Here is a 57,211-nt window from a genome sequence, read left to right as displayed (position 1 = left end):
GCGCTTGTTCATCCCGGCCAGCCGCTCGGCGAATTCCAGCGTCGGGCGCAGCGGCACCCCGGTCAGGTGGCGATAGGTCTTCTCGGAAAAGGCCTTGATGTCGAGAAGGACGAGATCGACGTCCTCCAGCAGATGATCGTCGGCATGGTTGCCGAGGAAGCCGGAGGTGTCGAGTGCGGTGTGCATGCCCAGCGCCTTCGCCCCGCGCAGGATGGCGGCGGCGAATTCCGGCTGCACCAGCGGTTCGCCGCCGCTCAGCGTCAGCCCGCCATGGGCGCGCTTCAGGAATTCGGCATAGAGCGCGATGTCTTCGAGGACTTCGGTCGAGGTCGTCCGCGTCCCGTCATGCATGTGCTGGGTGTCGGGATTGTGGCAGTACAGGCAGCGCAGCGGACAGCCGGACATGAACAGCACATAGCGGATCCCCGGCCCATCCACCGTGCCGCCGGTCTCGACCGAATGAACCCAGCCGGAAACGGAGCCGGGGCGGGCCTGGGGGAGGGAGGGTGTCATCACTTCAGGGATCCAATTTTAAAACTCTGCGGCTTGTGGACCGCCCTCTCCCGCCCCGGGAGAGGGAGGGGACCCACGAAGTGGGGAGGGTGAGGGATAAAGCAAGGCTCCCGAACCGCATGGTTCCTTGGATTACCCCTCACCCTTCCCACCGCTCCGCGGCGGGCCCCTTCCCTCTCCCGGGGCGGGAGAGGGAGTTGCGCCGTCTTCACACCCCTCAATGCTTGTCGTGGAACGTCCGGCTGATGACATCCAGCTGCTGTTCGCGCGTCAGCTTGATGAAGTTCACCGCGTAGCCGGACACCCGGATGGTCAGCTGCGGATACAGCTCCGGATGGTCCATGGCGTGCAGCAGCGTTTCACGGTCGAAGACGTTGACGTTGATGTGGTGGCCACCCTGGTGGGCATAGCCGTCCAGCATGCCGACCAGATTGCTCACCCGCTCGTCTTCCGTGCGGCCGAGAGCGCCCGGGACGATGGTGAAGGTGTAGCTGATGCCGTCCTGCGCGTGCGAATAGGGCAGCTTCGCCACGCTGGCCATCGACGCGATGGCGCCCTTCTTGTCCCGCCCGTGCATCGGGTTGGCACCCGGCGCGAAGGGCTGGCCGGCCTTGCGGCCGTCCGGCGTGTTGCCGGTTTTCTTGCCGTAGACCACGTTGGAGGTGATCGTCAGCACCGACTGCGTCGGCATCGCGTTCCGGTAGGCCTTCTGCTTGCGCAGCGCCGTCATGAACCGCTCGACCGCCCACACCGCGATGTCGTCGACCCGGGCGTCGTTGTTGCCGAAGGCCGGATAGTCGCCCTCGATCTCGAAGTCGGTGGCGAGGCCGTTGGCGTCGCGGATGACCTTCACCTTGGCAAACTTGATCGCCGACAGGCTGTCCGCCACCACGCTCAGGCCGGCGATGCCGCAGGCCATGGTGCGCAGGATGTCGCGGTCATGCAGGGCCATCTCCATCCGCTCGTACATGTACTTGTCGTGCATGTAGTGGATGGCGTTCAGCGCGTTCATGTAGACCTTGGCCAGCCACTCCATCATCGGTTCGAAGCGGGCCATGACCTCGTCATAGTCCAGCACGTCGCCGGTGATCGGCGCGAAGGCCGGGCCGATCTGCTCGCCCGAAACCTCGTCCTTGCCGCCGTTGATTGCGTACAGCAGCGTCTTGGCCAGGTTGGCGCGGGCGCCGAAGAACTGCATCTGCTTGCCGATGCGCATCGCCGACACGCAGCAGGCGATGCCGTAATCGTCGCCCCAATAGCCGCGCATCAGGTCGTCGTTCTCGTACTGGACCGAGCAGGTCCTGATCGAGGTGTCGGCGCAGAAGCGCTTGAAGCCTTCCGGCAGCTGTTCCGACCACAGGACCGTCAGGTTCGGTTCCGGCGCCGGACCCAGGTTGTGCAGGGTCTGCAGCATGCGGAAGTTGGTCTTGGTGACCAGCGTCCGGCCGTCCAGCCCCATGCCGCCCAGGCATTCCGTGACCCAGGTCGGGTCGCCCGAGAACAGCTGGTCGTATTCCGGCGTGCGCAGGAAACGGACCATGCGCAGCTTCATCACGAAATGGTCGATCATCTCCTGGGCTTCCGCCTCGGTGATGACGCCGTCGCGCAGGTCGCGGTCGATGTAGATGTCGAGGAAGCTGGACACGCGGCCCAGCGACATTGCCGCGCCGTTGGCTTCCTTCACCGCGGCCAGATAGGCCAGATAGGTCCACTGCACCGCTTCGCGCGCGCCGGCGGCCGGACGCTTGACGTCGAAGCCGTAGGAGGCGGCCATCTCGACCAGCTCCTTCAGCGCGCGGATCTGCTCGGAAATCTCCTCGCGCAGACGCAGCACGTCCTCGTCGATGCGGCTGACCTCCAGCGAGGCGAGCTGGGCCTTCTTGTCCTTGATGAGGAAATCGGCGCCGTAGAGAGCCAGCCGGCGATAGTCGCCGATGATGCGGCCACGGCCATAGGCGTCGGGCAGGCCGGTGATGACGCCGGACTTGCGGCAGCGCAGCATCTCGGGCGTGTACACGTCGAACACGCCGTCATTGTGCGTCTTGCGCAGGGCCGGGAAGATCTCTTCCAGCTTCGGCGACGGGGTGAAGCCATAGGCTTCCAGCCCGGTCTTGACCATGCGCCAGCCGCCGAACGGCATGATCGCGCGCTTCAGCGGCTTTTCGGTCTGCAGGCCGACGATGACCTCCAGTTCCGGGTCGATGTAGCCGGGGGCGTGCGAGGTGATCGAGGCGAAGACTTCGGTGTCGGCGTCCAGTACGCCGCCCTTGGCGGCGCGTTCCTGCTTCAGCAGGTCGGTGACCTTGGCGAACAGCGCGGTGGTGCGGGTGGTGGGACCGGCGACGAAGCCTGCGTCGCCTTCATAAGGGCACAGGTTGCGCTGGATGAAATCGCGGACGTCGACCGAGCGGCGCCAGACGCCCGGGGCGAAACCGCGCCAGGGGTCGGCGGCGGACTGCTGCTCCGTTGTCTGGGCAAGTCCGTCCATCAGCAGGGTGTCCATGATGACTCCTCAGAGATTCAGACGTCGGCGCGGATCATAGGCCGTGTCGGCAGTCTCGTGGTGCCCGCGAACCGCGCGGGGCGATTGGAAGCATAGGCGCGATGGGCGCCGAATTCGTTGATACACGTCATATTTTCGGAGCGGGCGGTGGACGGCAGATGCCATGGATGGATGCCGTGATTTGCGCCCGCTCTGTAGTTTTACTACATACTCCCGGACGGGCTTCCGGACAAGGCGAACCGGCTCGACATTTTGTCGCAGGGCAAGGTTTGGCAGCTTGAAAACGCTTGGAAAGGACGCCTAGGCCCGGCGATGGAATCGGTCGTTCGCAGCGCTGTATATGTAGCTTTGCTACATGTGCTAGGCTGACCCACAATCAGAAGGGAGAGCCCCCAGAATGCTGGCGAGAATCGCCGCCGTCCGCGACCAGATCCGACCATCGGAACGCAAGCTGGCCGACTATGCGATGGCCCATCCGGGCGACGTCATCAACCTGTCGATGGCCGAACTGGCCGACCGGGTCGGGGTGAGCGAGCCGACGGTGGCGCGTTTCTGCGCGGCTCTCGGCTGCCGCGGCTTTCGCGAATTCAAGATCAAGCTGGCGCAGGACATCGCCGGCGGCATGCCCTTCCTGCACCAGGACCTGTCGGCGGGCGGGGAGTTGAATGCCGAGGGCGGGGTGCCGGGAGCGGTGCTGGCCGGCAAGCTGTTCGACCGCACCATCGCCACGCTGATGCAGGTGCGCAACAATCTGCCGGCCGACGCGGTGGACCGTGCCGCCGACATTCTGGCCGCGGCGCGGCGGATCGAGTTCTACGGCTCCGGCAATTCCGGCACGGTGGCGGAGGATATCCAGCGCAAGTTCTTCCGGCTGGGCATGCCGACCGTCGCCTACACCGACTCCCACGTCTATTTCGCCTCCGCATTGACGCTGGCGAAGGGCGACGCGGTGGTCGCGGTGTCCAGCACCGGCCGCACCCGCGACATCCTCGATGCCGTGCGGAACGCCCGCAAGGCCGGCGCGGACGTGGTGGCGCTGACCCGCTCCGGCTCGCCGCTGGCGGAGATGGCGACGGTCAGCCTCGTCGCCGACATCGCCGACGATTTCGACATCCATTCGCCGATGACCGTCCGCATCGCCCATCTGGTGCTGGGCGACATCCTGTCGATCGCCGTGGCGTTGCGCATGGGCGACACGTTGCAGGAACGGCTGAAGCGCCACGACCGCGCCGTGGACGCCCATCTGTCTGAGGCCGTGTCGGCTCGGGCCGGCGATAGTTAAGACAGGTTAGAGGTTCGCCTGGAGGGGCCGCAGGGCGCGTCCCTTTCAACAAATGCGCCAAAAAGGAACGGAGTCCTATAAAATCCGGCCCTCTCCACCCGCTTGCGAAGGCCGGTCAGATGGAACAGCAGCAGTCATCATGTTCCACGATGTTCCATCCGCGCGGCCAAGTTCGGTTGCGGGCGGCGGGTTCACCGGCTGCCCGGCAGCGTCGCCCCGCCGCGGGCATAGACCTGGATCGGCCGGCAATCCTCGTCCAGCGTGACCACCAGGGAGCCGGGCTGGTCCTTCAGATAGACCCAGGCGTCCCAGCGAACGATCGCGTCGCGGAACTCGTCGCGGTAGAGGCCGTAGCTCAGGCCGCGAATATCGCCCGCCGGAATATGCATTCCCGTCAGCACCGCCGCGGTCTGCGGGTTGCATTCGCCCGCGGAGTAGCGTTCCAGCGCGCTCAGCACCGCCGGGTCGGGCTGCGCCACCGGCGGGGGCGAGATGACGGAGGCGCAGGCCGAGACCAGAAGGGTCAGCGCACCGGCCGCGCCGGCGGCGGCAATCTTCGGCATGGTCATGGAGGACACCCCGGGTTCTTTTCGTCTTTCCGGAAATATGGGCGCGGGTCGCTGCGGCGTCGACTGCACGTTCGGCAAGCCTCCTGCGTCACGTTCGCCGACCTGCCGTCGTCGCGTCGCGCCGCCCTTGCCTCCCGCCCGCCTTTGGCGCAAGAGGTGACGGGAGAAAGTCCCTGCACCGTTCACGCTGCGGAGCCCCGATCGCCATGAGCACAGATCAGACCACCACCGCCTTCACCGCGACCTGCGACCTGTTCGACCGGTTCAAGGACGATGCCCGCTACGTCCTGCCGGGCTTCCGCGACTTCGGCGCCGTCACCCGCTTCACCGGCGAGGTCGTCACCGTGAAGTGCCTGGAGGACAATTCCCGCGTCAAGGAACTGCTGGCCACCCCCGGCGCCGGCCGCGTCCTGGTGGTCGACGGCGCCGGCAGTCTGCGCTGCGCCCTGATGGGCGACATGATCGCTGCGTCCGCCGTCAAGAACGGCTGGGCCGGCGTGGTGATCTGGGGCTGCGTCCGCGATGTGGCGGAACTGGCGACCCTGCCGCTCGGCATCAAGGCGCTGGCGTCGATCCCGCGCGCCTCCACCCGCCGCGACCAGGGGCTGGTCGACGTGGCCGTGGAACTGCCCGGTGCGGCGGTCCGTCCCGGCGACATCCTGTTCGCCGACGAGGACGGCATCGTCCTGCTGACGCCGCAGCAGGCCGCCGCGCTGAAGTAAAGCGGGGCTGGAAAAGTGGTCATACCAAGCGCCGGTAATACCAGTCCAAAAAGAATGGCTGCTTCATCCTGCCCGCTTCACGTAAGCGGGGCGCCCCCTTGCACTTTCATTTAAGCGGGCATATAAACCCGACCTGAGTTCAAGCGGGCCGTCTCACGGTTCCCATCCAAGGGCCGGCCTTTCATTTATGAGGAACCCTGCCGTGCTCGAAGCCTATCGCCAGCACGCGGCCGAACGCGCCGCCCTCGGAATCCCGGCTCTGCCCCTGACCGCGAAGCAGACGTCGGAGCTGATCGACCTGCTGAAGGCCCCGCCGGCGGGCGAGGAGGCTTTCCTCCTCGACCTCATCACCCACCGCGTTCCGGCCGGCGTCGATGACGCCGCCCGCGTCAAGGCCGGCTTCCTGGCCGCCGTCGCCAAGGGCAACGACAGCTCGCCGCTGATCTCCAAGGTCAAGGCCACCGAACTGCTGGGCACCATGCTTGGCGGCTTCAACGTCCAGCCGCTGATCGACCTGCTGTCGGACGCCGAATGCGGCGCCGCCGCCGCGGAAGGCCTGAAGAAGACCCTGCTGGTCTTCGACTTCTTCCATGACGTCAAGGAACTGGCCGACAAGGGCAACGCCAACGCCAAGGCGGTGCTGCAGTCCTGGGCCGATGCCGAGTGGTTCACCTCGCGTCCGGAAGTCCCGGCGTCGATGACCCTGACCGTCTTCAAGGTGTCGGGCGAGACCAACACCGACGACCTGTCGCCGGCCCCGGATGCCTGGAGCCGCCCGGACATCCCGCTGCACGCGCTTGCCATGCTGAAGAACCCGCGTCCGGGCATCGAGGCCGACGAGCCGGGCCAGCGCGGCCCGACCAAGCAGCTGGAAGCGCTGAAGCAGAAGGGCAACCTGATCGCCTATGTCGGCGACGTGGTCGGCACCGGCTCCTCGCGCAAGTCCGCCACCAACTCGGTGCTGTGGTTCACCGGCGAGGACATCCCGTTCGTCCCGAACAAGCGCTTCGGCGGCGTCTGCCTCGGCACCAAGATCGCCCCGATCTTCTACAACACGATGGAAGACGCCGGCGCGCTGCCCATCGAGTTGGACGTCAACAAGATGGAGATGGGCGACGTCATCGAGCTGCGCCCCTATGAAGGCAAGGCCCTGAAGAACGGCGAGGTCATCGCCGAGTTCACCGTGAAGTCCGAGGTGATCTTCGACGAGGTGCGTGCCGGCGGCCGCATTCCGCTGATCATCGGCCGTGGCCTGACCACCCGTGCCCGCGAGGCGCTGGGTCTGGCTCCGTCGACCCTGTTCCGCCAGTCCGCCGCCCCGGCCGACACCGGCAAGGGCTTCACGCTGGCCCAGAAGATGGTCGGCCGCGCCTGTGGTCTGCCGGAAGGCAAGGGTGTCCGTCCGGGCACCTATTGCGAGCCGAAGATGACCACGGTGGGTTCGCAGGACACCACCGGCCCGATGACCCGCGACGAGCTGAAGGACCTGGCCTGCCTGGGCTTCTCGGCCGATCTCGTGATGCAGTCCTTCTGCCACACCGCCGCTTATCCGAAGCTGGTGGACGTGAAGATGCACCATGAGCTGCCGGACTTCATCTCCACCCGTGGCGGCGTCGCGCTGCGTCCGGGCGACGGCGTCATCCACTCCTGGCTGAACCGCCTGCTGCTGCCGGACACCGTCGGCACCGGCGGCGACAGCCACACCCGCTTCCCGATCGGCATCAGCTTCCCGGCCGGCTCCGGTCTGGTCGCCTTCGCCGCCGCCACCGGCGTCATGCCGTTGGACATGCCGGAATCGGTCCTGGTCCGCTTCAAGGGCACGATGCAGCCGGGCGTCACCCTGCGTGACCTCGTCAACGCCATCCCGCTCTACGCGATCAAGGCCGGCCTGCTGACGGTCGAGAAGAAGGGCAAGAAGAACATCTTCTCCGGCCGTATCCTGGAGATCGAAGGTCTGCCGGAGCTGAAGGTCGAGCAGGCGTTCGAGCTGTCCGACGCCTCCGCCGAGCGCTCGGCGGCGGGCTGCACCGTGCAGCTCAGCAAAGAGCCGATCATCGAGTACATGACCTCCAACATCACGCTGATGAAGTGGATGATCGCCAACGGGTACGCCGACGCGCGCACCCTGGAGCGCCGCATCAAGGCGATGGAGGCGTGGATCGCCGATCCGCAGTTGCTGAAGCCCGATGCCGACGCCGAGTATGCCGCGGTGATCGAGATCGACCTGGCCGACATCAAGGAGCCGATCCTGGCCTGCCCGAACGATCCGGACGACGTGAAGACGCTGTCCGAGGTCGCCGGCGACAAGATCGACGAGGTGTTCATCGGCTCCTGCATGACCAACATCGGCCACTTCCGCGCCGCCGGTAAGATCCTGAACGGCAAGTCGGACATTCCGACCCGCCTGTGGATCGCCCCGCCGACGAAGATGGACGCGATGATGCTGACCGAGGAAGGCTATTACGCCACCCTCGGCAAGGCCGGCGCCCGCATGGAGATGCCGGGCTGCTCACTGTGCATGGGCAACCAGGCGCAGGTCCGCAAGGGTTCGACCGCCATCTCGACCTCGACCCGCAACTTCCCGAACCGTCTGGGCATCGACACCCGCGTCTACCTGTCGTCGGCCGAACTGGCCGCCGTCGCGGCGCTGCTGGGCAAGATCCCGACCACCGAGGAGTATCTGGCCCAGGTCGGCGTGGTGAATCAGGCCGCCGCCGACATCTACCGCTACATGAACTTCGACCAGATCCCGGCCTTCCAGGAAGTCGCGGACAAGGTCGCCGTCCCGGCCTGATAGCCGGAAACAGCGGTCGCTAATGAAAACCCCCGCCGGAGCGATCCGGCGGGGGTTTTCGTATCCGAGCATCAGCCGCGGACCGCACTCCTGAAGGCGGCCGCCAGTCCAGCGAGTGCTTCGCGCGGTCTTCCATCCTTCACTCTGGTATGCAAAACCACGGGCAAGCGCGGCAAGGCTGGAAGCCCGAGCCTGGGGCCAACATCGACGGCGCCAAAGGGCACCATGCGCGGAGACAATGCCGCGATACCCAGCCCGGCCATGACGGCCGCCGCCACCGCGGTCACACCGCCGCCAACGAAGATCTCCGTCCAAGGCACGCCGGCCGCGTCAAGCAGTTGCCCGGCCAATGCCCGTACCCCACAGGGCTCCGCCATGGTGGCAATTGGCAGAGGTTCGTCCGCACGATGCTGCCAGTTTGGCGCCGCGAACCAGCCGAACTGTTCCTCGGCAAGGAGTTGGCCGTCGTTGCGCCCCGCATGCAGACGGACGATTACGGTGTCGAGTTCCCGTCGGTCGAAGCTCTGAAGCAGGTCTCCCGACGATCCAATCCGGATTTCGATCACCAACTGCGGGTCCTGCGCGTTCATCCGGGCAATCAGTGCGGGAAGCTCCGGTCCCGCCACATGGTCGCTGATGCCGATGCCGATTCGTTGGCGCCCCTGGCTCAGGGAGGCGAGTGCGCGATCATGCGCCTCAAGCAGGTCGCGGGCGTGATCGAGAAAGGTGGCGCCGCGTGGCGACAATTGCACATACCGCGGGGTCCGTTCGAACAGGCGGCACCCCAATCTTTCTTCGAGACGTTTCAGCTTCAGGCTGACTGCGGCTTGCGTGGTGCGCATGGCTTCGGCCGCGCGCGTAAAGCTCTCCAGTTCGGCGATTCGCACGAAGGCCCGAACCGCATCGAGGTCGAGAGGTTGGTCCATCATTTCTAACCGTTATCTTAGATATAAGACATCATAGCATATGGAAATGACTGCTCCGCGGCTATTCTGAATGAGGACGTCATGAAAAGGATCTGCGATGCCGCTCGTTCATATCTCCCTACGCACTGGAAAGCCTGAATCCTACCGACAGGCAATCTTCGACGGCCTCTACCGTGCGATGCATGAAACCTTCAATGTGCCGGAAGACGATCAATTCATGACCATCACCGAACATGACGCGGTGAACTTCCGCTACAGCTCGGCTTATCTTGGCGTGTCGCGAGGGGAAGACCTCGTCTACATCCAGATCACGGCGAACAATACCCGCACTGTAGAACAGAAAAAGGCATTGTTCGCGCGGATCGTGGAAATACTCGGCGAGAATCCGGGCATCCGGCCGCAGGACGTGTTCGTGAACATCGTCGAAGTGGCGAAAGAGAACTGGTCGCTCGGCAATGGCGTTGCGCATTACGCCTGAGGCAAAGACCGACACCCCGGATCAGGCAATCGTGGCCCCCTGGCCACCTGCCGCGGCTCACTATGCGAAAGCCGGGGCGGTGTGGCCCGGGGTCTTGATGCCGGACACAGAACTTACGCCTGCGGCCCGCAATAGGCGGTCCCATCCTCCGCCCGTGCCGGCTTGTCCAAATATATGCCTTGCCGCGGGATGGCGATGCTGTCGAACTCGTCGGCCAGCCGGTGCAGGGCGGTTCGCATCTCGGCTCCGTGCATCGGCTCGCCATGGCCGGTGATGACCAGTTCCGGTTCCAGGGCCGCCAGCCGGGCGACCGACTCCCGCGCCTTGTCCCATTCCACGGTGAAGTACATGGGCGGTCCGTGCATTTCCGCCCGCTGAACCGCCACCGCATAGGCCGACTCCTGCCCCGTGGTGACGAAAGCATCGCCGACGATCATCGAGCGGTCCCGTTCCCGCCAGAGGGAGACATGGCCGACGCTGTGCCCCGGCGTGTGAACCCAGCGCCAGCCCGGCATCATCGGCACCGATCCATCCTCCGGCAAGGCCCGCAGGCGGGAGCCGACGTCCACCGGCTTGCGCGGATAGAAGCGCGCCAATGCCGCCATGGCGCCGCCGCCGACCGACGGATCTCCCGGCGGATAGGCGGCTTGGCCGTTCAGATAGGGGTGCTCCAGCGGGTGGGCGTAGACCGGGGCATCCCACTCCTCCGCCAGATCCTCCAGCGCCCCGACATGGTCGAAATGGCCGTGGGTCATGACGATGGCGGCGGGGCGGGAGTCGCGGCCGAACCGCTCCGCCGCCGCGCTGCGGATTAAGCCCTTGGTGCCGATCAGTCCGGTGTCGATCAGCACCCATTCGCGGTCGCCGGCTCGCGGCGGACCCCAGAACACCACATTGACGATGCCGAGCCGCCGATAGGCGAGGTCGGGCGCGATCTCGTGCGTATGGTCGTTGCGCAGCGCGTCGAGTGCCGGATCGATCGCGCTGCTGTCCTCCGACAAGGGTATTTGCGTGGCCATGGTCGTTCCTCTCCTGCCCGTGTCTTACGACAACAGCATGGAGCGGCGCTTGTCCTGCGATCCCCTGCCGGTCCAGCTCTTTACGGCATGAACTGGCCGCCATTCACGTCCAGCACCTGCCCGGTGATGTAGCCGGAGCAGGCCTGGGAGGCGAAGAACAGGAAGGTCGGTGCGCATTCCTCCGGCTTGCCGAAGCGGCCCATCGGTATGCCGGTCGACACGCGGGCCTTGGCCGCCTCGTCCTTGTCGGCATGGAAGGCGGTGTCGAAGGTGCCCGGCGACACGGTGTTGAAGCGGATGCCCTCCTTGGTGTGGAAGGCGACCCAATTCTTCTGGATGTTGTGCAGCCACGCCTTGGCCGCCCCATACAGCCCGGCTCCCGGTCCGCCGCCGGTGTATCCGGCGACTGACCCGACCAGGATCACCGACGCCGTCTGACCGCTGTCCTTGGCCGACTGCCGCAGATGGGGCAGGGCATGCTTGGTGGTCATCAAGGCGGAGCGGGCGTTCAGGTCGGTCACCGCGTCGAAGAACTCGTCGTCGATCTCCTCCAGCGGCTTGCGGGCGACCAGCCCGCCGGCATTGTTGATCAGAACGTCGATGCCGCCGAACCGTTCGGCGAAGGCGTCCACCACCGCTTTGCAGGCGGTGCTGTCGCTCAGATCGCCGGCGAAGAAGGCGGCTTCGCCGCCTGCCTGCTCCATCGCGGCCAGGGTGGAGTCGAGATCGGCCGGCGCCTTGCGGCCGTTGATGCCGACCTTGGCGCCGCAGCGGGCGAAAGCCTGAGCCGCGGCCAGCCCGATCCCCTGGGTCGAGCCGGTGATGAGGACGCGGCGGCCCTTCAGATCGTCGAACATGGACAGGTTCCTTGTTGTCAGGCTTGGTTCATCTGGTTTGGTTCAGGGGACCAGCGGTGCCGGCCCGCCGGCTCTCCGTCCGGTGGGCGCGCCAGCGCTTCACCAGCGGCAGCAGCAGGGTCAGGATGGCAACGGTCAGCAGGACCACAGTGATCGGCCGGGTGTAGAGGAAGTCGTAGCTTCCGCCCGACAGCGACAGCGCCCGGCGGAAATTGGCTTCCGCCATCGGTCCCATGATCAGGGCCAGCACCACCGGAGAGGCCGGGAAGTCCCATTTCTGCATGAAGTATCCGGCGACACCTGCCGCCAGCATGATCCAGATGTCGAACAGGCTGTTGTTGATGGCATAGGTGCCGACGATGCACAGAACGAGGATCACCGGCGTCAGCACCGACTTCGGCATCTGCAGGACGCGGCCCATGAAGCGCAGCGATCCCAGCCCGATCACCAGCATGGCGACGTAACAGAACAGCATGCCGGCGAACAGGGTGAAGACCAGATCCGCATGCTCCTTCAGCAGCAGCGGTCCCGGCTGCAGCCCCTGCAGCGTCAGCGCGCCCAGCATCACCGCCGTCACCGCGTCACCCGGAATGCCCAGCGTCAGCATGGTCAGCAGCGCGCCGCCGGTGCAGCCGTTGGCTCCGGCTTCGCACGCGGCGACACCGGCCAATTCGCCCTTGCCGTAATTCTCCGGAGTCCGGCTGAACCGCTTGGCCTCGTTGTAGGCCACATAGGCGGCAATGTCGGCGCCGGCACCCGGAATGATGCCGATCACAATGCCGAGGCCGGAGGAGCGCGCCACCGTGCCCAGCATGCGGCGGTAGGTCGGCCAATCCGGCAGGATGCGGCCCAGCGCCGCCGCCATGCCCAGGCGGACCTTCGGGTCCTCCAGCGTCTTGAAGGCTTCGGCCGCGGCGAACAGGCCGATCATCACCGGGATGAACGGGACGTTGAACAGCTCTGTATAGCCGCCGGTGTAGCGGGGAAAGCCGTCCATCGGGTCCATGCCGACGGTGGCGATCAGCAGCCCGAGGAAGCCGGCGATCAGCCCCTTGATGACCGAGCGGCCGGAGATGCTGGCGATGATGCTCAACCCGAAGACGGCCAGCGCGAAGCTCTCCGGCGCGCTGAATTCCAGGGCGAAGCCGGCCAGGATCGGGGCCATGAAGATCAGCACGATGATGCTGGCGGTTCCACCCAGGAAGGACGATAGCGTCGCCGTGCCGAGCGCCACGCCGGCCATGCCCTTTCTTGTCAGCTCGAAGCCATCCATCGCCGTGGCGGCCGCGGCCGGGGTGCCGGGAATGCGCAGCAGGATCGCCGTCACCGACCCGCCATAGACGCCGCCGAAGAAGACGCCGGAAATCATCAGCAGGCCGGACACCGGGTCCATGCCGAAGGTGAAGGGCAGCAGGATGGCGACGCCCATGGTCGCGGTCAGGCCGGGCAGGGCGCCGATGACGATGCCCAGCGTCACGCCGACCAGTGCCAGAAGCAGGGCCAGCGGGTTCGACGCCAGCGTGGCGAAGCCGCCCATCAGAAGATTGAGTTCATGCATGGCGGCTGTCTCCCACCGGGCAAGGGGTGGTAACGGGAAGGGGGCGGCTGGTCATTCGAACAGGCTCCCCACCGGCAGCGGCACCTGCAGCAGGTAATGGAAAACGCCATAGACCAGCGCGGTCACACCGACCGCCAGCACCGGATTCCACACCGGGCTGCGCTGTCCCATCAGCGCCATGATGACCGCCATGTAGACGGCGGTGGCCGGGCCATAGCCGACTTGCTCCATGGCGGCGATGCAGGCGCCGGTCGCCAGCATGCCCAGCGCGACACCGGCATAACCGGCAATGCCGACCGGCGCCTGCCCATCGGCGGCGGGGGCGGTGGGCGCGCGCAGCGTGTTGGCAATCAGGATCAGGCACAGCAGGATCAGCGCGCCGGCGTGGATGATGGGGAAGCGCGCGGCGCCGACATCGGCGGCGAGCATGCTTTTCGGGAAATCGGATGTCGCGGCGATGGCCGATGCGGCGACCGCGATCAGAACGACGGAGATCACCAGGTTGGCGATCTTGGTCGTCAGCGGCATGGCGATGCCGGAATCGTCGCTGGAGCCGGGGCGGTCGCTCCCGGCGGGCGGGTTGCTCATGGTCCGGTCTCCTCAACCGATGAAGAAACCCCGGCGGCGAACCGCCGGGGGCTGCGTCGGTCAGGCGTTACTTCGCCATGCCCAGCTTGGTCATCAGGCCCTTGAAGAAGGCGTTGTCCTTCTGCATGACCTGACCGAACTCCGGACCGTCGGCATAGGCCCAGGTCAGGTTCATCTTGGCCAACTGGTCACGGAAGCCCTGGTCCTCCGCCGCGGCCTTGCTGGCGGTGCGCAGGGTTTCGACCACCGCGGCCGGGGTCTTCTTCGGCACGACGATGCCGCGCCAGGTGGCGACGGACAGGTCGATGCCCTTCTCCTTCAGCGTGGGCACATCGGGGAAGGCCTTCTGGCGCTGGTCGGCCATGACGGCCAGCATGCGCAGCTGGCCGGCGGCGAGCTGGCTCGACACCTCGGCCGGGCTGACCGAAACCGCCTCGATATGGCCGCCCAGCAGCGAGGTCACCGCCGGGTTCGCGCCGTCGAAGGGGACATGGTTGAAGGTCGTGCCGGTCTTTTCCTGCATCGCTTCGGCAGCAAGGTGCCAGATGGCGCCGGTGCCGGAGTTGCCGATGCGCACCTTGCCGGGATTGGCCTTGGCGTAGTCCAGGAATTCCTCGATCGTCTTCCAGGGCGCGTCGGCCTTGACCGTGATGGCGCTCGGCTCCGCATTCAGGCGGGCGATGGGCGTGAAGTCGTCCACGGTGAAGCGGGCAACACCCATATGCGGCAGCAGGGTGATCTCCACCGTGCCCATGCCGATCTTGTAGCCGTCGGGACGGGCGGCCATGATCTCGGTCAGGCCGACGGCGCCGCCGCCGCCGGTCTTGTTGACCACGCCCATCGACTGCGGCAGGTGCTTCTTCGCCGCGTCGGCGAAGGCACGGGCGACGAGGTCGGTGCCGCCGCCGGCGGCGTAGGGGACGATCAACTCGATCGGCTTGGTCGGATAGTCGGCGGCAAAGGCCGCACCGGGCAGGGTCGCGGCTCCGGCGATCAGCACGCCCGCGGACAGGCCGACCGTCAGTGCACGGCGGGAAAGGCGATTGGTAACCTTCATGGGATTCCCTCTAAGGTGCGCCGGCGTGTGCGCCGGTCGTTGGGTGGTGAAAATGGAAGGTGAATTCAGCGGGCGACAGTCCCTTCCGCCCAAGCCTGGGCGAAGCGGGCCGCACGGGCGGCCAAGTCGGCAACCGGCAAGCCCGGGCTGTAGAGGGCGGAGCCAAGACCGAAGCCGGCGGCACCCGCAACCCGGTAAGGCTGCATGGTATCGGGCGTGATTCCGCCGACGGGGAGCAGCCGCACGCTGTGCGGAACCACCGCGCGCAGAGCCTTCACCACCGGCGGGGTGATCTGCTCCGCCGGGAACAGCTTCAGCGCATCGGCGCCGGCGGCGAGCGCCGCGAAGGCCTCCGTCGCGGTGGCGACGCCGGGAACACAGATCATCGACCGCGACTTGGCGGCGCGGATGATCGCGGTGTCCGCGTGCGGCATCACCACCAGATCGGCGCCAATGGCGGCCAGCCTGTCGACCTGATCCAGCGCCAGCACCGTCCCGGCCCCGACCAGCGCGTCCCGCGGCAGGGCGCGGCGGATGGATTCGATGCTATCGAACGGATCGGGCGAGTTCAGCGGCACCTCGATCAGCCGGAAGCCGGCGTCATAGAGCGCATTGGCCGCAGGCACGGCCTCCGCCGGAGTGAGGCCGCGCAGGATCGCGACCAGCGGCAGGGCGGCGAAGGCGGCGTCGGCGCGGGCGGAAAGCGAAAGCTCTGTCATGGTGCGCTCTTGAAGCTGGAGGGCGTGGCCGAAGCGGAGTGCAGCAGTCCGGCCGCCGCGGCGAACTGGAACAGGCCGCGGGGTGCGGTATTGCCAAGCTGCGCGGCAGGCGTGGTGCCGAAGGCGGCAAAGCCGCGGCTGTAGCGGCGGCAAAGCGCCGGATCACCGATCAGCAGCAGCGGGGTGTTGGCCGGCATCTCCGCCAGAAGTGCCAGCCCGGACCGCAGCTCGTGCCCGATCAGCAGGCCCGACAGGTAATGCGCCAGCGCTTCCGGCGAAAGGCGCTTGGTCAGCCCCAGCGTGCGGGTGGCGAACAACTGGTGCGGCAGATCGCCCGGACCGGCCGATTGCGCGGCCCGGATGCCGATGGCGAAGGCCTCCTCCTCATCCTCCGGCGTCGCGTCGACCCCGGCCGGCATCAGGCGGCCGAGAAGGGAGTGCGTCTTCAGGACCGCGAACAGTTCACCCGTCATGTAGGTGGAGAAGCCGGCGATGCGGCCGTCGGCGACCTGGACCCACTTGGAATGGGTGCCGGGCATGGCGACGCAGGCGTTGCGCGCCCAACCGGCATTCTCGGCCAGTGCACCGGCGATCTGGATTTCTTCGCCCCGCATCACATCGGGAATTGCGGTGGCGGGATCATGCAGGACGCCCGGCGCAATCAGGATCTGGCGGCCGGCCGCCGTCTCGACCCGTGCCGCCTGGTCCGCCAGCGTCGTTGCGTCGGCCGGCGTGGTGACATAGGGCGCCTCGACCCAGCCCTGCGCGCTGCCGACCATGCCCCCAGCCACCACCGGCAGGGTGGGGTGGGCGTCCAGCCAATCGCCGCACAGAAGGGTCAATGCCGCATCGAAACCCGCGGCGCCGGGCTGCGGCAGGTTCTGAATGCCGTGCCCGTTCGACCGCTCGGCCAGAATGCGGGCGGAGCCGTCCAGCAGGAAGCCGCGCAGGCTCGACGTGCCCCAATCCAGCGCGATCAGCGCAGGGCGGTCGGAGGTGGTTCCGGCAGAGGAGGTTACGGTGCGGTCCATCCCAGATCCTTGGAAATTGCCTCCGCCGTCGCGCGGACCAGCGGTCCCAGCGTCGCCATGCGGTCGTCAGGCATGTAGGGGACGGCGCTGGCGACGCTGACCGCCGCCACCACCAGATTCCGGCCGTCGCGCACCGGTGCGGCGACGCAGCGGATGCCGAGTTCGTTCTCTTCCAAATCCATCGCCCATCCCTGGGCGACGTAGCGGGTCAGCTGTTCCTCGAACACCGGCAGGTCCGCCGGACGCGGGCGGCCGGCGGGCAACTCTGCCGGGCAGGTCATCGCATGGAGCACCCGCCAGCGCGCCGGCGGCATCCCAAGCATCAGCGCCTTGCCCAGTCCGGTGGAGGCGAGCGGCATACGCTGTCCGGTGCGCGACCGCATTTCCAGCCCGCGGGTGCCGGGAATCTTGTCGAGGTAGAACACCTCGCCATTCTCCTCGACGCCGAGGTGGACGGTGTCGCCGGTGGCCTGGGCCAGGGCCTCGATATGCGGGCGGGCGATGGCGACCAGCGGGCGCTGTTCCAGCGCCTTCATGCCGAGTTGGATGAGCTTGGGTCCCAGCAGGTAGCCCTTGTAGGGGATGTGGTGGAGATAGCCCTCCGCCACCAGACTGGTGAGCATGCGGTTGGTGGTGCTGCGCGGAGTGCCGAGCCGTGCTGCGATACCCTTCACGTCGCCGATGCCGTCCGCCACGCATTCCAGCAGCGCAAGTCCGCGCAGCAGGGTCTGTGTTCCGGTGCCCTGGGTCCTTCCGGCATCAGCCTCCTGCTCCGTCGCTCCCATCGCCGCGCTCATGGTTTGTTTGACCACCATTGATCTCCCCGATGCTGGCGCATGCGCCAAAGTGTGTCAAATAATTTTCCATCATACCAAATAGTGGGACATCTATAGCGGCGACGAACGGTCGCGGCTCCCTTCGGAGCGCTGCGAAACCCATGATCGCGCTTTCAAATTCCTGTCGTATCGGTCAGAAAAGGAAACATGCCGGGACCGGCGGATATGGTCCTGTACAAAACAGCAATTCTGGGAGAACCAACCATGCGTCTCACCGTCCTTTCCTTCGTCAGCGCGACGGCGCTGCTGGCCGGCTTCGGCACGGCGCAGGCCGACATCGTGATTGGACTCGGCACGGCGACCACGGGGCCGGTGGCGGCACTGGGTGAGCAGTCGGTGTATGGCGCCAAGCAGGCGGTCGCGGACATCAACGCCAAGGGCGGCGTGCTGGGCCAGAAGCTGGTGCTGAAGGTGGGCGACGACGCCTGCGACCCGCGGCAGGCGGTGGCCGTCGCCAACCAGTTCGTGCGCGATCAGGTTACCGCCGTGGTCGGCCATCTCTGCTCCGGCGCCAGCATCCCGGCGGCCGACGTCTACCAGGAGGAAGGCGTGGTGATGGTCACCCCGACCGCCACCAACCCGCTGCTGACCGCGAAGGGCCATCAGAACATCTTCCGCGTCTGCGGCCGTGACGACCAGCAGGGCGTGGTTGCCGGCAATTATCTGGCCGAGCACTTCAAGGGCAAGAACATCGCCGTGCTGGACGACAAGCAGGCCTATGGCAAGGGGCTGGCCGACGTCGTGGTGCAGACGCTGGAGAAGGCGGGTGGCAAGGTCGCCTATCGCGGGTCGGTGACGGCCGGCGAGAAGGACTTCTCGGCGCTGATCACCAGCCTGAAGGACAAGAACATCGATGCCGTCTATTACGGCGGCTACCATCCGGAACTTGGTCTGATCGTCCGTCAGGCGCAGGAGCAGGGGCTGAAGCCGCAGTTCATCGCCGGCGACGGCCTGAACAACCAGGAATACTGGTCGATCACCGGTCCGGCCGGCGAGGGCACGCTCTACACCGACAGCGCGTCGGCGGCCAGCGATCCCAAGGCGCAGGAACTGATCGCCTCCTTCAAGAAGGCCGGCCTGCCGGAACCGGGCAACTTCGCCTTCTACAGCTATGCCGCGGTCCAGGTCATCGCCGAGGGTCTGCAGAAGTCCGGCGGCACCGACAGCGGGAAGCTGGCGAAGGCCCTGCACGCCAACAGCTTCGACACTGTTGTCGGCCCGGTGGAGTTCGACAAGAAGGGTGACATCACCAAGCCGAACTACGTCATGTATGTCTGGAGCAACGGCCAGCCCAAGATGATTGCCCAGAAGTAACAGGGTTCCAGAGCCGGCCCGGCCTTAGGCATGGGCCGGCTCTTCCATGGCTGTGAGTTCCGACTTCGTCACGTATTTGCGGATGAAGTCTTCGACAGGCATCGGCCGGTCGAAATAATAGCCCTGGAAGATCGTGCAACCGCGGTCTTCCAGGAAGTCCCGTTCGGCTGCCGTCTCCACCCCCTCCGCCACCGCCTTCAGGCCGAGCCGGCTGGCAATCGACAGCATCGTCTCCACCAGCACGGCATTGTGGCTGTTGCGGTCGACATCCTGAACGAAGGAGCGGTCGATCTTGATTTCCCCCACCGGCAACTGTTTCAGGTAGGACAGCGACGAGAAGCCGGTGCCGAAATCGTCCAGTGAGAAGGCAATCCCGAAGGCCGCCAGTTCCGACATCTTGGCAACGGTGTCGGCGCAGTCGCTGACGGCGATGCCCTCGGTGATCTCCAGCGTCAGACGGCGCGGGTCGGTTCGGGTGGCGCGCAGGGCGGCGATGACGCCCGCGCAGAAAGTCTGCTGACGGAACTGGCGCGGGCTGATGTTGACCGACAGGTGGCAGTCGCTGCCGGCATCGGCCAGACGGCGCAGCACATGACAGGCCTCCAGCAGGATCCAGTCGCCCAGCGGCAGGATCAGACCGGACTCCTCCGCCACCGCGATGAAGGCGCCGGGGGCGACGAAGCCGCGCTGCGGATGCTGCCAGCGGATCAGCGCCTCTGCCGCCACCAGCGTGCCGTCGGCCCGGGTCTGCGGCTGCAGGAACAGGGTGAATTCCCCGGCATCGACCGCCTTGCGCAAATCCTGCTGCAGCAGCAGACGCGCCTGGGCGTCCACCAGCATGGTGGGGTCATAGTCGCGGATGGTGTTCCGTCCGCCGTCCTTGGCGGCATACATGGCGGTGTCCGCCTGTTTCAGCAGGTCCTCCACCGATTCGTCCGGCGACTTTGGAAAGACGGTCAGGCCGATGCTGGCGAAGATGCAGTGTTCGCAACGGTCGAGCTGGAAGGGCTGGGCCACCGCCAACCGCAGCTTTTCCGCCACCCGCCGGGCGATCTCCGCCACCTCGTCCGCCGTCGCACCCAGGTCGGGCAGAAGGATGACGAACTCGTCGCCGCTCAGCCGGCTGACCAGATCGCCCTTGCGCAGGGTGGCGTTCAGCCGCGCCGCCAGTTCGCGCAGCAGCATGTCGCCGACGATGTGGCCGCGGGCGTCGTTCAGTCCCTTGAAATCGTCGAGGTCGAGGAACATCAGCGCGCCATAGCGGCCGGTCTGGCGCGCCGCCCGCAGATGACCGTCGAGATACTCCAGCAGCAGGCGGCGGTTCGGCAGGTCGGTCAGCGGGTCGTAGTAGGCGAGCTTTTCGATCTGCCGCTCCGTCCGCTTCCGTTCGGTGACGTCCATCACCACGGTCAGGTAGCCGCGCACCGAGCCGCCGCTGTCGCGCAGCATGCTGGTCAGGGTGGAAACGGAAATGCGGGCGCCATCCCTGCGCAGTCCGGTCCATTCGCCGGGCTCGGGCTGGCCGCAGTCGCGGGTGCGGGCGACCAGCGCATCGAAACCCGCCCGCACCGGCCGGCCCAGTTCGGTGGAAAGGATGTCGGCATGGGCGCGCAGTTCATCCTGGTCGTACAGGCGCGGCAGGTCGGTGGTGCCGACGATCTCCTCCGACGGATAGCTGAAGATGTGCTCCGCCTCGCGGTTGAAGACGCGGACGACGCCGTCCAGCGTGGTGGCGATGATGCCGCAGGCCGCGCTCTCCAGGATGCCGGTGTTCAGCGACAGGCTGTCCTTCAACGCCTCGCGGCTGGCATAGGTCTCGGTCACGTCCTGGAAGACCATGACGACGCCGTGCAGCGCGCCGTCGTGGTCGCGGATGGGGGACGCCATGTCGGCGATGTGGCTGCGGCTGCCGTCGCGCGCCACCAGCACCGTGTGGTTGGCGAGGCCGACCATCTGGCCGTTCTCCAGCACCTGCTGGACCGGGACCGGCACCCGTTGCCCCGTCTCGGCATTCTCGATGTCGAACACCTCGGCGACCGGTCGGCCGACCGCTTCGGCCACCGTCCAGCCGGTCAGGCGTTCCGCCACCGGATTCATCAGGGCAACGTGGCCGGCGGTGTCGGTGGCGATCAGCCCGTCGCCGATCGACAGCAGCGTGACGCGCGCCTGCTCCTTCTCCCGCCACAGGTCGCGCTGGGAACTGTGCAGGGCGTCATAGGGATGGTGCACGGCGGTGACGAACACGGCCCGGTACAGATACCAGTAGCCGATGACCTTGTAGATGTGCCCGGCCACATTGGCGAGGTCGTAGACGCTGAGATAGAGCGTGAAGCACATCTCGCTGATCGCGATGGCGACGGCGGCGATGACAAGGCGATGGACATCCAGCGTCTGCGCCGCGCGCCGGCGGCGGTGGAAAATCAGGGCGGCGCCGGCATAGAGAAGAACCAGCGCATATTCGGCCGCTACCTTCAGCGGCGTCAGCCCCTGGTCGGGCAAATAGGTGCGCGGCAGCAGGTCCGGGTACCACAGGATGGCGACGAACAGCGCGGCGGTCGCCAGCAGCACCCCGACGATCAGCGGATAGCGCAGAGCCGCCGATCCCGGACGCCAGGGCAGGGTCGCCGCCATCAGCAGGGCGATCGCCGCCATCAGCCGGGCGCCGAGCCAGAAGGCGATGGCTTTCTCCGGCCCCGACGGCGTCACGAAGTCGGGCATTCCCGCATAGGACAGCAGATGACCGAAGTCGAGCAGCGCCACGCCGAGGAAGCCGGTGGACAGGGCCAGCAGGGCCGGCGGAGTCTCGGCGGTGTGGGAATGCCAGCCGATGGCGAAGATCAGGGCGGCGACGGCGATGGCGAAGGTTTCGAAGAAGGTATGCAGCGGCAGGTAATGCGCAATCTCCATCGAACCGGGGAGACGGGCGGCCTGAAGGACCAGCAGGAAGGGGATGGAGAGGATGATGAGCGTCGCGATGGCGCCGGGCGGCTTCGTGCGACCCTGCAGCGCCCCCGTCTTCGCCGGACCTGTTGAAGTCATTCCGTCCCCCCCTGGCCGCTTGGTCGGTCGCCCGGTTCGCGGTGTTTATACCTCTTTTGCGTATATTAGAGCTTAACGGTATCGACAGTCCATGCTCCGCCGCCTCCCGCCATCCCGAAGGTTTGAAACACCGTGAAACATCTCCGCGGCGACTGTTCAATGTTCCATCCGCCGGGATCGGCGGGGGAGGTCGGGGTTTGGCGGAGGTGGCGCATGCAGGGGTCTTCGGGGCAGGGGAGGGGGAGGGCATTTTACCCCAGCCGGGGAAAGCCTGCGGGGGCGGCAGAGAAAATGAGCTGCAAGTATTTGTAACAGAACGATAAATATCGATCGCTCGGCGATGGCCCACTGGCTCGATCCGGGTCCCGGTTCCGGTCGGGCATATGGGGGAGCGGCGTCAGGTCGATTGCCGGTCTGGCCTTCCACCCTTATCCTCGACCGGGTCGGGCCTGTCGACCAATCGGGAAGGAAGGCGCATGTTCATCGCGATGAACCGTTTCAAGGTCCGCCACGGGGCCGAGCAGGAATTCGAAGAGGTCTGGCTGAACCGCGAGGTCCATCTGCACAAGGTGCCGGGCTTCGTCGAGTTCCACATGTTGCGCGGCCCGGACCGCGAAGAGTACCGGCTCTATTCCTCCCACACCGTGTGGGACTCGGAAGCCGCTTTCCAGGCCTGGACGCGGTCGGAGGCCTTCCGCAACGCCCATGGCAACGCCGGCGCGCGCAAGCCGCTGTATGTCGGGCCGCCGGAGTTCGAAGGGTTCGAAGTGATCCAGACCGTGCCGCGCGATCCGAACGCCTGACCCTAAATATTTGCACCGACGGGAGGAGCCCCAATGCTGGAGCTGGTGATCGAGCAGCGCCGAAAGAGCCTCGGCGGATTCGAAGTGGGGCGGATTCTGCCCTTTGTTCAGCGGCGGATGGTCGGCCCCTTCGTCTTCTTCGACCATATGGGGCCAGTCGATTTCGAGCCGGGCCCTCCCCGCGACGTCGACGTGCGTCCCCACCCGCACATCGGGCTGTCGACCGTCACCTACCTGTTCGAGGGCGAGATCATGCACCGCGACAGCGTGGGCTCCGAACAGGCGATCCGGCCGGGGGAGGTGAACTGGATGACCGCCGGGCGCGGCATCACCCATTCCGAACGCTTCGAGCGCGCGCGGATGGAAGGCGGGCGGATGCACGGAATCCAGGCCTGGGTCGCGCTGCCCGAAGCGGACGAGGAGACCGACCCGGCCTTCAGCCATTACGGCACCGGCGACCTGCCGTTTTTCGAGGAGGGCGGCGTGCGCGGCCGGCTGGTGGCGGGTGAAGCCTTCGGGTCCAAGGCCGGGGTGAAGACCCATTCGCCGCTGTTCTACATCCACTGGGATCTCGCGCCCGGCGCCCGCGTGTCCTTGCCGGAAGACGGGTGGGAGCGCGCGGTCTATGTGGTGGCGGGGAGCGTGGAGGCCGAGGGCCAGCGCGTCGAGGCCGGACGGATGATCGTCTTCGCCCCCGGCCAGCCGGCGCTGCTGACCGCCGCCACGCAGTCCATCGTCATGGCAATCGGCGGTGAGCCGCTGGGTCAGCGCTTCATCGACTGGAACTTCGTGTCCTCATCGAAGGAGCGGATCGAGCAGGCCAAGGCCGACTGGCGGGCGGGCCGGATGAAGCTGCCGGACCTGGACAACGGCGAATTCATTCCGCTGCCGGAAATGCCGAAGCCCGCCAATCCGATGTCGTGAGGCTGATGCATTACTTGCTGATGGGACCCATGTATTTCCATGGAGGCATGGCTTTTTTCCCAAGGCCAGGAATGTCATAGTCGGCGGCAAAGCGGGACAATGCATTGGTGCGGAGGTCGAAGCCGGCTGCGAAGAGCCGCTCCTCCGCGTCAATTTCGTCTTTGCTTTGTATCTTGTTGGTTGTCGTACGAGTTTCGTGGTCATCTTCGCCAAAATCGACATCCGCGAAGCGGTTGGCCTTGCTTCCGAACACGACGTTCAGCAACCGATGCTCCTCTTCGCTGTCTTCCTGGCTGACCGCTTGAGCCATTTGCGCGCTGCCGGCTCGCAGGCGCTTGCCGATTTCGGCTGTTTTCGCATCGGCATCTTCCTTGCTGACGGTGCCATTGTTTTTTGCATCGGTCAGCTGGACCAGATCTCTCATAGCGTCCCGCATGTCTTGTGGGGGGCCGGCCTTCATTGCCGCAAGGCGCCGCTCGCTGATGGCTCTGCCTTTTGCACCGGCCTCCGCTTCTTCGGCAGTTACGGGGGCTTCACCGATAAACCGATTGAACAGCGCGCTCTTCGCCAGGGATCGCAGCCCCTTCACGGCGTCGTCGGCGGAAACGCGGCCGGATTCGACGAGGCCTTCCAGCTGCTTCTTGCTGTCGGAGTCGAGATGCTCGAAGGCCTTTGCCGCCAGCCCGGTCAGAGCCTTGCCAAGCTTGCTGACGGAGACGGTATCGCCCGCCGATGCTGCCGGCGTGCTCGCCGAAGGGGTGGGTGCAGCCTTGCTGGAAAACAGTTGGGTCGCAGCGGTTGTGCCGGTCTTTCCGGTCAGCGACGCCCAGGCATTGCTGTAAACGCTCTGCACCATCTCATACCTCCAACCTTGCGTGGCAATGCGATCACCATAGCGCAAGCGCGGGTATGAGTCAAAATTACGAGGGAATTATAATGATATTTCCTCCACCGCTGCGAGCAGCGGTGGAGGCGCTGCCCGACCTCAGACGTGGAAGCTCTCACCGCAGCCGCAGCGGCCCTTCTCGTTCGGATTCTTAAAGACGAAGCCGGTCTGGAACTTGTCGTCGACATAGTCCATCTCGCTGCCGATCAGGAACATGACGGCGGCCGGGTCGATCAGGACGGTGACGCCCTTGTCCTCCACCACCTCGTCGAACTTCAGCTTTTCCTTGGCATACTGAACGTCATAGCTGAGGCCGGAGCAGCCGCGCGCCTTCACGCCGATACGCAGGCCGACGACTTCGTCGTTGGCCTTCGACATCAGCGCCTTGACGCGATCCGCGGCGGCGTCGGTGATCGTGAGCGCCTTGGGCAGGGAACGGGCCATGGTGACGGTCTCCTAAATACTGCTCAGAACATATCCAGTTGAAGGCGGGCTTCTTCGGACATCATGCCCTGGTGCCAGGGGGGCTCCCACACCAGTTCGATCTTGACCTCGTTGACGTCCTCGACGCCCAGCACGGCCTGACGGACCTGCTCGGGCAGTTCGCCGGCCACCGGACACATGGGGCTGGTCAGCGTCATATCAATCTCGACATTGCGCTGGCCATCCATGTCCACACGGTAGATCAGGCCGAGTTCCCAGATATCGACCGGGATTTCGGGGTCGTAGCAGGTCTTGATGGCCGCCACGACGCGATCCATGATCTCCTCCCGCGGGTCGTAGCCCTCGGGCGGCTTGGGCATCGGCGCGAAGTCCTTGGACTCGGAAGCCTCGGTCGCGGCCTGGGCCTTCAACTGCGCCTCGGCTTCGGCCGGGTTCGGGGCGATCGGGCGCTGCGTCAGTGCTTCATCGGGCATTTCGATCCCCCTTCCCTCAATACTGGTCGCTGGAGGCCGCAGCCTCGCCGTGGAGTGCCGCATTCATCGCGTGCCAAGCCAGCGTCGCGCACTTCACCCGCACCGGGAACTGGCGCACGCCGGACATCACCATCAGCTTTTCCATCGTCTCGTCATCGACACCTTCGGGGATGTCGGGCTCATCCTGGGTGCACAGCTCGTGGAAGGCGTGGAACAGCTTCTCCGCCTCGGCCGCCGTCTTGCCGCGCACCAGCTCCGTCATCATCGAGGCGCTGGCGGTGGAGATGGCGCAGCCGCGGCCCTGGAAGGCCACGTCGTCGACCACCCCGTCCTTCAGGGTCAGATAGACCATGAAGCGGTCGCCACACATCGGGTTCTCGCCCTTCGCTTCGCGATTGGCGTCGTCGGGATGGCGGAAGTTGCGGGGATTCTTGCCGTGGTCCAGGATCACTTCCTGATACAGCTCGCGCAGATCGTCCATCATGCTCCGAAGAACTCCTTGACCGCCTGGAGGGACTGGACGAGGGCGTCGGCTTCCTCCCGCGTGTTGTACAGGCCGAAAGAGGCGCGGACGGTCGGTCCGACGTCGAACCGCTCGGCCAGCGGCTCGGCGCAATGGCGGCCGACACGCACGGCGACGCCATACTGGTCGACGATGGTGCCGACATCGTGCGGGTGCACGCCCTCCAGCGCGAAGGAGATGATCGGCCCCTTGCCCGGCGCGGTGCCGACGATGCGCAGGCCGTCGATCTGCGACAGCTGCTGCGTCGCGTATTGCAGCAGGTCGTGCTCGTGCGCGGCGATGGCGTCGCGGCCGAGAGCCTCGACATAGTCGATGGCGGCGCCCAGCCCGATGACCTCGGTGATCGGCGGGGTGCCGGCCTCGAAGCGCGAGGGCGGCGCCTTGAAGGTGGTGCCTTCGAAGGTGACGCTCTCGATCATGTCGCCGCCGCCCTGGTAGGGAGGCATCTTCTTCAAGAGGTCGTACTTGCCGTAGAGGACGCCGAGACCGGTCGGGCCATAGAGCTTGTGCGCGGTGAAGACGTAGAAGTCGGCGTCGATGTCCTGCACGTCGACCGTGCCGTGCACCACCGCCTGGCTGCCGTCGAACAGGACGGGCACGCCGCGCTCATGCGCCAGCTTGGCGATGGCCTTGGCCGGGGTGACGGTGCCGAGAACGTTGGAGCAGTGGGTGATCGCCACCAGCTTCGTGCGGTCGGACAGCAGGTCCTTGTAGGCATCCATGTCGAGGACGCCGTCCTCGTCGCAGGGCACGACCTTGATGACGATCTTCTTCTCGGCCTGGAGCAGCTGCCACGGAACGATGTTCGCGTGGTGCTCCATGATCGACAGGATGACCTCGTCGCCTTCGTTCAGGAAGGTTCGGCCATAGCTGGCGGCCACGAGGTTGATCGCCTCGGTCGAGCTGCGGGTGAAGACGATGCAGCGGTCGTTCGGCGCGTTCAGGAAGCGCGCGACCTTGGTGCGCACCGCCTCGAACTGGTCGGTCGCGGTCTGCGACAGGAAATGAACGCCGCGGTGGATGTTGGAATAGTCCTCCTCCAGGAAGCGGGTCATGGCCTGGATGACCTGACGCGGCTTCTGCGCGGAGGCCCCGCTGTCCAGATAGACCAGCGGCTTGCCGGGCTTTCCCTTCCTGGCGTGGACGCTGCGGGCGAGGATCGGGAAATCCTCCCGCACCCGCTGCACGTCGTAGGCTTGGTTCAGGATGGCATCGGACATGGTTACTTCTGCTCCTCCAGCCAGCCGGCCACGATCTCCTGGAAGGCGTCGCGGATCGACTCCTCGGCGATCTCCTCAAGGGATTCCGACAGGAATGCGCCGATCAGCAGGCCCTGGGCGGTGTCGCGGTCGATGCCGCGGGCGCGCAGGTAGAACAGCGCGTCGTCGTCCAGCTCGCCCGCGGTGCAGCCGTGGCTGCACTTCACGTCGTCGGCATGGATTTCCAGCTCCGGCTTGCTGTCGATCTCGGCGCCGTCGGACAGCAGCAGGGCGCGGTTCAGCTGATAGCCGTCGGTCTTCTGCGCGTCGGGGCAGACGGTGATCTTGCCCTGGAACACCGCGCGCGCCGTGTCGTCGATGACGCCCTTGTAGACCTCGCGGCTGGTGCCGTTCGGCTGGGCGTGGACGATCAGCGTGGTGGTGTCGGCATGCTGGCTGCCGCGCACCAGATAGCCGCCGCTGACATGGGTGCGGGCGTCGGTGCCGTCGAGGCGGCTGACCACCTCGTTGCGCGACAGCTTCGCACCCGTCGTCAGGATGAAGTTGTCGTAGCAGCCGCCCGTCGCCACCGTCGCCGCGATGTGCGACAGGTGGATGGCGCCGCCGCCTTCGCGCTGCGACTTGTAATGATGCAGGGTGGCGCCTTCGCCGACGAACACCTCGGTGACGTGGTTCGACAGCGTGGTGCCGGCGCCGCGGCCGACATGGTGTTCGACCACCACCGCCTTCGAGCCGGCCTCCGCGATCAGCAGGCTGCGCGGGTGGCAGGAGGTCGCCTGCGCCTCCGACCCGACCGAGACGAAGACCAGCTCGATGGGGCGTTCGACCTGGACATTGGCCGGTACGTGCAGGACCGCACCATCGGCGAGATAGGCGCTGTTCAGCGCCACCAGCGGCCGGTCGTCCGCCGCGGCGAGGCGGCCGATGTGGTCGGCCAGCAGGCCGGAATGGGTGGTCAGCGCTGCGTCGAGGCTCAGCAGTTCGACGCGCGGCGGCAGCCCGTCGACCGACGACAGGTCGGCGCGGAAGCGGCCGTCGACGAAGACCAGGCGCGGGCCGTCCTGCCCCTCGGCCCGGACGGTCGGCAGCAGGTCGATGGTGGCCGCGGCCGGGGCGGCGGGCTGGAAGCTGAGCTTGGCGAGGTCGCGCAGGTTGGTGTAGCGCCAGCTCTCGTTCTTGATCGTCGGCAGGCCGACGGCGGCGAAGCGCTCACGCCCGGCGGCGCGCAGCTCGGTCAGCCAGGACAACCCGCTGCCGGGCAGGCCGGCGCCCACCTGATCGAGCGGCGCCAGGAAGGCCGGCGCTGTCGCCGGATCGGCGCCGCGCGTCGAGTAGGTCATCGGGTGAAGGGGGGAGTTGGGGGCCGTCATCACGCCGCCTCGCTCGCGCCGAAGTCGCGGTAGCCGTTCTTTTCCAGCTCCAGCGCCAGTTCCTTGCCGCCCGACTTCACGATGCGGCCGGCGGCCAGCACATGGACATAGTCGGGAACGATGTAGTCGAGCAGGCGCTGGTAGTGGGTGATGACCAGCATCGACCGCTCCGGCGAACGCAGCGCGTTGACGCCCTCGGCGACGATCTTCAGCGCATCGATGTCGAGGCCGCTGTCGGTCTCGTCGAGGATGGCGAATTTCGGTTCCAGGACCGCCATCTGCAGGGTCTCGTTGCGCTTCTTCTCACCGCCGGAGAAGCCGACATTGACCGCGCGCTTCAGCATCTCGTCATTCATGCCGAGCGCCTTGGTCTTCTCGCGGATCAGCTTGAGGAACTGCATGGCGTCGAGTTCCTTCTCGCCGCGATGCTTGCGGATGGCGTTGATCGCGGTCTTCAGGAAAGTGGTGTTGCCGACGCCGGGGATTTCGACCGGATACTGGAAGGCGAGGAAGACGCCCTCGGCCGCCCGCTCTTCCGGCTCCATCGCCAGCAGGTCCTTGCCGTAATAGGTGACCGAGCCTTCCGTGACCTCGTAGCCGTCGCGGCCGGCGAGGACGTAGGACATGGTGCTCTTGCCGGCGCCGTTCGGCCCCATGATGGCGTGGACCTCGCCCGGGCGGATGGTCAGGTCGACGCCCTTGAGGATTTCCTTGCCGTCCACGGTGGCGTGCAGGTTCTTGATTTCGATCATCGTCTTCGCCTCGTTGTCTTCTTCAGGCCGCCGGCACGCCGTCCGGTCTTCACGTTCTGTCGGTTTTCCTCTGGTGGGCGGGGGTCTTAGCCCACGCTGCCTTCCAGGCTGATGCCCACCAGCTTCTGCGCCTCCACGGCGAATTCCATCGGGAGTTCCTTCAGGACCTCCTTGCAGAAGCCGTTGACGATCAGGGACACCGCGTCCTCTTCCGAGATGCCGCGCTGGCGGCAGTAGAAGAGCTGGTCCTCGCTGATCTTGGCCGTCGTCGCCTCATGTTCGATGCGGGCGGAGCGGTTGCGGCTCTCGATGTAGGGGACCGTGTGGGCGCCGCACTTGTCGCCGATCAGCAGGCTGTCGCACTGGGTGTGGTTGCGCGCACCCTCCGCCCTGGGCAGGATCTTCACCAAGCCACGGTAGGTCTGCTGCGCCTTGCCGGCCGAGATGCCCTTCGACACGATCGTAGAACGGGTGTTCTTGCCGATGTGGATCATCTTGGTGCCGGTGTCGGCCTGCTGGAAGTTGTTGGTGATGGCGACCGAATAGAACTCGCCCACCGAATTGTCGCCCTGCAGGATGCAGCTCGGATATTTCCAGGTGATCGCGGAGCCGGTTTCCACCTGCGTCCAGGAGATCTTGGAGTTCTTGCCGCGGCAGGCGCCACGCTTGGTGACGAAATTGTAGATGCCGCCGACACCTTCCTCGTTACCCGGATACCAGTTCTGGACCGTCGAGTACTTGATGGTCGCGTCGTCCATCGCCACCAGCTCGACCACGGCGGCATGCAGCTGGTTCTCGTCGCGCTTCGGCGCCGTGCAGCCTTCCAGATAGCTGACGTGGGCGCCCTCGTCGGCGATGATCAGCGTCCGCTCGAACTGGCCGGTGTTGGCCTGGTTGATGCGGAAATAGGTCGACAGCTCCATCGGGCAGCGCACGCCCTTGGGGATGTAGACGAAGCTGCCGTCGGTGAAGACCGCGCAGTTCAGCGTCGCATAGTAGTTGTCGGTGTAGGGCACCACCGAGCCGAGATACTTCTTCACCAGCTCCGGATGCTTCTGCACCGCCTCGGAGATCGCGCAGAAGATGATGCCCATCTCCTCCAGCTTCGCCTTGAAGGTGGTGGCGACCGACACGCTGTCAAACACGGCGTCGACGGCGATGGCCGGGCTCTTGCCTTCCGACCCTTCGACGCCGGCCAGGATCTCCTGCTCACGCAGGGGGATGCCCAGCTTCTCGTAGGTCTTCAGCAGTTCGGGATCGACCTCGTCCAGCGACTTCGGCCCGGCCTTCTTCTTCGGCGCGGCATAGTAATGCGCGTCCTGATAGTCGATCGGCGGGAAGCTGACGGCGGCCCACTGCGGCTCCTCCATCGTCTGCCAGACGCGGAAAGCCTTCAGGCGCCATTCCAGCAGCCACTCCGGCTCCTCCTTCTTGGCGGAGATGAAGCGGACGATGTCCTCGTTCAGGCCCTTCGGCGCGACGTCGGCCTCGATGTCGGTCGTGAAGCCGTACTTGTACTTCTGCTCCGTGACGGCGCGGACCTGCTCGACGGTTTCCGGTTGGGCGGCCATGGCTTTGCCTCGTCCTTCTCAAGAATTCTGTTCGGTGCGCGCCGTTCAGTGCGCAGGGCGGGCCGGCTGGGCGGCTGTGGAGTTCGTTGCGGCTGCCGGGGCGGGGAAGGTGATGGGGGCCATCATGTCGGCCAGCGTCACCTCCTCCAGCGCGCCGCGAATGGCGCGGTTCACCTTTTCCCAACCGCCGCGCATGGGGCAAAGTTGCTCCACCCCGCATTGGCTGTCGGCACCGTCGACGCAGGCGGTCAGCGCGATGGGACCATCGAGCGCCGTGATGATTTCCGCGATGGAGATTGCATCGGCCGGCCGGCTCAGCGCATAACCGCCGGCAGCCCCGCGTTGCGAGGTGGTGAGCCCCGCCGGCGTCATCGTCTTCATCAGCTTGGCGACGGTGGGAGCGGGAACGCCGGTGCGGTCGGCCAGATGGGCGACGGTATGGACCGTGCCGACCTGGCGCGCCATCTCGCTCAATACGACGATGGCATAGTCGGTCAGCTTGCTCAGCCGGATCATGCCCACACCCCGTTTAACCCCGGTTTCGAATACAGGACCAATTTAGTCCTGATTGCTCCGGGGGGCAAGGGGCGTTTGTCGATTAGAGTGCAGGGTTTCTGCCGGTTTGGCGGGTTTGCATGGCTGATGCGCCGTCAATACCCGTCAACGCTGCTTGGTTATAGCGCCGCTCCTGCCACCACGCTACAGCGAAGCCGCAGCATTGCCGTCGCGATGCGACGGTTTGTCGCGGGATGACACGAATGCGGAAAACCCCGCGCCGGTGGCAGCGCGGGGTTGGTCCGGCAAAGTTCGGGCTGGCGGTCAGCCCGGCTTCTTCACTTCCGCGCGGGCGGCGTCGGTGGCGTCCGACACGACGTCGTGCAGGTCTTCCTTCACCGACTCCACCACCGTGTCGGCCGCAGCCTGGGCAGCGCGGGTGCCGCGGTCCAGCGCGTCCATGGCGATGGACTTGGCGCGTTCGGTCGCCTCGTCGGCATACTCGCCGACCCACTGCTTCTCATAGCGGGTGCCTGGCAGGGCGGCGCCGATGGCCGCACCGAGCGCCACGCCCATGGCACCGGCGACGATGGGATGGTCCTCCACGAGGTCCCAGAAGCCGGTCGACATGTCATGCGCACGGTGGCGCAGATGGTCGGTCGACGGTGCCATCGAGGACAGGCGCGACATGCCGCGGCTGGCATAGGACTGGGATTGCCGCTGGCCCTGGATGTCGCCCTGGCCCGTCCGGTGGTCGCCGTCCGAACCGCCCATCATGCCGCTGACCCTGTCCGAGGCACTGTCGTAGGCGGAGCCGACCGCGCCCGAGGCGCTGTCATAGGCAGAACTGGCGGCGTTGCGGACGCTCTCGCTGGCGCCGCTCAGCGATTCGCGGGCGTAGTCCACGGCGTCGCCCATGCGGTGGCGGGCGTTGCGGACGGTGCTGGACCGGGCGATGCGGCGGTCGTAGCCGGTGCTCGACAGCGCCAGCCAACCCAGCCCGATGCCGACCAGCGCCAGCGGGATCGGGTTGCTGGTCACGTTGTCCAGCATCGATCCCGACGATCGGGACTGCGACTGCCGGTAATGGACGGTCTGGCCGCTTTCGTAGCGGTCGGACTGCTGCGACGGCGAATAGGTGTGCTTCATGGAATTCTCCATCAGGGATTGGGGAGACCACCGCGTCAGTCTGTCGCGCAGACGGGAGCTGCGGTCGCGCAGCGCCTCGACGGTGCCGCCGATGCGCGCGCGGCTGGCGCGGATGTCGCCCTCCAGGGCGTCGAGATCCTGCGGCCCGGTTTCGGATTTACGAACGTCGTCCGTCATCGGCCGGCCCCTCAGCGGGCAAGCTGGGATTTCGCCCAGCGCTTGTCCTCGTCCAGCGTGTTGATCGTGCGGCGGGGGCGGAGGTTGGCGGGGCTCAGCCGGTTCTTGCCGACATAGGCCAGGATGCCGCCGACCAGCAGAACCACCACGCCGACGATCAGCGCGGACAGCCACGGGGCCAGGACGTTGGACAGGCCGAGAACCGCGGAGGCAAGCAGGACCAGAACGCCGGCGAAGGCGATCAGTCCGCCGACGGCGATGAAGGCCACGCCGCCGGCGGCCTCGGTGGCCTTGTCGGTCAGCTCGGCCTTCGCCAACGCGATCTCGGATCGGGCAAGGTTGGCGGATTCGCGGGCGAGATCGGCGAACAGGCCGGCGAGCGGCCGGTCCTGCCGCGGATCCCGCGGCTCGTCATAGCGGTTCTCGGCGGCGCTCATGGACGCTGTCCCTGCGGCTTGGAGGTGGAGGAGGTGCTCCCGGTGGTCCCGCCCTGGGTCCCGCCGACGCCGGTGGTGCCGGAGTTCATGGCGCTGCCGGCGCTGCCGGGCGTGCCGCCAGGAGTGCCGCCGGGGGTGCCGACCGTGCTGGTGCCGAGCGCCGTTTCGGGCGTGGACCCGGTGCCGCGGCCGGTGACGGAGGCCGGGGCGGTGGAGAGAGGCATGCCGATGCGGCCGGCGGCCGGCTTCGGCTCACCCAGACGCTCCGAAGCGCGCTCCGACTCCATGCGGCCGGCCAGATTGCCGGTGTTGACGGCGGAGGATCCGGTCGTCGGCGTATCGGCGCTGTGCGACGGCGTGCTGCGGCTGACGGACTCGGCGATGCCACCGGCCATGCCGCGGCTCGGGCTGGAGCCGCGTCCCAAATCGCGATTCATGTCGCGGCCGGTGTCGTAGGCCGAGCCACGCGCGGTGCGCACGGACTGCGACGGATGGGCGTTGCCGCGCAGCGAGGTCGAGGCGCGGTGCATGCGCCGCTCGCCGGAGCTCTTGATGAAGCGCGCGGCGAGGAAGCCGACGGCGAAGGCGGCACCGATGAACACCTCGGGCTGGCGGCGGGCGAAGCCCTCGACCTCGCCGACGATGTCGTCGACATTCGCGTCGCGCAGCATGTCGGCGACCCGCTCGACGCGGCTGGCAGCCTGCTCGGCGTAATCGGCGACCACGCCGCCATTCTCCTCGTTCAACTGCTCGGCGGCCTTGTGCAGGGCGTTGGCGACCCCGCCCAGCTGGTCGGCGGCGCGGCCAGTCTGCTGTTCCAGCAGCGAGCGGATGCGGCCCTGGGCATTGCCCAGCGTCTCGCGCCCGGTGGCCATCGCGTCGTCGGCGGCGCGGTTGACGGTCTTCTTGATATCCTCGACGCCGCTGCGTCCACCGGACGTGCTGTTGCCGATAGTGGAGCTGCCGGCGGTCGAACTTCCAGCGGTGGAGCCGGTCGGGTTCGGTCCGCCGGTGCCGGTCATGTCGCGGTTCGGCATCTTGTCTTTCCTCCTCGGGGATTCCGGTATTCCGCGGCTCCGCGCCCTGCGGCATCAAACCGCCCGTTGCGGAATCGGGTGTCGGGAAGGGAAACACCAGCCAAGCCTTGGGGTTCCACGCAGGCGCTGCGCGAAATGGACAGTCACCACCAATGTGCTAAACTTTGCCGGGAATATCCTGGTGCGACCCGGCCGGAGGGTGGCGGCATGAGCGTCTTCAGCGTGGTGGCCGACGGACAGGCCGGACTTTTTCGGCTGCAACAGGCGAAGAAGCCTTGGGAAAAGGACCTTCAGGCGAAGGACGCCCAGGGGCAGCTCGCCCAGAAGGCGGAGCGGGCGCAGGCTCTGACCCAGCCCTCCGCCAAGTGGCAGAGCGACCACGCTTCCGCCAAGGCGGCGCTGGAGGAGGCGAGGCGGGTCGGCGGGCCCAAGGAGGCTGCCGCTGCCCGGCTGGAGCAGGTCGAACGCAAAATCGAGCAGCTGAAGCTGGCGATGCGCTTCGCCCAGGGCGATGCGCAGAAGCTGGCGGCCCTGGCGCGGGAGGCGGCGCTGCTGGCGCGCGAGGCCGGGCGCGCCGCCAAGGAATATGGTGCCGGCATCAAGGCCGCGGCGGAAATGGGGCTTCCGGGGGATGCCGGCGCCGCCACCGGCGGCTCGATGCTGTCGTCGGAAACGACGATCACCCGCAGCACCACCAGCCTGACCCTGCAGCAGACCGAGGTGACGCTGACCATCGGCATTTCGACGGGGGACGGAAGCTCGGCGGAGAATGCTGCCGACCTGATGGCGGCGGATGCCGGGGCGGCGGCCGATTCGACCGCCGGGGCGACGACGCAGGACGGCAAGCTGCCCGACGACATCGCCCGGCTGGTGGAGGATGTGCTGTCCGGCTTGGGCGGGGGCGGGATGGCGGGGTCCGACCCGGCCTCCGCCACGATGGTCGGCACCGGCGGCCGCAGCGCGATGATCCAGCAGCTGATGGCCGACAACGCCATGAAGATGTCGCGCTATCGCGAGGCCGACGCCTTCGGCCAGCGGGTGGAGGAGGTGCTGGCCACCTCCAAGCGCATCATCGGCGAGGCGAAGGCCGCCAACATGCTGGACGAATCCGAAAAGCGGCGGCGCGAGCGGCGGGAGGGCTTCAAGGCCGACGACAAGATGGTCGACGCCGCCCAGAAGGAGGTCAACGCCCTGCGCGCCGCGGCGTTCGGGTCCAGCGACGCCCTTGCCGTAGCCGGATTGCTCGGCGGCGATGCGGAGAGTGCGGAGACGCCGGTCCTGCCATCGGCGACCGATCCGGCCGTCCAGCCGGCCGCGGCGCTGAATCTGCTGGCCTGAGCGGGATAGGCCGCCTGCTACCATTTCTCCATACGCTGCGGTGCGACATTGTGTTGACCGGCTCGCGCGGAAGACGCGATAACCGATGAACCAAGACTCCCGGAGAGGAGTCTGCGAACCGAGCGCAAGAGAATGGGACACGCAACGAGATGAGCAACTGGATCCGCCGTGGCGGCCTCGAAATCGCCCAACCGCTGTACGACTTCATCAATGACGAGGCGCTGCCGGGGACCGGTGTCGACGCCGACCGTCTCTGGACCGGCCTCGACCAGATCCTGCACGAGCTGGCGCCGCGCAACAAGGCTCTGCTCGACAAGCGCGACAGCCTGCAGGCGCAGATCGACGCGTGGCATACCGCCCGCCGCGGCAAGCTCTTCGATCAGGCCGAATACGAGTCCTTCCTGCGCGAGATCGGCTATCTGGTGCCGGAGGGCGGCGATTTCGCCGTCGGCACCGGCAATGTCGATCCGGAAATCGCCTATCTCGCCGGTCCGCAGCTGGTGGTGCCGATCACCAACGCCCGCTATGCCCTGAACGCCGCCAACGCGCGCTGGGGCAGCCTGTACGACGCGCTGTACGGCACCGACGCCATTCCCGGCACCCCGGCGGCCGGCGGCTATGACGCCGCCCGCGGCGCGCAGGTGATCGCCTGGGCGCGCAAGTTCCTGGACGACAGCGTTCCGCTGGCCGAGGGCAGCCATGCCGACGCCACCGGCTATGCCGTCGAGGGCGACACGCTGGCGGTGACGCTGAAGAGCGGCGGCAAGACCGGCCTGAAGGACAAGGCCGCCTTCGTCGGCTGGCAGGGCGAGGCTTCGGCGCCGTCGGCTGTGCTGCTGGTCCAGAACGGCACCCACATCGAAATCCGTATCGACCGCAACAGCGTGATCGGCAAGGACGACGCGGCCGGCGTCGCCGACGTCGTGCTGGAAGCGGCGCTGTCGACCATCCAGGACTGCGAGGATTCCGTCGCCGCCGTGGATGCGGAGGACAAGGTCGTCGCCTACCGTAACTGGCTGGGCCTGATGAAGGGCACGCTGGAGGCCAGCTTCCCGAAGGGCGACAAGACCGTCGTCCGCAAGCTGAACCCGGATCGCGTCTACACCACGCCGACCGGCAGCGTCACCCTGCATGGCCGCAGCCTGCTGCTGGTCCGCAACGTCGGCCACCTGATGACCATCGACATGGTCAAGCTGTCCGACGGCAGCGAGGCGCCGGAAGGCATCCTGGACGGCGTCTTCACCTCGCTGATCGCGCTGCACGATCTGAAGGCCGCGGGCGGCCTGCGCAACAGCCGCGCCGGCTCGGTCTACATCGTGAAGCCGAAGATGCACGGGCCGGAAGAGGTCGCCTTCGCTGACGAGCTGTTCAGCCGCGTCGAGGACCTGCTGGGCATGGCCCGCAACACCCTCAAGGTCGGCATCATGGACGAGGAGCGCCGCACCAGCGTCAACCTCAAGGAGTGCATCCGCGCCGCCAAGGACCGCGTGGTGTTCATCAACACCGGCTTCCTCGACCGCACCGGCGACGAGATCCACACCTCGATGGAGGCCGGCCCGGTCGTCCGCAAGGCGGCGATGAAGGCCACCAAGTGGATCTCGGCGTACGAGGACAACAATGTCGATGTCGGCCTGCGCGCCGGGCTGAAGGGCCGCGCCCAGATCGGCAAGGGCATGTGGGCGATGCCGGACCTGATGGCCGACATGCTGGTCGCGAAGATCGGCCATCCGAAGGCCGGCGCCAACACCGCCTGGGTCCCGTCGCCGACCGCCGCCACCCTGCACGCCACCCACTATCACGCCGTGAACGTGGCCGAGGTGCAGGACCAGCTGGCCAAGCGTCAAGCGGCCGCCCTGTCCGACATCCTGACCATCCCGCTCGCCGACCGTCCCAACTGGTCGGAGGACGAGATCCGGCAGGAGCTGGAGAACAACGCCCAGGGCATCCTCGGCTATGTGGTGCGCTGGATCGACCAGGGCGTCGGCTGCTCCAAGGTGCCGGACATCCATGACGTCGGGCTGATGGAAGACCGCGCCACCCTGCGCATCTCCAGCCAGCACATCGCCAACTGGCTGCACCACGGCATCTGCGCCGAGGCCCAGGTGATGGAGGTCATGAAGCGCATGGCCGCCGTCGTCGACAAGCAGAATGCCGGCGACCCGCTGTACAAGCCGATGGCCGGCAACTTCGACGGCAGCATCGCCTTCCAGGCCGCGTGCGATCTGGTGTTCAAGGGCCGCGTCCAGCCGAACGGCTACACGGAGCCGGTCCTGCATGCGCGCCGCCGTCAGGTGAAGGCGGCGGGGTGAGGTGATGGCGGTGGGAGAGGTTTTGCCCCCTCCCTAACCTCCCCCGCCTTCGGCGGGAGAGGGGACTGCCGCCGCTCCTTTGCTAAGCTTCACCAAGCGTCCTACCCCCTCTCCCGCGAAGCGGGGGAGGGATGGGGAGGGGGCATTCGAGGCAGAATCTACAATCTGATCCCCAACACCCGCACCGCCACCTGCTTGGTGTAGGGACTGGCCGCGAAATACTCGTACCGGACCGCGTTCTCCGCGGCAAATTCCTGGAATGCCCGGTATTCGTCGTCGCGCCAGCTGCGGTTGCCGATATACTCGTCGAACACGATGATCGTCCCCGGCCGCACCCGGTCGGCCAGCGCGGTCAGCACGGTGCGGGCCGAGGCGTAGATGTCGCTGTCGACATTGACGAAGCGCACCGGCCCCGGATGAGCCGTCAGAAACGGCGGCAGGCTGTCCTCGAACCAGCCCACATGCAGGCGGGCGTTGTCGCGCACCGGCGGCAGCTGGCTGCCGGTGGTCAGCACGCCGCGGGGGGAGTTGACCCAGCCCTCCGGCAGTCCCTCGAACGAATCGAAACCGTGGACCTCCTGCCCAGCCTCGTCGGCGATGTGGTTGAGCGAGGTGCCGCGCCGCACGCCGAACTCCAGCACCAGACCGGAAGTCGCGGCGCAGGCCAGCGCGTGGCGCAGCAGCCGGCCGCTGTTGCCGAACAGGCGGAAGTCGGGGGAGAGCTTCGGCAGCAGCGCCCTGGCGCCATCGGGAAGCGGACGGCGCTTTGGATTGTCGCCGATCTGCTCGGTCTCGACGGCATCGGCCTCCGCAATGCGGCCGAGCAGGCGCAGGGTGGCGGCGAGATAGCCCCAATATTTGCCGTTGGCGCCGCCGCAGCGGGTGGCGCGGCACAGGCGGCGCAGCGCTTCCTCGGCGCCATGGTGGTGCAGCGCCTGGGCGTGGCTGCCGAACCACGCGGCGGCATGTTCGGGATCGTCGGCGAGCAGAGCGTCGAAATGGGCCAGCGACTCCGCATCCTCGCCGAGATAGGCCGCGGCCATCGCCGCCTCATAGCGGATGTCGGGCGAGGTGTCGCCATCACGGATCGCCGCCCGCGCCAGGGCCAGAGCATCGCCATAGCGGGCGTCGCGGCGCAGGGCGCCGGCCAGGGATGCGGTGAGCGCGGCGTCGCCGGGTGTGAGGCGGGCGGCGCGCTCGAACCAGCGGACGGCGGGGAAGGGGGCGTTGTCGGCCTGATGGGCCCGGGCCAGGGAGGACAGCAGGTCCGGATCGTCCGGCCGGTTGGCCAGGACGCGGCGCAGGCAGGCGATGGCCGCCGGGGCGTCGCGATGGCCGAGATGGGCCAGACCCAGCAGGTGGAGCCGTTCTAGCCCAAGAGGGAAGGCGTCGCCGCGCAGCAGGCGCAGGGCGGGGCGGTAACGGCGCGCGTCGATCAGGGCGCGCGCTTCGTCGAATACAGTGTCAGCGGTCAAAATGACTCGTCGTCAGGGCAGCCGGCGGAAGGTCCAGACCGACGCCGGCGGCAGGTTCCGGGCGATCCAGGCATGGCGCCGCGGCTTCAGCCGCAGCCGCCGGATCAGTTCCGGATTGACCGGGGCGAAGGGACCATAGGTGAATTGCACAAAAACGCCGTCCTGCGCCAGCACGGAAAAGGCGCCGCGCACGATCCGGGCCTGGACCGACAGCGGCATGGCGATCAGCGGCAGGCCCGACACCACCGCGTCGCAAGATTCCCAGCCATGGGCCTGGACGATGCGGTGGACCCGCGTCGCGTCGCCGCGCACCACGGTGGCGTTGGGGTGCAGGATCGACAGATGGTCGGCGAAGGCGGGGTCGAGTTCCACCATCAGCAGATTGTCGGGAGTGACGCCATGGGCCAACAGCGCCGAAGTGACCGGACCGGTGCCCGGACCCAACTCCACCACCCGCTTTGTGGGGCTGCAACCGGCGGCCTTCGCCATGACCCGGCACAGTTCAGGACCGCTTGGCGTGACCGACGCGACCTTCAGGGGTGAGCGAATCCAGCGCTCGACAAAGAGCTTGCGTTCAGCAAGTGACATCGACCGACCTCCCAACAGACGCCGGATCAATTCCTCGGCTCTGCATCAACCCTTTCTACTGAGTTACGTTTCATTGCGCCAGCCGAATGGATTTTGAACGATCGTTTAACAAAACGATTAAAAGGATATGACGGATTCTGTTAATGGTTTGCGCATAGAATTGTACGTAGGCGGCGCAACGTCCAGCGGCTCGGTCGGATCGGAAATGTCCGGCGGGCAGGAGCGGCTGTTCGTCACGCCAGTCAAGCCGGGCCAACCGGCGCTTTGCATGGGAGGGGCACAACCTTGAGAAGATTGCTTCTGCGTCACAAGATCCCCGGTGCCGTGGTCGGATCGGCGGTGCTGACGGCACTGCTGCTTGGCAGCTTCGCCTACTCCGCGGCCACCGACAGGCTGCGCACGGCGGCACAGGACAAGTTGGTGGCGCTGGCGGACGCCCGCGCCGCCAGCGTCCAGTCCTATCTGGAGGGGTTGGAGGGCGACATCGTCCTTACGGCGAACACGCGCTCAATGCGCGATGCCGCGGTGGCGCTGGGCAACGGCTGGAGAGTCGAGGCCGATCGAGGCGACCCCGGCACTCTGCTGCGCAAGCGCTATGTCGATGACAATCCCAACCCGCCGGCCGAGCGCTACAAGCTCGAGAAGCCGGATATGAACACCATGTACGACATGGCGCATCTCCGGCTGCAGTCCTGGATGGCTGATCTGATGTTGCGCCGCGGGTTGGCCGACGTGCTGCTGCTGTCGCAGGACGGGGCTGTGCTCTATAGCGCCGCGAAAGGCGGCGATTTCGGCAAGCCGGCCGAAGGTCCGCTCGCCGCCCTGGCCGACTCGGTGAAGCGCGATCCCAAGCCGGATGAGGCCCGGATCGCCGATTTCAGCGCCTACGCGCCGGCCGATGGCGCAGCTTCGGCCTTCCTGGCCGCTCCGGTGGTGTTGAACCTGCCGAACGGGGGAGCCCAGCTCCTGGCCACCCTGGTTTTCCGCATCGAGCCGAACGGGCTGGATCGCATCATGCGCGCCACCGGCGGCATGGGGGACAGTGGCGATACGTTCCTGGTCGGGGAGGACGGCAAGCTGCGCAGCACGCCCCGCTTCGCCAAGGGAACGGCGGTGCTGACGCCCTATGAGGGCGGCGCCATGGGCACCATCAAAGGCGATTCCGACCACACCGGGGTGTTGGAGGCGACGAACTTCGCCGGCAGCGGTCCGGCACTGACCGCCTACCGGCCGATGACCCATAACGGCGTCCACTGGCTGGTGCTGGCGGAGGCGGCTGTGGACGAGATCCTGGCGCCTGTCCATTCGATGCGCGACCAGATGATCGGTGCCGGGGCCGCCCTGCTGCTGGTCATCTGCATCGGTGGCATCCTGTTCGCCCGCGGCATCACCCGTCCGCTGTCGGCGATGTGCGAGGCGATGCAGCGTCTGGCCCAGGGCGAACGCCGGCTCGACGTGCCGGCGCAGGAGCGCCACGACGAGATCGGACGGATGGCCGGCGCCATGCAGGTGTTCAAGGAGGCGTTGATCAAGGCCGACGACCTCCATATGGAGCAGGAGCGGATCCGCGCCCTGCGCGAGGAACGGACCCGCCAGTTGGAACAGGTGACCGACGGCTTCGATGCCCGCGTCGGCGGTATCGTCCGCGCGGTGGCCAGCGCCGCCGGCGGGCTGGAGACGACGGCCAGGTCGATGAGCGACGGCGCCGACCGGACGCTGCACGAGGCGACCAGCGTCGCCGCGGCGGCCGATCAGACGGCGAGCAACGTCGGAACGGTGGCGTCGGCCGCCAACCAGCTGCGCGCCTCCATCGGCGACATCGGTCGTCACATCGAGGAATCGGGCCGCATCACCCAGGCCGCCATCGGCGCCGCCGCGCAGGCGGGCGAAACCATGCGCGTGGTGGTGGAGACCGCCGGTCGAATCGGCACCGTGGTTCAACTGATCCACGACATCGCGGCGCAGACCAACCTTCTGGCACTGAACGCCACCATCGAAGCGGCGCGGGCCGGGGAAGCGGGCAAAGGCTTTGCCGTCGTCGCCAACGAGGTCAAGCATCTGGCTTCCCAGACCGCCAAGGCCACCGACGAGATCGGCAGCCAGATCGGCACGATGCAGTCGGTGACGGACGGAGCCGCCGCCTCCATCGGCGAGATCGCCCGTGTCATCGAGGATATGGGCCGCATCTCCGGCATCGTCGCCAACGCCATCGATGAGCAGGGCACCGCAACGATGGACATCGCCGCCAACGCCGAACAGGCCGCAAAGGCGACGCAATCGGTAACCGCGATCATCGATGGCGTGGCGCGGTCCGCCGATACGACCAAGACGGTCGCCGAAGAGGTGCTGACCTCGTCCCAGGATCTGACGCGGCAGGCCGGACATCTGCGGGCGGAGATCGAACGTTTCCTGGCCGACATCAAGGCGGCGTGATGGGATGACTTGGCCGGCGACGGCGAAGCCACAATTCCCTGTTCCCCTTTTCTTCTCACTGCGCCGTTGACAGCGCTGCAATGGACGGGGCACGGTTGCGAAGCCGGAAGGAATGGTGAACAGGGAATCTGGATACGACATGCCGACGCTCGCACCCGATCATTCGGATCTGTTCGACGATACGGGCAAGCCGCCCCGGCTGTTGGAACTCGACGTCGCACGGGTAATGCGCAATCCAAGCATGCCGCGCCGCCATTTCGACCCGCAGGAGATGCAGAGTCTGGCCGACTCGATTGCGCATTACGGGCTGAAGCAGCCGATCCTGGTGCAGGAGGTCGTGGGCGGCCATCGGCTGGTCGCCGGCGAACGGCGGCTGCGGGCGCATGAGATGCTGGGGCTGGCGACCATCTACGCGCTGGTCACCTCCGGCAATCCGGACGAACTGACGCTGGTGGAGAATGTGCAGCGCGTCGATCTGGACGCGCTGGAACTGGCGGAGGCGCTGTCCCGCCTGATCGACCGCTTCGGCTACACCCAGGAACAACTCGGCCGCATCATCGGCAAGAGCCAGAGCAACGTCAGCCACACCCTGCGGCTGAACAGCCTGCCGGAAACGATCAAGCAGGAATATGCCGCCGCCCATCACGACGTCTCGCGCTCCACCCTGATCGAGATCGCCTGGATCAAGGATCTGGACGAGCAGATGGCGCTGTGGGAGCAGGTGAAGGCCGGCGACGGCACCGTCCAGGCCGCCCGCAGCCGCAAGGACGCCGCCAAGGAACCGTCGCTGCGCACCATGTCGGCGGTCGGCCGCTTTCTCGACGCGCTGCGCCGCGCGACCGCCCGGCTGGGCGACCCGCGCGAGCACCGCGCCTATGTCGACGACATGCAGCGCCGCGAACTCATCAGCCTGCGTCGCCGCATCGACCTTCTGCTGGGTGACGAGCCGATGGTGGATTGAGAGCCGGCTGCGGCGTTTTGCCCCCTCCCTAACCCTCCCCCGCGTTCCGCGGGAGAGGGGACTGCCGCCGTCCCGACAATTAAGCCACGCTGATAAGCGTCCTACCCCCTCTCCCTCGAAGAGGGGGAGGGATGGGGAGGGGGCAACTCAGTTCAATCAGTCGTTCAAAAACGGATTGTACAGCCGCTCTTCGCCGAAATTCGACATCGGGCCGTGGCCGGGGATGAAGGCGAAGTCGTCGCCGTAGGGGAACAGCTTGTCGCGGATCGAGGCGATCAGGTCGCCGTAGTTGCCCTTGGGGAAGTCGGTGCGGCCGATCGAGCCCTGGAACAGCACGTCGCCGACGATGGCCAGCTTCGACGGCCGATGGACGAACACGACGTGGCCGGGGGTGTGGCCGGGGCAGTGGCGGACCTCCAGCGTCTGGTTGCCGACGGTCACCGTGTCGCCTTCCTCCAACCAGCGGTCGGGCGTGAAGGAGCGGACGGGCGGGAAGCCGAACATCTGGCTCTGCATCGGCATGCCGTCGATCCAGAACTGGTCGTCGCGGTGCGGCCCCTCGATCGGCAGCGACAGCTTGTCGGCCAGATCGGCGACGGCGCCGGCATGGTCGATGTGGCCATGGGTGACCAGGATCTTCTCCAGCGTCACGCCCTTCGCCGTCACCGCCGCCAGGATGCGGTCCAGGTCGCCGCCGGGATCGATGGCGGCGCCCTTCATCGTCTCGGGGCACCAGAGCACCGTGCAGTTCTGCTGGAACGGGGTGACCGGAACGATGGCGTACTGCATGTCCTGACCTTCGACTCTGCGGGAATATGGCTGAATGACCCCTTGGGCCGAGGGGACCTTAGCGCGCCCGCGCCGGATGCCGCAAACCATTCGCGCAAAGCCGGTCGCAATGGCCGGCGAAACTGGCTAAGGTCCGGGCGTCCGGCGGGAACACGCCTTTGGGTGGAATACCGGGCCGGTACGAAATGTTAACCACCGAAGCTTTAGATCGGGGGTGGACCAACCATCCGCCGCCGCAATAAACGGATTCCGCCGGAATGCTGTCGCAGAAAGCCAAATATGCGTTGCGTGCCCTCATCATGCTGGCGGAGAAGGACACCGGCGACCTGATCCTGATCGCCGACATCGCGGAGCGCGAGAACATCCCGCGCAAATTCCTGGAAGCGATTCTGGTCGAGCTGCGCAAGGAAGGCATCCTGTTCGCCAAGCGCGGCAAGAGCGGCGGCTATCGGCTGGCCCGCCCCGCCGCACAGATCACTTTCGGCGAGGTGATTCGCCTGATCGACGGCCATCTCGCCCCGCTCCCCTGCGCCAGCAAGGGATCCTTCAAGCCGTGCGAGGACTGCATCGATACGGAGACCTGCTCGGTCCGCTGGCTGATGCTGCAGGTCCGCGACGCCACCGCCTCCGTGCTGGACAACCGGACGCTGGCCGACGCCCTGCGCCACCGCCAGTCCACCGGCAGCATCGCCGCCAACTTCGACATCTGACCGTCCCGCCAGCCGCCCCGCTGAAATCGCATTTGAGGCGGCGGGCGGCCCTCCCGTATGGTTGGCCCAACCATTTGTCAGGGAGGGATAGGGATGTCAGAGGTGAAGGTGGCCGTCATCACGGCCGGGGGCAGCGGCATGGGGGCGGCATCGGCGCGCCGGCTGGCGGCCGACGGATTCAAGGTTGCGATCCTGTCCTCCTCCGGCAAGGGCGAGGCGCTGGCCGATGAGTTGGGCGGCATCGGGGTCACCGGGTCGAACCAGTCCAACGACGACCTGAAGCGGCTGGTCGATGCCGCCATGCAGCGCTGGGGCCGCATCGACGCGCTGGTCAACAGCGCCGGCCATGGGCCGCGTGGTCCCCTGCTGGAAATCAGCGACGAGGACTGGCACCGCGGGATCGAGGTCTATTTCCTCAACGTCGTGCGGGCGGTCCGGCTGGTGGCACCGATCATGGTGGCTCAGAAGGCGGGCTCCATCGTCAACATCTCCACCGCCTGGGCGTTCGAGCCGAGCGCCATGTTCCCGACCTCCGCCGTCGCGCGGGCGGGGCTGGCCGCCTACACCAAGATCTTCGCCGACCAGTATGCGGCGGAGAATGTGCGGATGAACAATGTCCTGCCGGGATGGATCGACAGCCTGCCTGGGACCGAGGAGCGGCGCCAGAGCGTGCCGATGCAGCGCTATGGCAGCAGCGACGAGATCGCGGCGACGGTGGCCTTCCTGGCCTCGCCGGGCGCCGGCTACATCACCGGCCAGAACATCCGGGTCGACGGCGGGCTGACGCGCTCGGTTTGATCCGGGCGCATAGGTTCGGAAACGAAAAAGGGCCGGCGAAATGCCGGCCCTTTTTGCTTGGGAACTCCCCGCCGTATCAGTCGGAGAAGGGGTCCGTCATCAGGATGGTGTCGTCGCGTTCCGGGCTGGTCGACAGCAGGGCGACCGGGGCCTGGATCAGCTCCTCGATGTGGCGGACATACTTGACGGCCTGGGCCGGCAGCTCCGCCCAGGAGCGGGCACCGCGGGTGGTGTCCTTCCAGCCTTCGAAGGTCTCGTAGATCGGCTCGACGCGGGCCTGGGAACCGGCGTTCGACGGGTAGTAGTCGATCTCCTTACCGTCCAGCTTGTAGCCGACGCAGACCTTGATCTCGTCGAAGCCGTCCAGCACGTCCAGCTTGGTCAGGGCGATGCCGTCGATGCCGCCGGTCTTGACCGCCTGACGGACCATGACGGCGTCGAACCAGCCGCAGCGGCGCTTGCGCCCGGTGACCACGCCGAACTCCTTGCCCTTCTGGCCGATGAGCTCGCCGATGTCGTCCAGCAGTTCGGTCGGGAAGGGGCCGGAGCCGACGCGGGTGGTGTAGGCCTTGCAGATGCCCAGCACATAGCCGACGGCGCGCGGACCCATGCCGCTGCCGGCGGCGGCGTTGCCGGCCACCGTGTTGGAGGAGGTGACGTACGGATAGGTGCCGTGGTCGATGTCGAGCATCGTGCCCTGGGCGCCTTCGAACAGGATGCGCTTGCCGGCGCGGCGCAGTTCGTCCAGCTGCTTCCAGACGACGGCGGCGTAGGGCAGGACCTGCGGGGCGATCTCGCGCAGCGGGTCGAGGATGTCGGCCGGGGTCATCTCCGGCGCACCCAGCGCGCGGAACAGCGCGTTGTGGTGGGCGAGCAGGGCGTCGACCTTCTCCACCAGCACGGCGTCGTCGGTCAGGTCGCACAGGCGGATGGCGCGGCGGGCGACCTTGTCCTCATAGGCCGGACCGATGCCGCGGCCGGTGGTGCCGATCTTGCCGGCGCCCTTGGCCTCTTCGCGCGCCTTGTCCAGGGCGCTGTGCACCGGCAGGATCAGCGGCACGTTCTCGGCGACGATCAGGTTTTCCGGCGTGACGGAGACGCCCTTTTCCTTGATCGCGTTGACTTCGCGGATGAAGGCCCACGGGTCGAAGACGACGCCGTTGCCGATGACCGACAGCTTGCTCTGGCGCACCACGCCGGACGGCAGCAGGCTCAGCTTGTATTCGACGCCGTTGATCACCAGCGTGTGGCCGGCGTTGTGACCGCCCTGGAAGCGCACCACCACATCGGCCCGGCTGGACAGCCAGTCGACGATCTTGCCCTTGCCCTCGTCGCCCCACTGGGCGCCGACCACCGCAACGTTGGCCATCTCTCGTCTCCGCAAAACTTCAAAAGGAACCGCTCAACCGCCCGATCCACCGCAGGGCACCATCCGCGCGGCGTGGGGGTCCGTTCACCCTGAACCCAACTCGCTTGAACCCAAGTCGTTTGAACCCAGGGTCATCCGACCGGCTTGACGTCCCCGCCGGCCAGCCAATGGCCGCACTGGAGCCGTTTGGCTTCCGCGACCGCATCGGCCACCGGGGCGAGCCCGGCGACCGTCACCCATCCGTCGGCCCGCAGCTTGCGCGCCGTCTCCCAACCGCTGCCATGCGGCAGATACACCCGGCCGGGGGCCTTGGCCGCCGGAACCGCGCGCAGAAGCGTGTCCATGTAGAGCGTGAAGCCGGTCGCCGGCTCCCCGCGACCATCTCCCTTGGCCTCGCCTTGAGCGCCGGCGCGGTAGCGTCCGCCCTGGCCCAGTTCCCCCGCCGCGCGGGAGAACAGGGTGAAGCTGAGGCCGGTCTGGTATTCGAAGCCGCGATGCTCCACCAGATCGATGGTCACCGTCAGGTCCGGCATCGCCGCGCGCAGCAGGGCCAGCGTGTCGGTCAGCCGGCGGCGGTCCTTCTCGGCGCCCTCCGGCAGCGGCAGGGCGGCCAGCGCCTGCATGGCGCGGTCGGCGGGACCGGAGGCGCTCATCAGCGTTTCGAGCAGCTTGGCCGCCGGGCCGCCGACGGCCGCCACGGCGGCGGAGTCCTTGCGGTCGAGCGCGGCGCGCAGCTCGCGGATTTCATCCTCGCCCAGCCCCAGCCCGGCGCAGATGCGCGAGACCATGGTCGGCACGCAGAGGTCGACCGACAGGTGCGGCACGCCAATGGCGGTCAGCGCCTGGACAGCCAGCAGAACCACCTCGGCGTCGGCCTCCGCCTCCAGCGCACCAATCAGCTCGACGCCGACCTGGGTGAACTGGCGTTCGGGGCGCAGCTGCGATCCCTTCACCCGCAGCACCTGCCCGGCGTAGCACAGGCGCAGCGGCCGGGCCTCGTTCTTCAGGCGGGTGGTGGCGATGCGGGCGATCTGCGGGGTGATGTCGGCGCGGACCGCCATCATGCGCTGCGAATGCGGGTCCATCAGTCGGAAGGTCTGCTTGGACATCGCCGCGCCGGGGCCGGAGAGCAGATTCTCTTCGAACTCGACCAGGGGCGGATCGACGCGGCGGTAACCCTGCGCGGCGAATTCCGCCAGCAGGCGTTCGACGGCGGCCGCCTCATGCGCCGCTTCGGACGGCAGCACGTCGTGCAGTCCGGCGGGAAGCAGGGCGGAGCTCAGTGCGTCGGCGGGCATGACCAGCGTGTCTCGTTGCAGGCAGGGACAGGGATGCCGCGGCGAATGTCGGGCACACGGGGCGGGCTAATACCCGACCCCCGCGCCGCATGCAAACGGAAAAGCCCCGCACGGTGGCGGTATCTCCCCTGCGCGGGCGGATCCGTCGCAGGGGACGGGCAAAGTGTCGCTGCCGAAGGGAGGGTCGGCAACTGCGCAGGCGGGCGGGGAGGGCGGGACTCAGCCGGCGTCGACCGGGCCGGCGTCCTCGTCGGGAGGGAGCGGCAGGTCGATGTCCGGAGCGGCCGGCGACACCACGGCGAAGCTGCTGCCGTCGTTCTTCGGGCGCAGCACGGTCAGCGGCGAGCCGACCACCAGGAAATGGATGATCTCGGCGATGTTGGTGGCGTGGTCGCCGATCCGCTCCAGGTTCTTCGCCATGAACAGCAGATGCGTGCAGGGCGTGATGTTGCGCGGATCCTCCATCATATAGGTCAGGACCTCGCGGAACAGGCTGGTGTAGAGGTCGTCCAGCTCCTCGTCGCGTTCCCAGGCGGCGATGGCCTTGTCGACGTCGCGCTCGATATAGGCGTCGAGCACCTCCTTCAGGATCGCCTCGACCAGCCGGCCCATGCGCGGGATGCCGGCCGCCGGCCGCACCACCGGCACCTGGGCCAGCGCCAGCGACCGCTTGGCGATGTTGGCGGCATAGTCGCCGATCCGCTCCAGGTCGGCGGAGACCTTCAGGGCGGAGACGATTTCGCGCAGGTCCTGCGCCATCGGCTGGCGCAGGGCCAGCAGCCGCACCGCCTCCGCGTCGATGTCGCGTTCATAGGCGTCGAGCCGGGCATCGGCCTGCATCACCTGCGAGGCGAGCCCGACGTCGCGGCGGGTCACCGCCTTCACCGCCGCTTCGACCTGCGCCTCGGCCACGCCGCCCATCTGGGTGATGAGGTTGGACAGGCGCTGCAATTCCTGCGCGAAGGAGCGGACGATGTGTTCGGTGCCCATGTTCGGTCGCGACGCTCCAATGATGTCCGGTCCGTCCGCCACAGCCCGCAGGGCCGCCACGCGCGGGACGTGTATATTAGCCTGTGGTCATGACGCCGGTGTGGCGGGTTTATTTCACTTCCTTGACAATCGTGTGTCGCCTGGACGGCCGGTCTTTACTGGCGCTATCGCTGTGACCCTGGCTGCCGGCGACGTATTGGATTTGAAGTAACTCGGTAACTTCGCTAAAGGGTACGGAGCCGTATTGAAACCGTCCGCATGGGGTACATCCCCCCTGCACTGACCGGGAGGCCGTTTTCCATGTCCGTCGCGTTCCTGATGCCTGTCCTTCGGATGCCCGGCCGCGCCATCGCCGCAGGGTCCCTGCTTCTGCTGGCTGCGTCGCCGCTGGCGCTCGCCGCCGATCCGGCGCCGGCCGCAGGCGCCCCCACCGCATTGGTTGAGGATGTGTCGGACGGCGTCGACGGCGTGCAGCCGATGGATTATCTGGCAACCGGCCGCACCGTGGCGCTGAAGGCCGGGCAGACGCTGACGCTGAGCTATCTGGAATCCTGCGTGAACGAGACGATCACCGGCGGATCGGTGACGGTCGGCGCCCGCGAGTCGGCGGTGGAGGGCGGCAGCATCGACCGCCACACGCTGCCCTGCGACGGCGGCAAGCTGCTGCTGGCCTCCAACGAGGCGGGCAAGGCGGGGGTGACCGTCTTCCGCAGCGCGCCCATCGCCCTGCCGGGCATGAAGGCGCCGCTGCCGAAGCCGGACCTGACCCTGTTCAAGACCCATCCGGTGCTGATCCTGTCGGCTCCCGGCCCCGTCACCATCGACCGGCTGGACGTGCAGGGCATCGCGCTGACCACGGTCAATGTGCCCGGCACCACGCTGGACACAGCGAAGAAGGGCAGCGGGCTGGAGGCGGGCGGCCTCTACAAGGTTTCCGCCGGGCAGAAGTCCTTCATCGTGAAGATCGACGAGAAGGCCGCGGCCGGCGGCGGTCCGGCGCTTGGCCGCCTGATCCGCTTCTGAGCGGCGGGCACGACCGTTGAAGAGGATGAGGCTGCCCCGGCGCGTCCGGCTGGTCCTGCTCGGCGCGGTGGCGCCGGTCGTAGCATCACTTCTGGTGCTGACGGCCTCATCCTCGTTGCAGGGGCCGTCGATCGACAGCCTCTATTGGCTGCGGGAGCGGCTGCATGGCCCCCGCCCGGCTCCCGACCCGTCGCCGGTGGTGGTGGTCGGCATCGATGAGGAGACCTACCGCCGCCCGCCCTTCGCCGGCACGCCGCAGGCGCTGTGGGGGCCGCGGCTGGGCACCGTGCTCGGCGCCATGCTGGACGGCGGGGCGGCGGCCATCGGCCTCGACCTCGTCCACCCGACCTCGGTCGAGACGCTGATCCCCGGATTCGAGCGCGATTACCTGCTGACCCTGCGCCGCGGCGGCAAGGAGGGGCGGCTGGTGCTGGCCAAGGTGCAGCATCAGAGCGATCCGCTGATGCCCTACCGCGGCTATATGATCGCCGCCGGGGTCAACAATGTCCGCTCGGTCAATCTGGTCGAGGATCCGGACGGCGTGCTGCGCCGCGTTCCGCTGACGCTGACCGTGGCCGGTCCCGACGGCAAGCCGAAGGCCGAGCCGGGCATGGCGGTGGAGGTGGCGTCGCGGGCGCTGAAGGCGCCGCTGGAGCGGGGGGCCGACGGCTCCGCCACCATGGCCGGCTACCGGATTCCGGGCGGGGAGGGCAACCGGCTGCTGGTCAACCATGCGACCGCGCCGGGCGCCATCCCGACCTATTCGCTGGCCGACCTGTACGCCTGCGCCGAGGCCGGCAAGACCGACTTCTTCGCCAGCCAGTTCAAGGGCAAGGCGGTGATGGTCGGCACCGTGCTGGACGTGGAGGACCGCAAGCTCTCCTCCAACCGCTGGGTCACGAAGCCGGAGGGGGTGAATCTTCCCGAACGCTGCGCCCTGCCGGTGATGAGCGAGCTGTATGTCGCCGGCCGTACCCGCGACAGCATCCCCGGCGTCTACATCCATGCCGCCGCCATCTCCAACCTGATGGCGCATGATGCGCTGGCGGAGGCCGGCCGGCCGGCCGGCGTGGCGCTGGTCCTGCTGCTGGCCGGTCTGGCCGCCCTGGTGACGCTGGCGACCCGGCCGCCGGTGGCGGCATTCGGCCTGCTCCTGCTGCTGGCGGGGTGGAGCGGCGTGGCGGTGGAGGCCTTCCAGGGCGGGCTGGTCCTGCCCTATCTGCAGGCGGCGCTGGCGGCGCTGCTGGTCTTCCCGCTGGCGCTGGGATTGCGCTTCGCCGTGCTGGACCGCGACCAGCGGCACATCCGCAACGCCTTCAAGCTCTATCTGCCGGGATCGCTGATCGACGACATGATCGCGTCGGGCCAGTCGCCCAGCCTGGGCGGTGAGGAGCGCGACCTGTCGATCCTGTTCTGCGACATCGCCGGCTTCACCAAGATGTCGGAGGGGATGGAGCCGGAAGCCCTGGTTGCCGTGCTGAACCGCTATTTCACGGTGATGACCGACATCATCGAGGCGCATGGCGGCTTCGTCGACAAATACATCGGCGACGCCGTGCTGGCGGTCTTCGGCGCCCCCTATGCCATCGACAACCATGCCCGCGCCGCGGTGGCGGCGGCTCTGGCGATGCGTCAAGCGATGGCGGACGATCCGACCCTGCTGGCGACGGCCAGCGGGCGCGGCTCCAACCGCATCGGCATCGCCACCGGCCCGGCGCTGATCGGCAACATCGGCTCGCCCCGCCGCTTCAACTACACGGTGATGGGCGACACGGTGAATCTGGCGTCCCGGCTGGAGGGCGCCAACAAATACTACAACACCGTCCTGATGGTCAGCGGCGAGACCATGCGCCATCACGGCGACCCGGAGGCCTTCCGCGCGCTCGACATCGTGCAGGTCGTCGGCCGCAGCGAACCGGTCGAGGTGTTCGAGCCGCTGTCCGACAGCCGCCGCGCCGATCCGGAAGACCGCGCCCAGCGCGCGGCCTACGCGGCCGCCCTCAACCACTGGCGCGCCGGCCGGTTCGAGGCCGCAGCCGCCGGCTTCCGCGCCCTGGTCGCTACCGACGGCGCCGCCCTGGCGATGCTGCACAAGGCGGAAAAGCGCGTCGGCCTGGCGCCCGAGCCGGACTGGGCCGGCGTCACCGCCCTCACCGACAAATAGCCGGACGACGACAAGCCGTGTCCCGAACCGCCATGCCCACTCCCGTGCCGCGACGCCTGCATCGGCTCGCCCGCCTGTCCGCCCTGCTGCTGGCCGGCGCCGCCTGTCCGTTGCCGGCGCTGGCCCAGGCGGTGTCGCCGGCTTTGCCACCGGTTTTGCCGCCCTCGCTCGATCCCAACCGGCTGGAGCAGCGCTTCGAACGGCCGGCAGTGCCGCAATCCAAGCCGGAGATCGAAATGCCGGCACCGGAGAGGGCGCCGCCGCCCCGCGATGCAGAGCGCATCACCCTGACGCTGAGCGAGGTCCGCATCGACGGCAACAGCGTCTATGACAGCGGCAGCCTGTCCGCCCTGTGGCGCGACAAGCTGGGCAAGCCGATCACCCTGGCCGACCTCTATGCCATCCGCGACGCTATCACCGCGCGCTACCGCAACGACGGCTATGTGCTGTCCCAGGCGGTGGTGCCGGCGCAGCGCATCCGCGACGGCGTCGTCCGCCTGCAGGTGGTGGAGGGCTATGTCGACGAGGTGGTCGTCCAGGGCGAGGCGACCGACCGGCTCGGCCTGCTGCGGCGGATGGGGGAGAAGATCAAGGCCTCCCGTCCGCTGCGCATGGCGGATATGGAGCGCTATGTCCTGCTGGCCGACGACCTGCCCGGCGTCGCGGTGAAGACGGTGCTGGAGGCGTCGCCGGACACCCCCGGCGCCTCGCGCCTGACGCTGGCGCTGGAGCGCACGCCCTTCAACGGCTTCCTGTCGCTCGACAACCGTGGCACCCGCTCCATCGGTCCGTTTCAGCTGACCGGTGTCGCCAGCGTCGAGGACCAGCTTGGCCTGTTCGAGCGCACCACCGCCCAGGGCATCGTCACCCCGCAGATCCGCGAACTGCGCTTCTTCGACGTTGGGCAACTGGTGCCGGTCGATGCCGAAGGCACGACGGTGGAGTATGGCGTCCGCCGCTCCTGGTCGCAGCCCGGCGACAGCGTGCGTCCGCTCGACCTCTACAGCCTGACCACCTCCGGCCGCGTGGCGGTGTCGCATCCCTTCATCCGCAGTCGTACGGAGACCTTGCGAGCGGGCCTTGGCTTCACCATCCGCGACAGCCGCACCGACGCGCTGGGCGACAAGCTGTCGCAGGACCGTCTGCGCATCGTCTCCGCCAACGTCTCCTATGATTTCGCCGACGGTTGGGGCGGGTCGAACCTGCTGACGGCGGAACTGTCCAAGGGCCTGGACATCCTGAACGCCACGGAATCCGGCAGCGCCAACCTGACCCGCAGCGGCGGGCGCAGCGATTTCCGCAAGCTGCTGGTCTCGGCCCAGCGCAACCAGCCGCTGACCGACACGCTGGTCCTCGCCCTGTCCGGCGAGGCGCAATACAGCCCTGACCAGCTTCTTTCGTCGGAGGAATATGGTCTCGGCGGCAAGCAGTATGGCCGTGCCTTCGACCCGTCGGAGATCACCGGCGACAGCGGCTTCGCCGGCCGGGCGGAACTGCAATACATCCTGCCGGTCCAGGAGGAGGGGCTGGATTACGCGGTCGCCTATGGCTTCGGCGATTATGGTGCGGTTTACAACTACGAGGGCGGCACGCGCCACGGTCGCCGGTCGCTCGCCTCGGCCGGCGTCGGCCTGCGGTTCGGCGTGTTCCGGCGCATCGACGCCAGCGTTGAGCTTGCCAAGCCCTTCATCACCACGCCGTTCAGCACGCAGGATCGCGCCCCGCGCGCCTTCTTCACACTCTCGACGCGGTTCTGAGTCTGCGCATTCCGAAAGCCGCGCGGCCGGCTTGAGAACGCCACCGCGCGGCTGCTTCCGGCAACGCCTTTATCAGATCAGCTCGACCCGCTGGGCGACCGGGGCGTCCTCCGACCCGACGGCCAGATAGCGGACGTCTTCGCCGTCGGCGACGATGTCCAGGCCCGACTGGCGCAGGGTCGCACGGTCGAAATAGACGGTCGCGCCATCTTCCCACGGCTCGATCAGACCGGACTGGCTGTCCAGATTGTACCAGCGCACCGTCCCGTAGGCCATCGTGGCCGGGCCGGCTGGCTCCGCCTGGCGTTCGCGACGTTCGCGCGGCGGCTTCGGCGGACGGGCGAAGCCCTCGCCATCGTCAGGCTGCGCTCCCATGCCGGGGGGCTGGCCCATCGGCTGTGCGGCCGAGGCGGTGGCGCGCGGCGGGCGCTGGTTGCGGGCACGCGGAGCCGGCGGCGTTTCCGGCGGCGTGGCGGAGTGAATGGCGACGACCTGGGGTCCCTTGGCGCCCTGGGCCAGATCGCAGACGACCGTCGTGCCCTCGACCGGGTTGGGCAGGGAGGCGGCGGCCAGGACCGAAGCGTGCAAGAAAGCCTCTCCGGAGCCATCGGCGAGGCGGACGAAACCAAAACCCTTTTCCGGCTTGAACCACTTTACCGTCGCGGTGACGTTCGTCGCGGTGACGTTCTTCAACTCTTCGCTCAAGACAGGTCCCTTTCACGTCCTGTAGCCGGGGAAGGGCGGCCCTGACGCTGAACTGGGCGCGGCACCGCTGTATGACCAAGAACAAGACCCCGGCGGTGGCAAGCTTATCATAAAATTCCAGAAAGTGGCCAGCGCGGCGATGGCCTGTAACTTTTCCGCAATTGCCGGAACCGTCCGGGCTTCCGCTCCTACCCGCATTGCGCGAGCGAAGCAGTGTGAATCCAAATCACCATCCATATTCCGGTTTCACAAACAAAATCGGTCAAGAACGTTACGAAATTCCGGTGCGGTATCAGGATACAAATTGCTGATCTTGCAGTCACAACCTGTCCATCGGAGGTACTTAAGCTGTAAATAAATTTTTAACTAAAAAATTCGACTCATGCCTTCATCAGAACGGAGGAATGACTTATGACGACCACCGACCAGACCGCTTTTTTCGTGTCCACCAAGGGCAATGACAGCTGGTCCGGGCGGCTCGCCGCTCCCAACGCCGCCGGCACCGACGGTCCCTTCGCCAGCCTCGAGAAGGCGCGGGACGCAATGCGGGCGAGCGACATCGACACCACCTATGTTCGTGGCGGCACCTATCGCCTGAACAAGACGCTGACTCTCGACTCCCACGACGACGGCCACAGCTTCCTCGCCTACAAGAGCGAGACGCCGGTCCTGAGCGGCGGGGAGCGGGTGACCGGCTTCACCTATGAGGGCAAGGGACTCTATTCCGCCAAGCTCTCCTCCGCCAATGGCCTGGACGTCAGCATCGGCGGCGTCCGCCAGCATGCGGCGCAGACCGGCGACTTCAACCCGGCCAATGCCGCGACCAGCGGCTGGCATGTGCTGAAGGCCAACGCCAGCGGCGCCAGCAAGACCAGCTTCAACTTCTCGAACGGCGACATTCCGTCGGGCCTGAAGCCCCATGCCGGGCTGGTCGTTCAGACCTTCGACACCGAACGGCTGAAGGACGACATCTCGCATGTGAAGGCGATCGACCAGTATCACCACACGGTGACGCTCGACGACGCCGCCTCCTATGGGCTGCGCACCGGCGGCACCTATCGGCTGATGAATGACGCTTCGCTGATCCGCGACCCCGGTGAATTCGGCTGGCGCGCCAGCGACGGCAAGCTGGTGGTCAAGCCGGAGCATGCCGGCAGCTTCCAGTCGGACGGCGTGGTCGTCGCCCGGCTCGGCACGCTGATCAAGACCAGCAACGCCAGCGACGTCAGCATCGAAGGGCTGACCTTCTCCGACACCCGCTATGACGGCTCGGCGCTGTCGATGCAGGGCGGGCACGGCAACTCGGTCGGAGGCAACCACTTCGTCAATGTCGGAACCGCGGTTTCGCTTGACGGCACCGACAACAGCCGCATCGCCGGCAACCATATGGAGCAGCTCGGAAACAACGGCGTTTCGATGATCCATGCCGCCAACGGCAACCGCATCTACGCCAACACCATCGAGCATATCGGCCAGATCACCAAGGGCGGGGCTGGCATCGGCGCGGTCGGCAGCAGCAACACGCTGGTCAGCCACAACGACATCACCGATGCCCCGCGGTACGGCGTGTCGTTCAAGGAATGGGACGACGGCCAGCTGAACCGCAAGAACATCGTGGAGTTCAACAAGATCCACCATGTCGGGCAGGAGACCGCTGACGGCGGCGGCATCGAGATGCTGGGCCGCTCCGCCCAGGACATGGGCTCCGTCATCCGTGGCAACGAGGTGATCGACACCGGCGGCCTCGCCACCGACGGCAAGGGCAACTGGCTGACCGATCACAAGGGCTGGGGCATCTCGCTCGACGACCTGACCAGTGGCGTCGTGGTGCGCGACAACTTCGTGAAGGGCTTCGCCTGGGCCGGAATCTATGTCCATGGCGGCGACGACAATCTGCTGGAAAACAACTTCGGCGTCGCCAGCCGTCCGGAAGATGCGTTCATCCGCCTGGAATGGGTGCCGAAGGCCGGTGCCGAGGCCCGTCCCCACGACAACATGGTGATCCATAACCTCGCGGCCGGCGACATGCCGATCAACCAGTATTGGAAGCTGCTCAGCCCCGGCAGGCTGACCATGGACGGCAACGTCGCTGCCAACGGCCGTGCTTATGGCCCGAATGACGCGGTCTTCAATCCCGGCTTCCGGGACAGCGCCCATGGTGACTACTCGCTGAAGGACCACGCCCCGGTTCTGTCCCATGGCATCCATGACCTCAGCTGGTCGTCGATGGGTACCGACGGCTACCATGCCGACAGCAGCATGGCTCAGTTCTGGGACCACGCCGCCTATTGACGGGGCAGGGGCGCCGACCGTTTCGGCGCCCCTCGCCGGCCTCCGTCAAAAAAACGACATGGGGATGAAAAAAGCTCTTGCGCGGTTCGGGAGGGCTCGCCTATAAAGCGCCTCCCGACGCGAACGACGCCGGCGCCGCCGAACCG

The 57,211-nt window shown here is 67.1% G+C and carries 49 protein-coding genes (1 of these 49 cut by a window edge); 17 read left to right on the top strand and 32 right to left on the bottom strand.

The annotated features are described in order from the left end of the window. On the bottom strand, positions 1-513 hold the 5' portion of the coding sequence (gene pflA / locus TSO5_RS02110) for a pyruvate formate-lyase-activating protein (RefSeq protein ID WP_109150035.1). 249 nt of this gene lie to the left of the window's left edge; the window shows 513 of its 762 coding nt (coding positions 1-513); the start codon lies at positions 511-513; the stop codon falls past the left edge of the window. Positions 514-730: 217 nt separating this feature from the next. After that, positions 731-3,016 carry a formate C-acetyltransferase gene (gene pflB, locus TSO5_RS02105; protein ID WP_109150034.1) on the bottom strand — a complete coding sequence of 762 codons (2,286 nt, stop codon included), beginning with the start codon at positions 3,014-3,016 and terminating at the stop codon, positions 731-733. A gap of 397 nt (positions 3,017-3,413) precedes the next feature. Here pflB and TSO5_RS02100 point away from each other — a divergent pair, with 397 nt between their 5' ends. Continuing rightward, positions 3,414-4,298, top strand: a complete 885-nt coding sequence (locus TSO5_RS02100; protein ID WP_109150033.1) for a MurR/RpiR family transcriptional regulator — start codon at positions 3,414-3,416, stop codon at positions 4,296-4,298. 191 nt (positions 4,299-4,489) lie between these two features. Here the strand turns inward: TSO5_RS02100 and TSO5_RS02095 are convergent, their stop codons facing one another. After that, on the bottom strand, positions 4,490-4,867 hold the full coding sequence (locus TSO5_RS02095; protein WP_109150032.1) for a hypothetical protein: 378 nt from the start codon (positions 4,865-4,867) through the stop codon (positions 4,490-4,492). Between the two features lie 206 nt (positions 4,868-5,073). Between TSO5_RS02095 and rraA the strand changes: the two genes are divergently transcribed. Both rraA and acnB read left to right on the top strand, forming a co-directional pair. After that, positions 5,074-5,589, top strand: a complete 516-nt coding sequence (gene rraA / locus TSO5_RS02090; protein ID WP_109150031.1) for a ribonuclease E activity regulator RraA — start codon at positions 5,074-5,076, stop codon at positions 5,587-5,589. Positions 5,590-5,791: 202 nt separating this feature from the next. Beyond that, positions 5,792-8,383, top strand: coding sequence for a bifunctional aconitate hydratase 2/2-methylisocitrate dehydratase (gene acnB, locus TSO5_RS02085; RefSeq protein ID WP_109150030.1), 2,592 nt, complete (start codon positions 5,792-5,794; stop codon positions 8,381-8,383). Between the two features lie 71 nt (positions 8,384-8,454). On the opposite strand, the gene TSO5_RS02080 is transcribed toward acnB, so the two are convergent. Beyond that, positions 8,455-9,312 (bottom strand): LysR family transcriptional regulator, encoded by an 858-nt coding sequence (locus TSO5_RS02080; protein WP_109150029.1) that lies wholly within the window; start codon positions 9,310-9,312, stop codon positions 8,455-8,457. 94 nt (positions 9,313-9,406) lie between these two features. Between TSO5_RS02080 and TSO5_RS02075 the strand changes: the two genes are divergently transcribed. Then, complete coding sequence (locus TSO5_RS02075) at positions 9,407-9,787, top strand: tautomerase family protein (protein WP_109150028.1); 381 nt, start codon at positions 9,407-9,409, stop codon at positions 9,785-9,787. 113 nt (positions 9,788-9,900) lie between these two features. Here TSO5_RS02075 and TSO5_RS02070 read toward each other — a convergent pair whose 3' ends face one another. The 8 genes from TSO5_RS02070 to TSO5_RS02035 all read right to left on the bottom strand — a co-directional run bounded on the left by TSO5_RS02070 (position 9,901) and on the right by TSO5_RS02035 (position 17,401). Then, positions 9,901-10,806 carry an MBL fold metallo-hydrolase gene (locus TSO5_RS02070; protein ID WP_109150027.1) on the bottom strand — a complete coding sequence of 302 codons (906 nt, stop codon included), beginning with the start codon at positions 10,804-10,806 and terminating at the stop codon, positions 9,901-9,903. Positions 10,807-10,886: 80 nt separating this feature from the next. Continuing rightward, positions 10,887-11,663, bottom strand: coding sequence for an SDR family NAD(P)-dependent oxidoreductase (locus tag TSO5_RS02065; protein WP_109150026.1), 777 nt, complete (start codon positions 11,661-11,663; stop codon positions 10,887-10,889). Between the two features lie 28 nt (positions 11,664-11,691). Beyond that, positions 11,692-13,221, bottom strand: a complete 1,530-nt coding sequence (locus tag TSO5_RS02060) for a tripartite tricarboxylate transporter permease (protein ID WP_109150025.1) — start codon at positions 13,219-13,221, stop codon at positions 11,692-11,694. Between the two features lie 51 nt (positions 13,222-13,272). Then, positions 13,273-13,809 (bottom strand): tripartite tricarboxylate transporter TctB family protein, encoded by a 537-nt coding sequence (locus tag TSO5_RS02055; RefSeq protein WP_109150024.1) that lies wholly within the window; start codon positions 13,807-13,809, stop codon positions 13,273-13,275. A gap of 67 nt (positions 13,810-13,876) precedes the next feature. Next, positions 13,877-14,866 (bottom strand): tripartite tricarboxylate transporter substrate binding protein, encoded by a 990-nt coding sequence (locus tag TSO5_RS02050; protein WP_109150023.1) that lies wholly within the window; start codon positions 14,864-14,866, stop codon positions 13,877-13,879. Between the two features lie 65 nt (positions 14,867-14,931). Beyond that, a complete protein-coding gene (locus TSO5_RS02045) occupies positions 14,932-15,585 on the bottom strand; it encodes a 2-dehydro-3-deoxy-6-phosphogalactonate aldolase (protein WP_109150022.1) in 654 nt (217 codons plus the stop codon). Beyond that, the gene (locus TSO5_RS02040; RefSeq protein WP_109150021.1) at positions 15,582-16,616 is read right to left on the bottom strand and encodes a 2-dehydro-3-deoxygalactonokinase; all 1,035 of its coding nucleotides are present in this window, start codon (positions 16,614-16,616) and stop codon (positions 15,582-15,584) included. The genes TSO5_RS02045 and TSO5_RS02040 overlap by 4 nt, the downstream gene beginning before the upstream one ends. After that, positions 16,601-17,401 carry an IclR family transcriptional regulator gene (locus tag TSO5_RS02035; RefSeq protein ID WP_348981042.1) on the bottom strand — a complete coding sequence of 267 codons (801 nt, stop codon included), beginning with the start codon at positions 17,399-17,401 and terminating at the stop codon, positions 16,601-16,603. Before TSO5_RS02035 ends, TSO5_RS02040 begins: the two co-directional genes overlap by 16 nt. Positions 17,402-17,656: 255 nt before the next feature. Between TSO5_RS02035 and TSO5_RS02030 the strand changes: the two genes are divergently transcribed. After that, a complete protein-coding gene (locus TSO5_RS02030) occupies positions 17,657-18,766 on the top strand; it encodes an ABC transporter substrate-binding protein (RefSeq protein WP_109150019.1) in 1,110 nt (369 codons plus the stop codon). Between the two features lie 24 nt (positions 18,767-18,790). Here the strand turns inward: TSO5_RS02030 and TSO5_RS02025 are convergent, their stop codons facing one another. Continuing rightward, a complete protein-coding gene (locus tag TSO5_RS02025; protein WP_109150018.1) occupies positions 18,791-21,805 on the bottom strand; it encodes an MASE3 domain-containing protein in 3,015 nt (1,004 codons plus the stop codon). A gap of 476 nt (positions 21,806-22,281) precedes the next feature. On the opposite strand from TSO5_RS02025, the gene TSO5_RS02020 reads away from it, so the two are divergent. After that, complete coding sequence (locus TSO5_RS02020) at positions 22,282-22,608, top strand: antibiotic biosynthesis monooxygenase (protein ID WP_109150017.1); 327 nt, start codon at positions 22,282-22,284, stop codon at positions 22,606-22,608. Positions 22,609-22,641: 33 nt separating this feature from the next. Further along, positions 22,642-23,532 carry a pirin family protein gene (locus TSO5_RS02015; protein WP_109150016.1) on the top strand — a complete coding sequence of 297 codons (891 nt, stop codon included), beginning with the start codon at positions 22,642-22,644 and terminating at the stop codon, positions 23,530-23,532. A gap of 10 nt (positions 23,533-23,542) precedes the next feature. Here the strand turns inward: TSO5_RS02015 and TSO5_RS02010 are convergent, their stop codons facing one another. The 12 genes from TSO5_RS02010 to TSO5_RS01955 all read right to left on the bottom strand — a co-directional run bounded on the left by TSO5_RS02010 (position 23,543) and on the right by TSO5_RS01955 (position 34,066). Further along, on the bottom strand, positions 23,543-24,388 hold the full coding sequence (locus TSO5_RS02010) for a hypothetical protein (RefSeq protein ID WP_109150015.1): 846 nt from the start codon (positions 24,386-24,388) through the stop codon (positions 23,543-23,545). Between the two features lie 129 nt (positions 24,389-24,517). Further along, positions 24,518-24,862, bottom strand: a complete 345-nt coding sequence (locus TSO5_RS02005; RefSeq protein ID WP_109074695.1) for an iron-sulfur cluster assembly accessory protein — start codon at positions 24,860-24,862, stop codon at positions 24,518-24,520. 23 nt (positions 24,863-24,885) lie between these two features. Further along, positions 24,886-25,335 (bottom strand): iron-sulfur cluster assembly protein, encoded by a 450-nt coding sequence (locus TSO5_RS02000; RefSeq protein ID WP_109150014.1) that lies wholly within the window; start codon positions 25,333-25,335, stop codon positions 24,886-24,888. A gap of 16 nt (positions 25,336-25,351) precedes the next feature. Next, the gene (sufU, locus tag TSO5_RS01995) at positions 25,352-25,819 is read right to left on the bottom strand and encodes a Fe-S cluster assembly sulfur transfer protein SufU (protein ID WP_085085654.1); all 468 of its coding nucleotides are present in this window, start codon (positions 25,817-25,819) and stop codon (positions 25,352-25,354) included. Continuing rightward, complete coding sequence (locus tag TSO5_RS01990; protein WP_109150013.1) at positions 25,816-27,078, bottom strand: cysteine desulfurase; 1,263 nt, start codon at positions 27,076-27,078, stop codon at positions 25,816-25,818. The genes sufU and TSO5_RS01990 overlap by 4 nt, the downstream gene beginning before the upstream one ends. Before the next feature lie 2 nt (positions 27,079-27,080). Next, positions 27,081-28,448, bottom strand: coding sequence for a Fe-S cluster assembly protein SufD (gene sufD / locus TSO5_RS01985; protein WP_247870542.1), 1,368 nt, complete (start codon positions 28,446-28,448; stop codon positions 27,081-27,083). After that, on the bottom strand, positions 28,448-29,200 hold the full coding sequence (gene sufC / locus TSO5_RS01980; protein WP_109150011.1) for a Fe-S cluster assembly ATPase SufC: 753 nt from the start codon (positions 29,198-29,200) through the stop codon (positions 28,448-28,450). Before sufC ends, sufD begins: the two co-directional genes overlap by 1 nt. 86 nt (positions 29,201-29,286) lie before the next feature. Then, positions 29,287-30,771, bottom strand: coding sequence for a Fe-S cluster assembly protein SufB (gene sufB, locus TSO5_RS01975; protein ID WP_109150010.1), 1,485 nt, complete (start codon positions 30,769-30,771; stop codon positions 29,287-29,289). A 45-nt stretch (positions 30,772-30,816) separates the two neighbouring features. Further along, positions 30,817-31,287, bottom strand: coding sequence for an SUF system Fe-S cluster assembly regulator (locus TSO5_RS01970; protein WP_109074701.1), 471 nt, complete (start codon positions 31,285-31,287; stop codon positions 30,817-30,819). 303 nt (positions 31,288-31,590) lie between these two features. Next, entirely contained in the window at positions 31,591-32,592 is a 1,002-nt protein-coding gene (locus TSO5_RS01965) for a hypothetical protein (RefSeq protein WP_109150009.1), read from the bottom strand. A gap of 11 nt (positions 32,593-32,603) precedes the next feature. Continuing rightward, entirely contained in the window at positions 32,604-33,029 is a 426-nt protein-coding gene (locus tag TSO5_RS01960; protein WP_109074704.1) for a phage holin family protein, read from the bottom strand. Then, positions 33,026-34,066 (bottom strand): hypothetical protein, encoded by a 1,041-nt coding sequence (locus TSO5_RS01955; RefSeq protein ID WP_109150008.1) that lies wholly within the window; start codon positions 34,064-34,066, stop codon positions 33,026-33,028. Before TSO5_RS01955 ends, TSO5_RS01960 begins: the two co-directional genes overlap by 4 nt. Positions 34,067-34,273: 207 nt before the next feature. On the opposite strand from TSO5_RS01955, the gene TSO5_RS01950 reads away from it, so the two are divergent. Continuing rightward, positions 34,274-35,404, top strand: a complete 1,131-nt coding sequence (locus tag TSO5_RS01950) for a hypothetical protein (protein WP_109150007.1) — start codon at positions 34,274-34,276, stop codon at positions 35,402-35,404. Between the two features lie 149 nt (positions 35,405-35,553). Then, positions 35,554-37,713 (top strand): malate synthase G, encoded by a 2,160-nt coding sequence (locus TSO5_RS01945; RefSeq protein ID WP_109150006.1) that lies wholly within the window; start codon positions 35,554-35,556, stop codon positions 37,711-37,713. A 158-nt stretch (positions 37,714-37,871) separates the two neighbouring features. Here TSO5_RS01945 and TSO5_RS01940 read toward each other — a convergent pair whose 3' ends face one another. Next, entirely contained in the window at positions 37,872-39,188 is a 1,317-nt protein-coding gene (locus TSO5_RS01940) for a class I SAM-dependent methyltransferase (RefSeq protein ID WP_247870541.1), read from the bottom strand. A gap of 12 nt (positions 39,189-39,200) precedes the next feature. Further along, complete coding sequence (locus TSO5_RS01935) at positions 39,201-39,776, bottom strand: ribose ABC transporter permease (RefSeq protein WP_247870540.1); 576 nt, start codon at positions 39,774-39,776, stop codon at positions 39,201-39,203. A 285-nt stretch (positions 39,777-40,061) separates the two neighbouring features. On the opposite strand from TSO5_RS01935, the gene TSO5_RS01930 reads away from it, so the two are divergent. Both TSO5_RS01930 and TSO5_RS01925 read left to right on the top strand, forming a co-directional pair. Then, a complete protein-coding gene (locus tag TSO5_RS01930; RefSeq protein ID WP_146203656.1) occupies positions 40,062-42,209 on the top strand; it encodes a methyl-accepting chemotaxis protein in 2,148 nt (715 codons plus the stop codon). A 139-nt stretch (positions 42,210-42,348) separates the two neighbouring features. Beyond that, positions 42,349-43,170 carry a ParB/RepB/Spo0J family partition protein gene (locus TSO5_RS01925; RefSeq protein WP_109074711.1) on the top strand — a complete coding sequence of 274 codons (822 nt, stop codon included), beginning with the start codon at positions 42,349-42,351 and terminating at the stop codon, positions 43,168-43,170. Between the two features lie 156 nt (positions 43,171-43,326). Here TSO5_RS01925 and TSO5_RS01920 read toward each other — a convergent pair whose 3' ends face one another. Then, the gene (locus TSO5_RS01920) at positions 43,327-43,959 is read right to left on the bottom strand and encodes an MBL fold metallo-hydrolase (protein WP_109150002.1); all 633 of its coding nucleotides are present in this window, start codon (positions 43,957-43,959) and stop codon (positions 43,327-43,329) included. Between the two features lie 257 nt (positions 43,960-44,216). On the opposite strand from TSO5_RS01920, the gene TSO5_RS01915 reads away from it, so the two are divergent. Together TSO5_RS01915 and TSO5_RS01910 are read left to right on the top strand one after the other, a co-directional pair. Further along, the gene (locus TSO5_RS01915; RefSeq protein WP_085085625.1) at positions 44,217-44,669 is read left to right on the top strand and encodes an Rrf2 family transcriptional regulator; all 453 of its coding nucleotides are present in this window, start codon (positions 44,217-44,219) and stop codon (positions 44,667-44,669) included. Positions 44,670-44,762: 93 nt separating this feature from the next. Continuing rightward, positions 44,763-45,467: an SDR family oxidoreductase gene (locus tag TSO5_RS01910; protein ID WP_109150001.1), complete on the top strand. Its 705-nt coding sequence runs from the start codon at positions 44,763-44,765 to the stop codon at positions 45,465-45,467. A gap of 76 nt (positions 45,468-45,543) precedes the next feature. On the opposite strand, the gene TSO5_RS01905 is transcribed toward TSO5_RS01910, so the two are convergent. The 3 genes from TSO5_RS01905 to phoU all read right to left on the bottom strand — a co-directional run bounded on the left by TSO5_RS01905 (position 45,544) and on the right by phoU (position 49,124). Then, positions 45,544-46,836 carry an adenylosuccinate synthase gene (locus TSO5_RS01905; protein WP_109150000.1) on the bottom strand — a complete coding sequence of 431 codons (1,293 nt, stop codon included), beginning with the start codon at positions 46,834-46,836 and terminating at the stop codon, positions 45,544-45,546. A 131-nt stretch (positions 46,837-46,967) separates the two neighbouring features. Further along, complete coding sequence (locus TSO5_RS01900; RefSeq protein WP_109149999.1) at positions 46,968-48,134, bottom strand: ATP phosphoribosyltransferase regulatory subunit; 1,167 nt, start codon at positions 48,132-48,134, stop codon at positions 46,968-46,970. A gap of 219 nt (positions 48,135-48,353) precedes the next feature. Continuing rightward, the gene (gene phoU, locus TSO5_RS01890) at positions 48,354-49,124 is read right to left on the bottom strand and encodes a phosphate signaling complex protein PhoU (protein ID WP_109149998.1); all 771 of its coding nucleotides are present in this window, start codon (positions 49,122-49,124) and stop codon (positions 48,354-48,356) included. 300 nt (positions 49,125-49,424) lie between these two features. On the opposite strand from phoU, the gene TSO5_RS01885 reads away from it, so the two are divergent. The 3 genes from TSO5_RS01885 to TSO5_RS01875 are packed head-to-tail and all read left to right on the top strand — an operon-like array spanning position 49,425 to position 54,068. Continuing rightward, on the top strand, positions 49,425-50,147 hold the full coding sequence (locus TSO5_RS01885; RefSeq protein ID WP_109149997.1) for a hypothetical protein: 723 nt from the start codon (positions 49,425-49,427) through the stop codon (positions 50,145-50,147). A 25-nt stretch (positions 50,148-50,172) separates the two neighbouring features. After that, on the top strand, positions 50,173-52,311 hold the full coding sequence (locus TSO5_RS01880) for an adenylate/guanylate cyclase domain-containing protein (RefSeq protein WP_109149996.1): 2,139 nt from the start codon (positions 50,173-50,175) through the stop codon (positions 52,309-52,311). 32 nt (positions 52,312-52,343) lie between these two features. After that, on the top strand, positions 52,344-54,068 hold the full coding sequence (locus tag TSO5_RS01875; RefSeq protein WP_247870539.1) for a ShlB/FhaC/HecB family hemolysin secretion/activation protein: 1,725 nt from the start codon (positions 52,344-52,346) through the stop codon (positions 54,066-54,068). Positions 54,069-54,140: 72 nt separating this feature from the next. Here the strand turns inward: TSO5_RS01875 and TSO5_RS01870 are convergent, their stop codons facing one another. Continuing rightward, positions 54,141-54,773 carry a cold shock domain-containing protein gene (locus TSO5_RS01870; RefSeq protein WP_247870538.1) on the bottom strand — a complete coding sequence of 211 codons (633 nt, stop codon included), beginning with the start codon at positions 54,771-54,773 and terminating at the stop codon, positions 54,141-54,143. A gap of 411 nt (positions 54,774-55,184) precedes the next feature. Here TSO5_RS01870 and TSO5_RS01865 point away from each other — a divergent pair, with 411 nt between their 5' ends. Next, complete coding sequence (locus TSO5_RS01865) at positions 55,185-57,065, top strand: right-handed parallel beta-helix repeat-containing protein (RefSeq protein ID WP_109149994.1); 1,881 nt, start codon at positions 55,185-55,187, stop codon at positions 57,063-57,065. Positions 57,066-57,211: the final 146 nt, after the last annotated feature.

This window comes from Azospirillum sp. TSO5, from assembly GCF_003116065.1.
In the GTDB taxonomy this organism is placed as follows: Bacteria; Pseudomonadota; Alphaproteobacteria; order Azospirillales; family Azospirillaceae; genus Azospirillum.
The sequence above is the reverse complement of the archived record's forward strand: the minus strand, read 5'-3'. Positions and strand labels throughout refer to the sequence as shown.

Bases quoted from the DNA above. Each gene is read 5' to 3' on its own strand.
- pflB (WP_109150034.1), bottom strand. From the start codon at position 3,016: ATGGACACCCTGCTGATGGACGGACTTGCCCAGACAACGGAGCAGCAG.
- TSO5_RS02100 (WP_109150033.1), top strand. From the start codon at position 3,414: ATGCTGGCGAGAATCGCCGCCGTCCGCGACCAGATCCGACCATCGGAA.
- TSO5_RS02095 (WP_109150032.1), bottom strand. From the start codon at position 4,867: ATGACCATGCCGAAGATTGCCGCCGCCGGCGCGGCCGGTGCGCTGACC.
- rraA (WP_109150031.1), top strand. From the start codon at position 5,074: ATGAGCACAGATCAGACCACCACCGCCTTCACCGCGACCTGCGACCTG.
- TSO5_RS02080 (WP_109150029.1), bottom strand. From the start codon at position 9,312: ATGATGGACCAACCTCTCGACCTCGATGCGGTTCGGGCCTTCGTGCGA.
- TSO5_RS02075 (WP_109150028.1), top strand. From the start codon at position 9,407: ATGCCGCTCGTTCATATCTCCCTACGCACTGGAAAGCCTGAATCCTAC.
- TSO5_RS02070 (WP_109150027.1), bottom strand. From the start codon at position 10,806: ATGGCCACGCAAATACCCTTGTCGGAGGACAGCAGCGCGATCGATCCG.
- TSO5_RS02065 (WP_109150026.1), bottom strand. From the start codon at position 11,663: ATGTTCGACGATCTGAAGGGCCGCCGCGTCCTCATCACCGGCTCGACC.
- TSO5_RS02060 (WP_109150025.1), bottom strand. From the start codon at position 13,221: ATGCATGAACTCAATCTTCTGATGGGCGGCTTCGCCACGCTGGCGTCG.
- TSO5_RS02055 (WP_109150024.1), bottom strand. From the start codon at position 13,809: ATGAGCAACCCGCCCGCCGGGAGCGACCGCCCCGGCTCCAGCGACGAT.
- TSO5_RS02050 (WP_109150023.1), bottom strand. From the start codon at position 14,866: ATGAAGGTTACCAATCGCCTTTCCCGCCGTGCACTGACGGTCGGCCTG.
- TSO5_RS02045 (WP_109150022.1), bottom strand. From the start codon at position 15,585: ATGACAGAGCTTTCGCTTTCCGCCCGCGCCGACGCCGCCTTCGCCGCC.
- TSO5_RS02040 (WP_109150021.1), bottom strand. From the start codon at position 16,616: ATGGACCGCACCGTAACCTCCTCTGCCGGAACCACCTCCGACCGCCCT.
- TSO5_RS02035 (WP_348981042.1), bottom strand. From the start codon at position 17,401: ATGGGAGCGACGGAGCAGGAGGCTGATGCCGGAAGGACCCAGGGCACC.
- TSO5_RS02030 (WP_109150019.1), top strand. From the start codon at position 17,657: ATGCGTCTCACCGTCCTTTCCTTCGTCAGCGCGACGGCGCTGCTGGCC.
- TSO5_RS02025 (WP_109150018.1), bottom strand. From the start codon at position 21,805: ATGACTTCAACAGGTCCGGCGAAGACGGGGGCGCTGCAGGGTCGCACG.
- TSO5_RS02020 (WP_109150017.1), top strand. From the start codon at position 22,282: ATGTTCATCGCGATGAACCGTTTCAAGGTCCGCCACGGGGCCGAGCAG.
- TSO5_RS02015 (WP_109150016.1), top strand. From the start codon at position 22,642: ATGCTGGAGCTGGTGATCGAGCAGCGCCGAAAGAGCCTCGGCGGATTC.
- TSO5_RS02010 (WP_109150015.1), bottom strand. From the start codon at position 24,388: ATGGTGCAGAGCGTTTACAGCAATGCCTGGGCGTCGCTGACCGGAAAG.
- TSO5_RS02005 (WP_109074695.1), bottom strand. From the start codon at position 24,862: ATGGCCCGTTCCCTGCCCAAGGCGCTCACGATCACCGACGCCGCCGCG.
- TSO5_RS02000 (WP_109150014.1), bottom strand. From the start codon at position 25,335: ATGCCCGATGAAGCACTGACGCAGCGCCCGATCGCCCCGAACCCGGCC.
- sufU (WP_085085654.1), bottom strand. From the start codon at position 25,819: ATGATGGACGATCTGCGCGAGCTGTATCAGGAAGTGATCCTGGACCAC.
- TSO5_RS01990 (WP_109150013.1), bottom strand. From the start codon at position 27,078: ATGTCCGATGCCATCCTGAACCAAGCCTACGACGTGCAGCGGGTGCGG.
- sufD (WP_247870542.1), bottom strand. From the start codon at position 28,448: ATGACGGCCCCCAACTCCCCCCTTCACCCGATGACCTACTCGACGCGC.
- sufC (WP_109150011.1), bottom strand. From the start codon at position 29,200: ATGATCGAAATCAAGAACCTGCACGCCACCGTGGACGGCAAGGAAATC.
- sufB (WP_109150010.1), bottom strand. From the start codon at position 30,771: ATGGCCGCCCAACCGGAAACCGTCGAGCAGGTCCGCGCCGTCACGGAG.
- TSO5_RS01970 (WP_109074701.1), bottom strand. From the start codon at position 31,287: ATGATCCGGCTGAGCAAGCTGACCGACTATGCCATCGTCGTATTGAGC.
- TSO5_RS01965 (WP_109150009.1), bottom strand. From the start codon at position 32,592: ATGACGGACGACGTTCGTAAATCCGAAACCGGGCCGCAGGATCTCGAC.
- TSO5_RS01960 (WP_109074704.1), bottom strand. From the start codon at position 33,029: ATGAGCGCCGCCGAGAACCGCTATGACGAGCCGCGGGATCCGCGGCAG.
- TSO5_RS01955 (WP_109150008.1), bottom strand. From the start codon at position 34,066: ATGCCGAACCGCGACATGACCGGCACCGGCGGACCGAACCCGACCGGC.
- TSO5_RS01950 (WP_109150007.1), top strand. From the start codon at position 34,274: ATGAGCGTCTTCAGCGTGGTGGCCGACGGACAGGCCGGACTTTTTCGG.
- TSO5_RS01945 (WP_109150006.1), top strand. From the start codon at position 35,554: ATGAGCAACTGGATCCGCCGTGGCGGCCTCGAAATCGCCCAACCGCTG.
- TSO5_RS01935 (WP_247870540.1), bottom strand. From the start codon at position 39,776: ATGTCACTTGCTGAACGCAAGCTCTTTGTCGAGCGCTGGATTCGCTCA.
- TSO5_RS01925 (WP_109074711.1), top strand. From the start codon at position 42,349: ATGCCGACGCTCGCACCCGATCATTCGGATCTGTTCGACGATACGGGC.
- TSO5_RS01920 (WP_109150002.1), bottom strand. From the start codon at position 43,959: ATGCAGTACGCCATCGTTCCGGTCACCCCGTTCCAGCAGAACTGCACG.
- TSO5_RS01915 (WP_085085625.1), top strand. From the start codon at position 44,217: ATGCTGTCGCAGAAAGCCAAATATGCGTTGCGTGCCCTCATCATGCTG.
- TSO5_RS01910 (WP_109150001.1), top strand. From the start codon at position 44,763: ATGTCAGAGGTGAAGGTGGCCGTCATCACGGCCGGGGGCAGCGGCATG.
- TSO5_RS01905 (WP_109150000.1), bottom strand. From the start codon at position 46,836: ATGGCCAACGTTGCGGTGGTCGGCGCCCAGTGGGGCGACGAGGGCAAG.
- TSO5_RS01900 (WP_109149999.1), bottom strand. From the start codon at position 48,134: ATGCCCGCCGACGCACTGAGCTCCGCCCTGCTTCCCGCCGGACTGCAC.
- phoU (WP_109149998.1), bottom strand. From the start codon at position 49,124: ATGGGCACCGAACACATCGTCCGCTCCTTCGCGCAGGAATTGCAGCGC.
- TSO5_RS01885 (WP_109149997.1), top strand. From the start codon at position 49,425: ATGTCCGTCGCGTTCCTGATGCCTGTCCTTCGGATGCCCGGCCGCGCC.
- TSO5_RS01880 (WP_109149996.1), top strand. From the start codon at position 50,173: ATGAGGCTGCCCCGGCGCGTCCGGCTGGTCCTGCTCGGCGCGGTGGCG.
- TSO5_RS01875 (WP_247870539.1), top strand. From the start codon at position 52,344: ATGCCCACTCCCGTGCCGCGACGCCTGCATCGGCTCGCCCGCCTGTCC.
- TSO5_RS01865 (WP_109149994.1), top strand. From the start codon at position 55,185: ATGACGACCACCGACCAGACCGCTTTTTTCGTGTCCACCAAGGGCAAT.